The organism is Bacillus sp. DWP3-1, from assembly GCF_049896565.1.
In the GTDB taxonomy this organism is placed as follows: domain Bacteria; phylum Bacillota; class Bacilli; order Bacillales; family Bacillaceae; genus Bacillus.
This window is the reverse complement of sequence record NZ_JAFCUN010000002.1, coordinates 343,898-401,568: the sequence shown is the minus strand read 5'-3', so window position 1 is coordinate 401,568 and position 57,671 is coordinate 343,898. Positions and strand designations below refer to the sequence as shown.

Annotated in this window: 60 protein-coding genes (1 of these 60 cut by a window edge); 13 read left to right on the top strand and 47 right to left on the bottom strand. The window is 40.9% G+C overall.

Annotated features, from left to right (window positions below):
• Positions 1-12: 12 nt before the first annotated feature.
• From ACP7A0_RS07425 to ACP7A0_RS07410, 4 genes are all read right to left on the bottom strand, one after another.
• Complete coding sequence (locus ACP7A0_RS07425; RefSeq protein ID WP_060596631.1) at positions 13-204, bottom strand: hypothetical protein; 192 nt, start codon at positions 202-204, stop codon at positions 13-15.
• A gap of 101 nt (positions 205-305) precedes the next feature.
• Complete coding sequence (locus ACP7A0_RS07420) at positions 306-1,718, bottom strand: polysaccharide deacetylase family protein (RefSeq protein WP_066030633.1); 1,413 nt, start codon at positions 1,716-1,718, stop codon at positions 306-308.
• A gap of 158 nt (positions 1,719-1,876) precedes the next feature.
• Positions 1,877-2,431: a hypothetical protein gene (locus ACP7A0_RS07415; RefSeq protein ID WP_034661402.1), complete on the bottom strand. Its 555-nt coding sequence runs from the start codon at positions 2,429-2,431 to the stop codon at positions 1,877-1,879.
• Between the two features lie 137 nt (positions 2,432-2,568).
• On the bottom strand, positions 2,569-2,787 hold the full coding sequence (locus ACP7A0_RS07410; protein WP_258182077.1) for a GNAT family N-acetyltransferase: 219 nt from the start codon (positions 2,785-2,787) through the stop codon (positions 2,569-2,571).
• A gap of 411 nt (positions 2,788-3,198) precedes the next feature.
• On the opposite strand from ACP7A0_RS07410, the gene ACP7A0_RS07405 reads away from it, so the two are divergent.
• From ACP7A0_RS07405 to ACP7A0_RS07385, 5 genes are all read left to right on the top strand, one after another.
• A complete protein-coding gene (locus ACP7A0_RS07405) occupies positions 3,199-3,525 on the top strand; it encodes an uberolysin/carnocyclin family circular bacteriocin (protein WP_034661404.1) in 327 nt (108 codons plus the stop codon).
• A 696-nt stretch (positions 3,526-4,221) separates the two neighbouring features.
• Positions 4,222-5,364, top strand: coding sequence for a hypothetical protein (locus ACP7A0_RS07400; RefSeq protein ID WP_223249892.1), 1,143 nt, complete (start codon positions 4,222-4,224; stop codon positions 5,362-5,364).
• The gene (locus ACP7A0_RS07395) at positions 5,327-5,866 is read left to right on the top strand and encodes a stage II sporulation protein M (RefSeq protein WP_223249893.1); all 540 of its coding nucleotides are present in this window, start codon (positions 5,327-5,329) and stop codon (positions 5,864-5,866) included. The genes ACP7A0_RS07400 and ACP7A0_RS07395 overlap by 38 nt, the downstream gene beginning before the upstream one ends.
• Positions 5,867-5,887: 21 nt before the next feature.
• Positions 5,888-6,433: a hypothetical protein gene (locus ACP7A0_RS07390; RefSeq protein ID WP_066030632.1), complete on the top strand. Its 546-nt coding sequence runs from the start codon at positions 5,888-5,890 to the stop codon at positions 6,431-6,433.
• Positions 6,426-7,094: an ATP-binding cassette domain-containing protein gene (locus ACP7A0_RS07385; RefSeq protein ID WP_106031277.1), complete on the top strand. Its 669-nt coding sequence runs from the start codon at positions 6,426-6,428 to the stop codon at positions 7,092-7,094. The genes ACP7A0_RS07390 and ACP7A0_RS07385 overlap by 8 nt, the downstream gene beginning before the upstream one ends.
• A gap of 53 nt (positions 7,095-7,147) precedes the next feature.
• On the opposite strand, the gene ACP7A0_RS07380 is transcribed toward ACP7A0_RS07385, so the two are convergent.
• Positions 7,148-7,441: a spore coat protein gene (locus tag ACP7A0_RS07380; protein WP_034661411.1), complete on the bottom strand. Its 294-nt coding sequence runs from the start codon at positions 7,439-7,441 to the stop codon at positions 7,148-7,150.
• Between the two features lie 220 nt (positions 7,442-7,661).
• On the opposite strand from ACP7A0_RS07380, the gene ACP7A0_RS07375 reads away from it, so the two are divergent.
• Positions 7,662-7,874: a hypothetical protein gene (locus ACP7A0_RS07375; protein ID WP_060596628.1), complete on the top strand. Its 213-nt coding sequence runs from the start codon at positions 7,662-7,664 to the stop codon at positions 7,872-7,874.
• Positions 7,875-7,910: 36 nt separating this feature from the next.
• On the opposite strand, the gene ACP7A0_RS07370 is transcribed toward ACP7A0_RS07375, so the two are convergent.
• The 4 genes from ACP7A0_RS07370 to ACP7A0_RS07355 form a co-directional block, all read right to left on the bottom strand.
• On the bottom strand, positions 7,911-9,251 hold the full coding sequence (locus ACP7A0_RS07370; protein WP_426004709.1) for a sugar porter family MFS transporter: 1,341 nt from the start codon (positions 9,249-9,251) through the stop codon (positions 7,911-7,913).
• Between the two features lie 81 nt (positions 9,252-9,332).
• Positions 9,333-10,754: an L-arabinose isomerase gene (gene araA, locus ACP7A0_RS07365; RefSeq protein ID WP_106039711.1), complete on the bottom strand. Its 1,422-nt coding sequence runs from the start codon at positions 10,752-10,754 to the stop codon at positions 9,333-9,335.
• Positions 10,755-10,771: 17 nt separating this feature from the next.
• Positions 10,772-11,476 (bottom strand): L-ribulose-5-phosphate 4-epimerase, encoded by a 705-nt coding sequence (locus ACP7A0_RS07360; RefSeq protein WP_034661424.1) that lies wholly within the window; start codon positions 11,474-11,476, stop codon positions 10,772-10,774.
• Positions 11,470-13,095, bottom strand: a complete 1,626-nt coding sequence (locus tag ACP7A0_RS07355; RefSeq protein WP_106031276.1) for a xylulokinase — start codon at positions 13,093-13,095, stop codon at positions 11,470-11,472. The genes ACP7A0_RS07360 and ACP7A0_RS07355 overlap by 7 nt, the downstream gene beginning before the upstream one ends.
• Positions 13,096-13,368: 273 nt before the next feature.
• Between ACP7A0_RS07355 and ACP7A0_RS07350 the strand changes: the two genes are divergently transcribed.
• Positions 13,369-14,469 carry a GntR family transcriptional regulator gene (locus tag ACP7A0_RS07350; RefSeq protein ID WP_212040724.1) on the top strand — a complete coding sequence of 367 codons (1,101 nt, stop codon included), beginning with the start codon at positions 13,369-13,371 and terminating at the stop codon, positions 14,467-14,469.
• Positions 14,470-14,502: 33 nt separating this feature from the next.
• On the opposite strand, the gene ACP7A0_RS07345 is transcribed toward ACP7A0_RS07350, so the two are convergent.
• From ACP7A0_RS07345 to ACP7A0_RS07300, 10 genes are all read right to left on the bottom strand, one after another.
• Positions 14,503-15,228, bottom strand: a complete 726-nt coding sequence (locus ACP7A0_RS07345; RefSeq protein ID WP_426004706.1) for a DsbA family oxidoreductase — start codon at positions 15,226-15,228, stop codon at positions 14,503-14,505.
• A gap of 141 nt (positions 15,229-15,369) precedes the next feature.
• Positions 15,370-15,927 (bottom strand): 6-phospho-3-hexuloisomerase, encoded by a 558-nt coding sequence (gene hxlB, locus ACP7A0_RS07340; protein ID WP_066030626.1) that lies wholly within the window; start codon positions 15,925-15,927, stop codon positions 15,370-15,372.
• A complete protein-coding gene (gene hxlA, locus ACP7A0_RS07335) occupies positions 15,924-16,556 on the bottom strand; it encodes a 3-hexulose-6-phosphate synthase (RefSeq protein WP_024718772.1) in 633 nt (210 codons plus the stop codon). Before hxlA ends, hxlB begins: the two co-directional genes overlap by 4 nt.
• A gap of 249 nt (positions 16,557-16,805) precedes the next feature.
• A complete protein-coding gene (locus tag ACP7A0_RS07330; protein WP_012010675.1) occupies positions 16,806-17,162 on the bottom strand; it encodes a winged helix-turn-helix transcriptional regulator in 357 nt (118 codons plus the stop codon).
• A 75-nt stretch (positions 17,163-17,237) separates the two neighbouring features.
• Complete coding sequence (locus ACP7A0_RS07325) at positions 17,238-18,107, bottom strand: alpha/beta hydrolase (RefSeq protein WP_375566019.1); 870 nt, start codon at positions 18,105-18,107, stop codon at positions 17,238-17,240.
• A 53-nt stretch (positions 18,108-18,160) separates the two neighbouring features.
• On the bottom strand, positions 18,161-18,424 hold the full coding sequence (locus tag ACP7A0_RS07320; protein WP_375566021.1) for a hypothetical protein: 264 nt from the start codon (positions 18,422-18,424) through the stop codon (positions 18,161-18,163).
• 282 nt (positions 18,425-18,706) lie between these two features.
• On the bottom strand, positions 18,707-19,327 hold the full coding sequence (locus ACP7A0_RS07315) for a hypothetical protein (protein ID WP_375566022.1): 621 nt from the start codon (positions 19,325-19,327) through the stop codon (positions 18,707-18,709).
• Positions 19,328-26,347 (bottom strand): DNRLRE domain-containing protein, encoded by a 7,020-nt coding sequence (locus tag ACP7A0_RS07310; RefSeq protein ID WP_426004702.1) that lies wholly within the window; start codon positions 26,345-26,347, stop codon positions 19,328-19,330. It abuts the gene before it with no gap.
• Between the two features lie 168 nt (positions 26,348-26,515).
• The gene (blaBPU, locus tag ACP7A0_RS07305; protein ID WP_426004700.1) at positions 26,516-27,304 is read right to left on the bottom strand and encodes a BPU family class D beta-lactamase; all 789 of its coding nucleotides are present in this window, start codon (positions 27,302-27,304) and stop codon (positions 26,516-26,518) included.
• A 126-nt stretch (positions 27,305-27,430) separates the two neighbouring features.
• Positions 27,431-28,594 carry an acyl-CoA dehydrogenase family protein gene (locus tag ACP7A0_RS07300; protein WP_426004698.1) on the bottom strand — a complete coding sequence of 388 codons (1,164 nt, stop codon included), beginning with the start codon at positions 28,592-28,594 and terminating at the stop codon, positions 27,431-27,433.
• Positions 28,595-28,738: 144 nt separating this feature from the next.
• Between ACP7A0_RS07300 and ACP7A0_RS07295 the strand changes: the two genes are divergently transcribed.
• From ACP7A0_RS07295 to ACP7A0_RS07280, 4 genes are read left to right on the top strand one after another with little or no spacing between them, the layout of a single operon-like run.
• Positions 28,739-29,503 (top strand): amino acid ABC transporter ATP-binding protein, encoded by a 765-nt coding sequence (locus ACP7A0_RS07295; protein ID WP_066030622.1) that lies wholly within the window; start codon positions 28,739-28,741, stop codon positions 29,501-29,503.
• Positions 29,500-30,360 (top strand): amino acid ABC transporter substrate-binding protein, encoded by an 861-nt coding sequence (locus ACP7A0_RS07290; protein WP_426004695.1) that lies wholly within the window; start codon positions 29,500-29,502, stop codon positions 30,358-30,360. The genes ACP7A0_RS07295 and ACP7A0_RS07290 overlap by 4 nt, the downstream gene beginning before the upstream one ends.
• Positions 30,357-31,055: an amino acid ABC transporter permease gene (locus ACP7A0_RS07285; RefSeq protein ID WP_426004693.1), complete on the top strand. Its 699-nt coding sequence runs from the start codon at positions 30,357-30,359 to the stop codon at positions 31,053-31,055. The genes ACP7A0_RS07290 and ACP7A0_RS07285 overlap by 4 nt, the downstream gene beginning before the upstream one ends.
• A gap of 12 nt (positions 31,056-31,067) precedes the next feature.
• Complete coding sequence (locus ACP7A0_RS07280) at positions 31,068-31,781, top strand: amino acid ABC transporter permease (protein ID WP_426004691.1); 714 nt, start codon at positions 31,068-31,070, stop codon at positions 31,779-31,781.
• Between the two features lie 37 nt (positions 31,782-31,818).
• Here ACP7A0_RS07280 and ACP7A0_RS07275 read toward each other — a convergent pair whose 3' ends face one another.
• From ACP7A0_RS07275 to ACP7A0_RS07245, 7 genes are all read right to left on the bottom strand, one after another.
• Positions 31,819-32,649 (bottom strand): manganese catalase family protein, encoded by an 831-nt coding sequence (locus tag ACP7A0_RS07275; protein WP_034661459.1) that lies wholly within the window; start codon positions 32,647-32,649, stop codon positions 31,819-31,821.
• A gap of 128 nt (positions 32,650-32,777) precedes the next feature.
• Positions 32,778-33,818 carry a 2,3-butanediol dehydrogenase gene (locus ACP7A0_RS07270; RefSeq protein ID WP_034661461.1) on the bottom strand — a complete coding sequence of 347 codons (1,041 nt, stop codon included), beginning with the start codon at positions 33,816-33,818 and terminating at the stop codon, positions 32,778-32,780.
• Between the two features lie 70 nt (positions 33,819-33,888).
• Complete coding sequence (locus tag ACP7A0_RS07265) at positions 33,889-35,109, bottom strand: MFS transporter (RefSeq protein ID WP_106036903.1); 1,221 nt, start codon at positions 35,107-35,109, stop codon at positions 33,889-33,891.
• A 371-nt stretch (positions 35,110-35,480) separates the two neighbouring features.
• Entirely contained in the window at positions 35,481-36,233 is a 753-nt protein-coding gene (locus ACP7A0_RS07260) for an SDR family oxidoreductase (RefSeq protein ID WP_426004688.1), read from the bottom strand.
• A gap of 41 nt (positions 36,234-36,274) precedes the next feature.
• Positions 36,275-37,048 (bottom strand): class I SAM-dependent methyltransferase, encoded by a 774-nt coding sequence (locus ACP7A0_RS07255; protein WP_066030615.1) that lies wholly within the window; start codon positions 37,046-37,048, stop codon positions 36,275-36,277.
• Between the two features lie 98 nt (positions 37,049-37,146).
• Complete coding sequence (fdhA, locus tag ACP7A0_RS07250) at positions 37,147-38,361, bottom strand: formaldehyde dehydrogenase, glutathione-independent (RefSeq protein WP_066030614.1); 1,215 nt, start codon at positions 38,359-38,361, stop codon at positions 37,147-37,149.
• A 429-nt stretch (positions 38,362-38,790) separates the two neighbouring features.
• Complete coding sequence (locus ACP7A0_RS07245; RefSeq protein WP_065098495.1) at positions 38,791-39,393, bottom strand: class I SAM-dependent methyltransferase; 603 nt, start codon at positions 39,391-39,393, stop codon at positions 38,791-38,793.
• A gap of 267 nt (positions 39,394-39,660) precedes the next feature.
• Here ACP7A0_RS07245 and ACP7A0_RS07240 point away from each other — a divergent pair, with 267 nt between their 5' ends.
• Positions 39,661-39,786 (top strand): YjcZ family sporulation protein, encoded by a 126-nt coding sequence (locus ACP7A0_RS07240; protein ID WP_080869492.1) that lies wholly within the window; start codon positions 39,661-39,663, stop codon positions 39,784-39,786.
• Between the two features lie 42 nt (positions 39,787-39,828).
• Here the strand turns inward: ACP7A0_RS07240 and ACP7A0_RS07235 are convergent, their stop codons facing one another.
• The 7 genes from ACP7A0_RS07235 to ACP7A0_RS07205 form a co-directional block, all read right to left on the bottom strand.
• Entirely contained in the window at positions 39,829-39,990 is a 162-nt protein-coding gene (locus tag ACP7A0_RS07235; RefSeq protein WP_212040727.1) for a hypothetical protein, read from the bottom strand.
• Positions 39,991-40,156: 166 nt separating this feature from the next.
• Positions 40,157-40,291, bottom strand: a complete 135-nt coding sequence (locus tag ACP7A0_RS07230) for a YrzI family small protein (protein WP_008342648.1) — start codon at positions 40,289-40,291, stop codon at positions 40,157-40,159.
• A gap of 445 nt (positions 40,292-40,736) precedes the next feature.
• A complete protein-coding gene (locus tag ACP7A0_RS07225) occupies positions 40,737-40,967 on the bottom strand; it encodes a YrhC family protein (RefSeq protein WP_041815772.1) in 231 nt (76 codons plus the stop codon).
• 72 nt (positions 40,968-41,039) lie between these two features.
• Complete coding sequence (locus ACP7A0_RS07220) at positions 41,040-42,188, bottom strand: bifunctional cystathionine gamma-lyase/homocysteine desulfhydrase (RefSeq protein WP_034661473.1); 1,149 nt, start codon at positions 42,186-42,188, stop codon at positions 41,040-41,042.
• Position 42,189: 1 nt separating this feature from the next.
• Complete coding sequence (locus tag ACP7A0_RS07215) at positions 42,190-43,113, bottom strand: PLP-dependent cysteine synthase family protein (protein WP_060596846.1); 924 nt, start codon at positions 43,111-43,113, stop codon at positions 42,190-42,192.
• Positions 43,114-43,159: 46 nt separating this feature from the next.
• The gene (mtnN, locus tag ACP7A0_RS07210) at positions 43,160-43,855 is read right to left on the bottom strand and encodes a 5'-methylthioadenosine/S-adenosylhomocysteine nucleosidase (protein ID WP_106039591.1); all 696 of its coding nucleotides are present in this window, start codon (positions 43,853-43,855) and stop codon (positions 43,160-43,162) included.
• 15 nt (positions 43,856-43,870) lie between these two features.
• Positions 43,871-44,512: a class I SAM-dependent DNA methyltransferase gene (locus ACP7A0_RS07205; RefSeq protein ID WP_127687057.1), complete on the bottom strand. Its 642-nt coding sequence runs from the start codon at positions 44,510-44,512 to the stop codon at positions 43,871-43,873.
• A 186-nt stretch (positions 44,513-44,698) separates the two neighbouring features.
• Between ACP7A0_RS07205 and ACP7A0_RS07200 the strand changes: the two genes are divergently transcribed.
• On the top strand, positions 44,699-44,902 hold the full coding sequence (locus ACP7A0_RS07200) for a YrzA family protein (RefSeq protein ID WP_034620637.1): 204 nt from the start codon (positions 44,699-44,701) through the stop codon (positions 44,900-44,902).
• 38 nt (positions 44,903-44,940) lie between these two features.
• Here ACP7A0_RS07200 and ACP7A0_RS07195 read toward each other — a convergent pair whose 3' ends face one another.
• The 14 genes from ACP7A0_RS07195 to ACP7A0_RS07130 form a co-directional block, all read right to left on the bottom strand.
• Entirely contained in the window at positions 44,941-45,606 is a 666-nt protein-coding gene (locus ACP7A0_RS07195; RefSeq protein ID WP_034661482.1) for a YrrS family protein, read from the bottom strand.
• A gap of 66 nt (positions 45,607-45,672) precedes the next feature.
• Positions 45,673-47,415: a peptidoglycan D,D-transpeptidase FtsI family protein gene (locus tag ACP7A0_RS07190; protein ID WP_426004682.1), complete on the bottom strand. Its 1,743-nt coding sequence runs from the start codon at positions 47,413-47,415 to the stop codon at positions 45,673-45,675.
• A 50-nt stretch (positions 47,416-47,465) separates the two neighbouring features.
• Complete coding sequence (gene greA / locus ACP7A0_RS07185; protein WP_007501433.1) at positions 47,466-47,939, bottom strand: transcription elongation factor GreA; 474 nt, start codon at positions 47,937-47,939, stop codon at positions 47,466-47,468.
• A gap of 652 nt (positions 47,940-48,591) precedes the next feature.
• Positions 48,592-49,224, bottom strand: a complete 633-nt coding sequence (gene udk, locus ACP7A0_RS07180; protein ID WP_024423106.1) for a uridine kinase — start codon at positions 49,222-49,224, stop codon at positions 48,592-48,594.
• A 7-nt stretch (positions 49,225-49,231) separates the two neighbouring features.
• Positions 49,232-50,500 (bottom strand): peptidase U32 family protein, encoded by a 1,269-nt coding sequence (locus ACP7A0_RS07175; RefSeq protein ID WP_426004679.1) that lies wholly within the window; start codon positions 50,498-50,500, stop codon positions 49,232-49,234.
• A 20-nt stretch (positions 50,501-50,520) separates the two neighbouring features.
• Entirely contained in the window at positions 50,521-51,450 is a 930-nt protein-coding gene (locus tag ACP7A0_RS07170) for a peptidase U32 family protein (RefSeq protein ID WP_066030608.1), read from the bottom strand.
• A complete protein-coding gene (locus tag ACP7A0_RS07165; protein WP_307499982.1) occupies positions 51,447-52,112 on the bottom strand; it encodes an O-methyltransferase in 666 nt (221 codons plus the stop codon). Before ACP7A0_RS07165 ends, ACP7A0_RS07170 begins: the two co-directional genes overlap by 4 nt.
• A 211-nt stretch (positions 52,113-52,323) precedes the next feature.
• Complete coding sequence (gene mltG, locus ACP7A0_RS07160) at positions 52,324-53,406, bottom strand: endolytic transglycosylase MltG (protein WP_060596852.1); 1,083 nt, start codon at positions 53,404-53,406, stop codon at positions 52,324-52,326.
• A 73-nt stretch (positions 53,407-53,479) separates the two neighbouring features.
• A complete protein-coding gene (locus ACP7A0_RS07155; RefSeq protein ID WP_426004676.1) occupies positions 53,480-54,568 on the bottom strand; it encodes an acetyl-CoA C-acyltransferase in 1,089 nt (362 codons plus the stop codon).
• Positions 54,556-56,019, bottom strand: coding sequence for an acyl-CoA synthetase (locus ACP7A0_RS07150; protein ID WP_106031252.1), 1,464 nt, complete (start codon positions 56,017-56,019; stop codon positions 54,556-54,558). Before ACP7A0_RS07150 ends, ACP7A0_RS07155 begins: the two co-directional genes overlap by 13 nt.
• Positions 56,016-56,585 (bottom strand): biotin transporter BioY, encoded by a 570-nt coding sequence (locus tag ACP7A0_RS07145; RefSeq protein WP_223256541.1) that lies wholly within the window; start codon positions 56,583-56,585, stop codon positions 56,016-56,018. Before ACP7A0_RS07145 ends, ACP7A0_RS07150 begins: the two co-directional genes overlap by 4 nt.
• Positions 56,586-56,735: 150 nt before the next feature.
• Positions 56,736-57,020: a DUF1292 domain-containing protein gene (locus ACP7A0_RS07140; RefSeq protein WP_034321391.1), complete on the bottom strand. Its 285-nt coding sequence runs from the start codon at positions 57,018-57,020 to the stop codon at positions 56,736-56,738.
• A 15-nt stretch (positions 57,021-57,035) separates the two neighbouring features.
• Entirely contained in the window at positions 57,036-57,452 is a 417-nt protein-coding gene (gene ruvX / locus ACP7A0_RS07135; RefSeq protein WP_034661502.1) for a Holliday junction resolvase RuvX, read from the bottom strand.
• 3 nt (positions 57,453-57,455) lie between these two features.
• Positions 57,456-57,671, bottom strand: partial view of an IreB family regulatory phosphoprotein gene (locus ACP7A0_RS07130; protein WP_024718370.1) — the 3' portion only. The gene runs 51 nt beyond the window's last position; 216 of the gene's 267 nt are visible here — the last part of the coding sequence; the start codon falls outside the window, past its right edge — the gene reads right to left on this strand; it ends in the stop codon at positions 57,456-57,458.

Sequence of the window (57,671 nt, the reverse complement as noted above, 5' to 3'; positions counted from 1 at the left end):
AAGCAATTATTCTTATCGTTTCTCATGAAGCAACATATATCTGATTCGACGAATATAATGCAGCGCAATATGACCGAGACATAAAATGAGCCCGATCATCGCAAGAATATAGATGGGCAGCATCAAACCAGGTACATAGTTGACGATAAAACCCAAACAAAACGCTGTCAGCATATATAGACTGATCAACCTCATCAATACCATCCGAAGCCCTCCCTTTCTACATTCACTTTAACATATTTTCCCTTTATTTTCATGATTGGCTTTTAAAAAAAGATGCGAATCCACTAAGATTCGCATGATCATTACGTATTCAATTCACCTTTCTTCGCGCGCGCTTCCTTCCACTGCTCAAGCTCTGAAACTGTTAATAATTGATATCCTTGTTTGGTCAATTCCTTGATAATCGTGACAGCTGCGTTTGCCGAGGTGTCATAGATGTCGTGCATTAAGACCGTTTCTCCGCTAGACGCATGTGTGAGAATGTAGTTGGCGACGTATTGGCTGTTGCGATATTTCCAGTCTTCAGGATCTACGTCCCAAAGCGTGACTTTCATGTTGACAGCTTCGTTGATCTGCCCATTTGTTCCACCATATGGCGGTCTAAAGTGAGTCGGTGTGAATCCGCCTGCTTTTTCAATAATTTGCTGCGTATCTTCTACTTGTTTGATAGCTTGTTTTAACGGCAGTCTTGTGAGTAAAGGATGGCTATAGGAATGATTTCCGATTTCATTCCCACCCTTTCTGATCTCACCCAGCATATCGGGGTAATATTGAACCCTGCTGCCTAATACAAAAAATGTCGCATGTCCTTTGTTTTCTTTTAAGGCTTTTAAGATTTTTGAGGTCGTGGATGGATTTGGTCCATCGTCAAATGTCAGGGCAATGGCTTTTTGATTTGGGTTGAATGTTGCCTGTTTTGGCAGTTTTACAAGCTTTCTTTTTGAGATCGGTTCTTTTTTCTCATTTTTGTTCTTTTCTTTATGAATATATTCAGGCTTTAACATGCCTTTAAGCACTGTTTTTTTAATCGCCAGCACTTGAGGGCCTTTTTTGTCTGGTGCGATTTGCCCTGCTGGAAAGTAGAATTCTATAAAACGATCCTTGATGGCAAAATACTGATAATGCTCTGCCGCAGGAGACGTTCCTTGTTTGAGCAAATGCTCGTTTTCAGCAAGAGTGCGATCTTTTTTTAATTCCTCAAATGTCATTTGAGACAGTTTTTGCAGACTTTCTTTCTTTGATAAAAATAGATCATCTATAGATAAAAAATGCTGTTTCTTGAAATCAAAATTGAATATCTTCGTTTCATGTGCGCCTTTTACTCCGCCTTTCAATTCATATGTATTGAATTTGATCGCAGCAGTTTGTTTGGCATAATGAGTAATCTCGTAATCTATGTTTAATTCGTATCGATGATCTTCATCGACATCGCTTGCTTCACTAAATGATGTTTTGAATTTGTCGAGCGCTGTTTCTGCAAATCTTTTCATCTCTTGATCTAGCTTTTTTTGATGAAACACTGGATAGTTCACAGCATATCTCAAGTATCTCCCGTCATTCACGAGAGTGACAATTTCAACTTCTTTATAGCTCGCATCTGGTTCTACCTTCTTCTTCTCTGTCCCGCTTGCCTGCTGATTATGATAAAACGCAGCGATTCCGATGATGATTGCAAGTCCGCATAGGACGAGACTAATTTTCCATTTCATTGACACAATGATTCCCCTCTCGTGATGGCGTCATGTCTTGATGACGTGTGTTTGTAGGATAGACTTTGCGTGAACTCGATTTAGTTTTCAAAAAACACATTTGTCACATTTTCGTCACAATTAAGAGAGGTTGAAAAAAAGGGCTTGATCTCTCAGCCCTTTGATTATTTTTGCATATATAGTTGAAATAATTTCGTTTCTTCATCAATAGAACTCGCTCGATCAAAAGCCGCTCTAACCGTCTTCGTATTGTTCATGAGCTCATACAGCATTGTCAGGACAAAGATAAATGCCGCATCTCCATCAATGTAATCATCAGGCGCTGTATAGGACAAAGCACCTGCTTCTAAAAAGGCTTCTGCAAGTTTTTTCTCACCTAGTGTGCAGCCGGTTGATATGACGTGAACCCCTTTTAACGAAGCATACCGCTTGATTTCATCCGCTCCAAAAGTTACACCTCTAGGCTCCCCATCTTCGTATACATCTTCCCCTAACTCCGGCATGAGAAACGCTCCTTCTTCCCCATGAAAAGATAAAAGAAAGTAGTCCGTCTCCCTTCTATTTCTCCCAGATAACACATCAATCAGATCATTGGGTCTGCCTATCCAATGCATATCGACTTTTGCACCAAAGTTCTCAAATGCTGCACGCAGGGCAAAAGATTCTAGCTCACTATTTGGTCCTGTTGCTAATGTGATGCGCATGGTCTGTTGTTCCACTTGTATCTCCTCCAAACGATGATAAAAATAAACCCATTTTTTCTTCATCTGCATATGTATCCGTCCATTTTAGTGCACTGATCAATACATTTGCTCGATGTCCTGTCGTTCTCGTGCGAAGGAAAGAGCTTCCGTCATCAAGCCTTGCCTACTCCCTTTCCGCGGGCACCAGCCGTTACATACATCGCTGCTACATTCGCTCGGTGCTTTAATTTCTGTAAGGTTTCTTGGATGAGCGTGACCGTCCCCACAAGCTGCCCTTGATAAAAGGTGCCAAAGATCCACATAGATTGTGCCGAAGCAAAACGAGCCGCATATTTGTCTTTTGTATCTATTTGTTCTTCTTCATAGCTCATTGCAAAGCCCTCTGGATGTAATCGCAGTGCTTCTAGTCTTAATGCTGTATATTCTTCAGATCACCTGCGTTAACAATTGAATATTCAGACAACCACCTCCAACAGAATGATTGATACTTCCAATTTTATCTTGAAAGGAGGTTTTGATCAAAGGATATTGATCTCTTAGCACCAATCTCTTTTCCTATATGCAATTAGACTTGCTTATCCATCTGTGAAAACAAGGTATTTCCGATCATGTTTACTCGTTTTATCCTAGCAAAAACGATTCTTTTCTCACTTATCTTTTGACCTTTTTTATATTAATCTATAACTAATTCATGAAAAAAAAGAAAAAAAAGGATTCCTATGAATGAAAAGATATCATAAGATAGAATAGTAACAAAAAGACAAAAAAGGGAGGAATTTGATATGACAGAAACAAGAAACGAAATCAAACTACATGTTCTTTTTGGTGCTTTAGCAGTAGGTTTCCTTATGCTAGCTCTTTTTTCCTTCTCGCTACAGATGCTGCCAGTTGCTGATCTAGCAAAAGAATTTGGTATTCCAGGCAGTGTTGCAGCTGTTGTTTTGAACGTTGTTGAAGCGGGCGGAGCTGTTACAACAATCGTCTCCATTTTAACTGCTGTAGGATCAGGTGGTCTTTCACTTATTGCAGCGGCTGGTAAAGAGACCATTCGTCAGTACCTTAAAGCCCAAATTAAGAAAAAAGGCCGTAAAGCCGTTATTGCTTGGTAATTCATTTTTATGACTCAATAGAAGGAGACTTTGTTCTCCTTCTATTTAAATTTTGATGCAGGTGAGAAGATGTTATATCCATTATTATCACTACTTCTATCAATTAGAATTCAACAACAATATTCAAATCTAGCTCAGTTTATAATACGTAAGGTTCCATTTTTCACATCGTTTTCTTCTAAACAGTACATATTATTTTCTTGTATCCTTGATACTTTATTCGGATGTATGATTGTAATCGTTATTTCTTCATTTCTTTACTCTCCGATCTATCAAATAGAATGGGAAAGTGCTTTTGTGATATTTTTGTTTCTTTTCTCTATCGTCAAAGGGATTGAATCTTATAGAAGAACTCATATTCTTCCTTTTGAAGAATTGATACAGCTTGCACCTGTTTCCTCAAGACACCTTTTCCAAACGCTTTTGTTTTCAGAACTGTTCTGGTTGATGTTGACCAGTTTGAGTACTTATTTAATCTATTTTCTGTTTCAATATTCTATTGCTCAAACACATGATTGGATATTCTGGTTAAAGCATCTCAATGTCATGTTGACAGGTTTCTTCCTATTTATCATCAGCAATAAGATATTTGGTGCTTACATCTATAATATTGTCGTGAAAAAAATCGGGATCATTCGTGTTCTTTTTTTCGCAAGCATCTCTTTACTTTTTTTCTTATTTGGAAGAGTCCTGATATTGAACATTATTTTCCCTTTTTATCACACCTTCCAACAACTTTTTCAGTCGATTTCATCGCTTGCAGAGGATTCGTTTTGGATTACACTTTCCAACAATTTGGTGGCTTTATATCAAAATGATCTTCAGCATATCCATCATGCTTTATTCTCAAAGGATTCTGTATTTCTACAATTTCAAGCGCTTTTCACTTCACCTGTCACATTTTTCGTGGTGATATTAGCAGCTATACTCGTCATGAAGAGTCCTGTACGCTGGATTCCAACTGGGAAAGATCATGATCAAAACTCAACACATTTTCGAGATTTATTTTATTGGTACTTTCAAGTACTTAATAAAATTCAAGGCTCGCTGTTTCAAAAGAATATGTTGATCCAAAAAGACCTCAAGGTGTTAAAAGAAAAAAGATGGCTGCTGTCTAAAGAGTTTTTTAATTATATGTTTATGTCATATGAAGCCTTCTTTTATATCGGGGTTATGACTAGTTTGATCTCCATTATTGATCATCCGGCTTTGCAGATTCAGCTGCTTTTTACATTAAATGTGATGATTTTAGCAAATCAAACGTATGAGATGAGAATGCTGACCCCTTCTATTTTTTCTTTAAGTGCTGAAAAAAAGAATATTTGGCTTTTTGAGCTTTCTCAAACATCTCTTATTCAGTTTTTCTTATCAAAAATCCAGTTATTTTATTGTTTATTTTCCATACCAGCTCTCTTTCTGCTATTCATTAATCTATCAATCATGGGTGTATATCAGCTTTTTGATATTCAGATGCTCATTCAATTTGTGGCATTAGGGATTGGTTTTTTCATTTTCCCTTTGATTCAGCTTTACTTGTTTCCATTTACAACGAAATTCAATTTTATTCATGAGCATGAAATAGGGACAACCAATGAGGAAATAGAAGTTATCGATAAAGGGCAGGCTTTTGCAAGAAACTTTCTTGTATTACCTTTTATGTACTACATGATCTTGACCTCTTTTCTACCTATTTTGCAGCAATCCTCAGGTCTCATAAACTTTCTGTTTGCTTTATATTTTGTGATCGTTTCATTGATCTGCTGGGTGTTATGCCGCAAGACCATCTATAAAGGGATTGAGTATGTTGAAAAAAATAAGATATTTTCTATCGGAGAATAGACTGATTTTACGCCTCGGCTACATTTATGCTGCTATCTTTATTGCAGCAGTGCTGATTGGTAGCCTTCTTCCTTATGATCAGATTCCTTATTTAAAAAAGGATGAAGAGATGTTTTTTCTATCTATTTTCTTAAACAATTTGCAAGTTGGGATGGCGATATTAGGGATCGGAGCTTTTACAGGCGGCATCATGGCTGCTGGCATTCTTTTTTACAACGGATACATTATTGGCAAACTAGTTCAGTATTTGATTGTCAATCAAGAAGTGCAGCAGATATTCACAGGATTACTGCCTCATGCTTTCGTAGAGATTCTTGGTTTCATCCTGTTTTCAATTGTCAGCTCTTTTCCTTTTATTTATCTTTATCGATTTATAAAAGGAGAAACAATTGATTTAAAAAAGTTGACTGTGACTGTGCTTCAATTGATTTTTGCAGCAATTGTTCTCTTATTCGCAGCATCTCTTTTAGAGGAATACGTTAGCCATGTACATCTACCATAGAAGAAAGGGGAATGTGGTTCCATGGAGCTACTTCTACGACCTAAGGAATTTTTCAATCAGAATCAATCGATTAAAACCATTGTAGGCCTTGTCTTACTATCATTATTTGTTTCGACTGTCTTTTTAACATTTTTTATTATTGATTTGTTAGTAGATGAACCGTTACCTGCTGGAAAACAAGTAGCCAGCATTGTTTTTATTTTTTTGCTGACGATCCCGCTTTATTTCATTTTGAATTTTCTCAGTACTGTTCTCACTTCAATTTATATGTATTTTTTTCATAAAGCTTTTATTTTACGCAAAATGTATCTTGTCATTTTGGTTTATAATGCATTTCTTTTATTAGTGAATAGTGCAGCGATCTATTGTGTGATGGTGTTACAATTAGACCACTATTTTATCTTGATCCAAGCAATTTCCTTCTTCATCAACTTATATCTTTTGCGCATCCTTTATGATGGCATCATTTACTATGCAGAAGGGTCGAAAAAGGCTGCCCTTGCGACAGTGATCTTGTATATGCTGGTGACCACTGTGTTTGTTATTGGAGGATTCATCAATGGCTAGTCTTCAAGTGTCTCAGCTATCTTTTCGCTATGAAACAACAGAAGAAAGCTCTCTCCTTCTCGATCAAGTTTCGTTTGATCTGAAAGGAAGTGATCGAGCTTGTATCATTGGAAAGAACGGCAGCGGTAAATCGACTCTTTTAAAGATCATCGCTGGTCTGCTTCCATCTGTATCAGAAACGATTTTACTCAACAAACAGCTTCACCCCAGGACCACTCAATATAAAAGTCTGGTGGCGTACATCCCTGATAAGCCTTTAGTCTATGATGCGCTCACTGGTCTTGAGCACATGGAGCTTGTTCAGTCTTTATGGAAAATGAACAAGTCAGAAAAAGAGTTATACAAAGAGACCTTTCTAACGCTTTGTGATGCATTTGATTTAACGCATGCCCTAAAGATGCCAGTCAAACAGTATTCATTGGGCATGAGATATAAACTTTTCTTTAATTGTATGGTGGCAAGATCTCCAGAGCTGATCATTCTTGATGAGCCTTTTACCTCTCTTGATGAGGCCTCACAGATACAATCGATTTCTTTATTAAAAAAAGAATTCTCACATCGATGTGTTTTATTTACCAGCCATCAGCGCTACCTTTATTCAGAATTAGGAAACCGTTTCTTCCAGCTGGATCAAGGACAATTAAACGAAGTGGAACGTTAGACATACAAAAGGCATCCCATAAAAGGATGCCTCTCTTCTTTTTCTCGATCACATTACCACTTACAGCGTTTCACTGGACGGCAGCAAGGTTTTTTGATATCCCTGCCGCAATCGTATTCTTCCACAATGTACTCGTTATGAGTAGATTGAGTGACAGGGTAGTAGTTTTCAATTCTTTTGATGTTTTTATTGACGTTTGTGATATGCGTTGGATGAATTTTTCTGATGGTTTGTTCATTCGTTGTCGTGTTGACAATTTGACGTGTGGGGAAAACAACCGTTTCATCTCCTCCTTGGTTTCCTCTGCGAGGACCAAAGAAAAAGTCATCTAATCGATTTCGGCTCATCTCAACACCCCTTCAAGTTGTCTTTCACTTACACTCTATCGTATGTAAGAAGCGCATTTCGTGACTAGATGCTTGTCTATTTTTAAAAAAATCCACTATTCATCTCGTTTTCTCTTTCTTTACAAAAGGGCAATTTTAACATATTATACAATATGATATATTGTGGTAGAAGAAATTGTGGCCCATAACCTTCCCACTTATCAAATACGAGGTGAACGATATGATCAATACGACACAACCAATCGAACGAAACAAGCTTGACATTGCACTTGAACTGACTCAATTGCATTTGAATCGATATGAAACGAATCATCCTGATCAGTTGAGTGAGGTTTATGCGAAATATTATGCGCTGCTTGAAGTGCTGGATTTATCTTCTTATGATCAATTGATTGATTTATTGCCCGCTGAGCTAAAACAGACGCTTGAGTAAAAAACCCCTCTATCCACATGGGATAGAGGGGTTTCTTTATACACGTGCTGCCATATCGGTTTCGATTTGCTCTAAGCTTCTTCCTTTTGTTTCAACTAGTACAAAGCGGGTGAACAATAGTCCGATTAAGCAGATGACACCAAATGAGGAGAAAATGACCCCAAAGCTGAACTTATCAGCTAAGATAGGGAAAACGAGTCCAACTGCTAACGATCCCGTCCAGTTAAAGGCAGATGAGATACCTGCTCCGATACCTCTAACAGAAAGCGGGAAGATTTCGCCGATGATGATCCACGTGATCGGTGCCCATGAGAAGGCGTAACACAAGATAAAGCAGCAAAGGGAAATCAATGTCACCCAGTTTAAAATCCCTTCACTAACGCCAAGTGCACCTAATGCCGCTGGTGCAAAGAAGGAAAGTGCCATACCTGTGCCCCCTACGGTGAGAATCGTTCGGCGGTCGAACCTGTCGACAAATTGTAAAAAGATAACGGTTGTCACGACGAAAATGACACCGACAATGACTGTAAAGCCTGCTGCGACCTGCGGCGCAAGGCCTACATTCCGAGCAATACTCGTTGCATAATACACAATGGAATTGGCGCCCTGTATTTGCTGAAGGGTCGCCATCCCAACCCCGATGAAAAGAGCCATTCTGAATTTCTTTTGGAACAATTCACGAATACCAGAGCGTTCTTCTTTCGCGACTTCTAAAATTTCCTGCATTTCTGCTTCGATTTCTTCACGGGAAGAACGCAGTGATCCTAATACCTCCCGTGCTTTATGAGCCATTCCGTGTTTAATTAAATATCTCGGAGATTCAGGGAGCCTCAGCATACCAATATAAAGCACGATAGCAAATAAAGCGGCACTTCCCAGCATCCAGCGCCAGCTGTCTGGAATAGGTTCAAACACAAACGCGACAATATAGCTCAGCAATAGTCCGCTCACAATCATAAGCTGATTGAGCCCAGACAATTTCCCGCGGATTTTAGCAGGAGCAATTTCAGACATGTATGCCGGCACCAAAGATGAGGCTGTTCCTACTGCTGTGCCTAAAAAGATACGTGCAATGGTTAATGAAATCTCTTCTGGTGCGATAGCTGATCCGATAGCTCCGACAAAAAAGATAACGGATGAGACCAAAATAAGCTTTCTGCGGCCATATTTATCCCCTAAGAGACCGCTTAAAATGGAGCCAATGATGGCCCCGCCCATTAATGAAGAGACAACGATTCCAAGCCATAATGGGCTGAGCTGAAATTCTTCCTGAATATGTCCTTCTGCCCCTGCAATAATTCCAATATCATATCCGAATAAGATGCCTGCAAAGGACCCGAAAAAGAAGATAAATTTGCTTGACACTTTTTTCTCCAAGTGGATGACCCCCTCACTTAATTAACCGCTTTCATTTCTCCCGGTGCTTCTACTGTAAACAGTAGAAGACGTTTCACCCTTCTATAAAACCACATATTCTGCATGAACAAGCTTTGTAAAATGAACAATTTGATCAACCGTTAAATTGAGGGATACGACTGTATGATGACCCCCGCCTTGCTTAATCCATGCTTTGACTCCGTCCTGAAAATTCGGCTTGATTTTCCAGAGCACACGTGCAACCGGTAAATGAGGTGCTGCTTCCTCCGGCTCAAAGGCTTCGACTTCTTGTATGAGCCATTTGAAATGGGTTCCAAAGTCAGCAATGGAAACAACAACACCTTCGCCTGCTTTTCCATCAAACACAAGACGCGCTGGATCTTCCCTGTTTCCGATACCAAGTGGAGATACGACAATCACTGGTTTCGTATGGGCGAGCGCTGGATCTACTTCTAACATATGAGATTGCAGCACCGCTTCCTGTCCAGAGGTCATTTCATACGTGTAGTCCTCCATAAAACCAGTGGATTGATGATGACTCATCACCTTTAATAATCGGTCCAGTGCAGCAGTTTTCCAATCGCCTTCCCCAGCAAAGCCATATCCCTTTGCCATTAGCCGCTGTACCGCAAGTCCTGGCAGCTGTTTCATTCCATGTAAATCTTCAAAGTTTGTCGTAAAGGCATTGTAGCCGCCTTCATCTAAGAAGCGTTTGATGGCAATTTCATAACGCGCTTGCACCTTGACACTTTTTTCCCATTCTTCAACTGAATACGTTCCATAATCCACATCATATTGCGTTAAATACTCCGCAAATAATGCATCTACCTCTGCTTCTTCTACTGCATTTACATATTCGACGAGATCGCCTATTCCAAAGTAATCAACAGTCCACCCTAATTGAATCTGGGCTTCTATTTTATCGCCTTCTGTTACAGCCACGTGGCGCATGTTGTCACCAAACCTAGCTACTTTAATCTGAAAGCTCTCATGATAAGCAGCCGCCACGTCCATCCAATCAGCGATTTGCTGCTGCACATCCGGCTTAGACCAATGACCGGCGACAATTTGATTTTGTTTATTTAAGCGCGCATTGATATAGCCATATTCTCTATCTCCATGGGCAGATTGATGAAGATTCATATAGTCCATGTCGATCGTGTCCCACGGAATCTTCTCATAATACTGTGTGACAAGATGCAAAAGAGGCTTCTGCAAGAGATCGGTTCCGCGTATCCACATTTTTGCCGGTGAAAATGTATGCATCCATGTCATCACGCCGACAACCTCATCGCGATAATTGACTTCTTTCATGAGCTTTGTGATTTGATCCGCGCTGACAGCCAGCTCCTGCAAGATCACTGGGTAAGGAAGTAAACCACTCTCATTTAAGGCATCCGTCATCTTTTGAGCATCTGCTTTTACTTTCTGCAGTGCTTCATTTCCATATAAATGCTGCGATCCAACAATAAACCAGCATTCTTTATGTTGACTTGTTAACATAGAAATCCCTCTTTTCTTTATCTTGAAGGTTTTTGTCCGTAATACGCATGTTCTCCGTGTTTTCTTAAGTAATGTTTATCTAAAATTCGCTGCGGGAGAGGCTCCGCGTATTCGTTTAATTGCTTTGCGAACAGATTCATTTTGGCGACTTCATCTAAAATCACACTGTTTGTGACCGCACTTTTTGCATCTTTTCCCCACGTAAATGGGCCGTGACCTTGAAGCAATACACCCGGCACCGCCATCACATCTAGGTTTCTTTCCTCAAACGTTTCGATGATCAGCCGGCCCGTTTCTACCTCATAACCGCGGTTGACTTCTTCTTCTGTCAGAAATCGAGCACACGGAACAGCGCCGTAAAATGTATCGGCATGTGTTGTGCCCATTGCCTGTAAATCAAGACCTGCCTGCGCCCAAACGGTTGCCCACATGGAATGGCTATGTGATATACCGCCAATTTCCTCAAAGTGTTTGTAAAGAACAGCATGTGTTGCTGTATCTGATGAAGGACTGAATTCCCCTTCCACTACTTCACCGTCAAAGTCGACCACAACCATGTCTTTTGCTGATAATTGGTCATACGCTATACCGCTCGGCTTAATAACAAATAGACCGCTGTCACGATCACACGCACTGACATTGCCCCATGTAAATTTCACAAGTCCGTATTTCGGCAAATCTAAATTTGCTTCAAATACTTCTTCTTTTAAGCGCTCTAGCATACGGTTGTCACTCCTTTCTTTGGCATCAGATGTGCTACTGCCGCTTCTTCAATCGCAAGGCCCTCTTGATAGCGCTTTAAAAATTCGTCAAAGCCTTTGACATCAAGCGGGTCGGGTTCCATGAGCTCTTCTGATGTATGGGCAAACACTTGATGCGTGAGAAATTCAGCCAATGTTTGCTTTTGATGATGGACCATATAGGAAGCAAGGACAGCCATCCCAAACGCACCGCCTTCTCCCGCAGTGGAAACGACTGATACAGGTGTATCAAGCGCTGCGGCCACCATTTTTTGACCAACGAGCGGGGTTTTAAATAACCCCCCATGCCCTAGTAAACGATCAATCACAACCTGTTCATGTTCTTTTAAACGATCCATCCCTATTTTCATTGCACCAAAAGCAGAAAAAAGATGGGTACGCATGAAATTAGCCAGATTAAAGCGGCTTTCAGCTGATCTGACAAAAAGAGGCCTTCCTTCTGGCAGTCTCGTAATATTTTCACCAGAATAATAGCCATAGCTTAAGAGTCCGCCGCCATCTCGATCTGCTTCTAACGCCTGCTGCAATAAGGCTTCGTATACCTTTTCTGACGCCACTTGCATACCCAATGCTTCAAATGCCTCTCTGAATATATTCATCCAAGCATTTAAGTCACTTGTACAGTTGTTCGCATGAACCATTGCGACTGGCAGTCCGTCTGGTGTTGTGACCATATCCACTTCTGGATACACACCCTTTAGCTCCTGCTCTAGCACAATCATGGCAAAAACAGATGTCCCAACTGAAATGTTCCCTGTCCGTTTTTCTACACTGTTTGTTGCCACCATTCCCGTTCCAGCGTCACCTTCCGGCGGGCAAAATGGAATGCCTGGCTTCAAGTGTTTGCCTTGATCTAAAATGGCTGCTCCTGCTGCCGTTAACACGCCAGCCTCCTCGCCTGCTAAATAAACACGCGGCAGAAGGTGACGCAGCTTCCACGGGTAGCCTTTTTCTACGATCAAGTCTTCAAATTGATGGAGCATTACTTCATTGTAATCCTTCGTTTGTTCATCAATTGGAAACATGCCTGACGCATCACCAATGCCAATGGCCTGCTTTCCGGTTAACAGCCAGTGAATGTACCCTGATAGGGTGGTCATATATTCTAAACGGAAAAGATGTTTTTCCTCCTCTAATATCGCTTGGTACAGATGGGCAATGCTCCATCTTTCTGGAATATGAAATTGGAAGACATCCGTCAGTTTTTGACTCGCCTCAATGGTTGTTGCATTCCGCCATGTTCGGAATGGAACGAGGACCTCTCCTGTATGATCACATGCCACATAGCCATGCATCATAGCTGATACTCCAATTGAGCCAATGGTTTGAATGGTCACGCCATACCTTTGCTCGACTTGCTCTTTCATCTCCCGGTACGCCACTTGAAGACCTGTAATGATATCAATTAAGTTGTACGTCCAAATTCCTTCCTGGAGAGAACTTTCCCATTCAAATGTACCTTGAGCAATTGGCTGAAACGCTTCATCTATTAAAATGGCTTTAATTCGTGTTGAACCAAATTCAATCCCTAAAGATGTCCGTCCTTCTTTTAAGGCTTTGGTCGTCTCTTCATGATCCATTCTGCGTTCACCTCCATAATTGATAGCGGTTTCAATTTTAATTTTCTAGATTCATTGATTCTCTGTGCACATTCACAATATAATATTTGTACGTACATATGTCAATATTAAATATAGTTGTACATACACAATATGACAAAAACCTTCACTTTTCTAAAGCTGAGACGACAGAACGGGAAAGCGCCTGTTTTTGATTCGACAACCATGTTAAAATATGTCCATACAATTTCTTCTCAATCCGAGTAGATGATCAACTGAGAAAGAAGTGAAACGATGAAAAAGAAGTACCAGATCATTATCGATGATATAAAAAGCAAAATACTCACAGGGGATTACCGGATCGGGGAACGTATTCCAACCGAATCAAGCCTGCAGGAGATGTATCAAGTGAGCAGGCATACGGTTCGAAAGGCCATCTTAGAATTGTCGAGCGAAGGGTTTTTGCGAAGTGAAAAGGGCTCAGGTACATTTGTGACCAATCAATATCAAGCAAAGCCTGCTGGACATGCACATATGAAAACGATTGGGGTTATCACGACATACATATCCGATTACATTTTCCCTTCTATTATTCGAGGCATTGAAAGCCGATTAAACGAAGAGAACTATTCTTTGTTACTGGCAAGTACGAATAATGATGTGGAACAGGAGAAAAAAGCGCTGGAAATGATGCTGTCATTTGGTGTGGACGGACTCATTGTCGAGCCGACGAAAAGCAATTTATATAATCCGAACATCTCGTACTACCTATCTTTTAAAGAACAGGATGTACCGCTCATTATGATCAATGCCTATTACGAGCAGTTAGAGGTTCCCTTTCTCTGTTTAGATGATGTGAAGTCCAGCTATTTAGCCACAAAAGAGCTGATCACCTCTGGACATCAGCAAATCGGCCTGATCTCAAAAACAGATGACTTACAGGGAAAGTACCGAATGAAGGGATATATTCAAGCGCTCGGTGAAGCCAAGCTTAATTTTCTGCCTGAGCACGTCCTCTTTTTCGATACAGAATCGAAGCAGCATTTGGGAGATGATATCAAAACTTTCTTAATAGAGCATCAGCATGAGCTGACTGCCCTTGTTTGCTATAACGACGAGGTTGGATTAGAAGTTGCCAATGTATGCAGTGACATCGGGCTGTCCATTCCAGAAGATCTCTCCATTATTGGACAGGATAATTCGTATATAGCCCAGAAAAATGCCCATGTGAAGCTGACAACATTGACCCACCCTCAGGAGCAAATGGGCCGGGATGCGGCAGACTGGATGATTAAAAAAGTTCAAGGAAAAAAGAATCTCCCTCATCAAACCTTTTACGAACCTGAATTGGTTCCAGGTGAAACGATCAAACAAATGAATGCAAGAAAAAAATGAGCCCTTGCCGCAGGAGGCTCATTTTTTATATGATTAGATATCTTCTTTAGGGGCAGGCACTGCGCATACGCCATCTGCACATGCGGCTTCAAATGAATTGGCAGCTTCTTTCTCAGCTTGAGCTACTTCTTCTGTCCAAGCCGTTTCAAGTGCACGCAGGAACGTATCGGCTGGCTGTGCACCTGCCACTGAATATTTGCTATTCAATAAGAAAAAAGGAACAGCAGAAATACCAAGCTGTCTCGCCTCTTTTTCGTCCTCTCGTACATGATCTGCAAACTCTTCGCCGTCTAGAACTTGCTGCACATCCTTCAAATCAAGACCTGCTTTTTCTGCAATATCTAAAAGGGTTTGACGATCACCAACATGCTTTCCATCTGTGAAATACGCTTGAAACAACTCTCCCATGACGAAATCGCCTTTCCCCATTTGACCAGCATATTGCGCCAATCGATGGGCATCAAAGGTGTTTGTCAACACGAGTGGATCAAATTGAAAATCGATTCCTTTCTCTTTGCCGGCCTGCTTCACCTGCTCATTCATTGCCATGGCCTGGCTGCGGCTCATCCCATATTTTTTGACGAGCATATCATGGACATCATAATCGACCTGAGCAGGTGCATGCGGATCAAGCTCAAAGCTTTTAAACTCTATTTCTACCTGTTCCTTCTGAGGGAATTGTTCAAGCGCTGTTTCTAGCTGTTTTTTTCCTATATAACAAAAAGGACAGGCGATATCTGACCAGATTTGTACTTTCATCTTTATCTTCCTTCCATGCTTACGCTTTTTCTTTAACGATGTAACTATTATAGTTACATCCAATCGATGATGTCAAGATTCTGCTCTTGATTTAGATAAAAAAAGCCTCTCCTTCTAAGAAAGGAAAGGCTTTGAAAATGACTATTCTAAATTTGCATGGTGACCATACATTTTATGTGTGTCGAGCTCTTTTATTTCCATTAAACGTAAAATGACCGCATCGTATGTCAGAAGAAGCAATTGCTCAAATAGTGAGCCCATTGGCTGCATGGTATGATGGCTTCCTTCCTTTTGATCCTTTGGCGCACCTGACAGTAAAATGACTTCATCCGATAGATCAGCTAGAGGTGACTCAGCTGAAAGCGTGAAAGCTGCCACTTTTCCGCCAATTGCTTTTGCCTTTTTTGCAAGGACAAGCAAGGTCTCTGTTCGACCAGAGCCGCTCCCCACAATCAAGAGATCTTCTTCTGTAAAGGAAGGAGTATTGGTCTCACCGATCACATAAGCCTTGACGCCAATATGTGTGAGTCTCATGGCAAATGATTTTCCCATCAAACCAGACCTGCCAGCCCCTGCCACAAAGACCTTTCTTGCAGCTAAAATGCTTGAGACAAGCCGCTCCGTTTGTTCGTCTTGAATAGCGGGCGAGTGCTCAGAAAGCTCATTCAAAATGGCTTTCACATAGTCACTGGTCTTCATGATTGTGCGATCAGCTGCTTCATTTGTGCGGCCACTTCTGCTTTATTGTCCTGGCTTGCGATACCGCCGCCGACAATGATCAAATCAGGATTTAATTTCACGACTTCAGGTAACGTATCAAGCTTAATTCCGCCTGCAATGGCTGTTTTCGCTTGTTTGACGACTTGTTTAATGGTCATAAGGTCAGCAAATGAGTTTTGACCAACCGCTTGCAGATCATAGCCTGTGTGCACACAAATATAATCGACTCCAAGCTCATCCAGCTCTTTTGCCCGGCCAGCGATATCTTTGATACCAATCATATCAACTAAAATCTGTTTCCCTCTTGCTTTCGCTTCTTTCACCGCTCCTTGAATGGACATATCTTCTGCCGCTGCAAGAATGGTGACGATATCCGCTCCAGCTTCAGATGCCTGCTGCACTTCATAGCCGGCAGCATCCATAATTTTCAGATCAGCGAGTACACGTAAATTCGGAAAAGCCTGTTTGACTTCTTTTACAGCACGCAAGCCTTCATTGATCACAACAGGTGTCCCAATTTCGACCACATCAATAGATGCTTCTACTTCTTTGATCAGCTCAATCGCTTCTGGTATATTCACTAAATCTAATGCTAATTGTAATTTCATTCACTTTCACTCCCGTTTTTTCATCTCATCTTCAAGAGCTTCGCGGATGGTGCTTCTTGAACGATGAAATGAGTATAACAACAGGATGGCAGCAATCCAAGTACGCACTTTTTTTTTACATACTATACTTTTTCGCATATGGTCACAAAAAAGACACTGTCTTTTCGACCAGTATCTCAGCGTGATTGAAAAGAAGACAAAGGGCTAAAATAAAGTGATTTTAGCCCTTTGTCTTCATCGGTCGTCTTTCTATTTATCATCCTTTAAAAAATTGCTATCGAGATATTGTTTTCCCCAATCATACATCGCCTCTAAAATCGGCATTAAGCTTTCTCCTAGTTCTGTGAGGGAATATTCAACTTTTGGCGGAACGACAGGATAAACCTCCCGATGCACAATGTGATCTTCCTCTAATTCTCTTAACTGATTGACAAGCATTCTTTGCGTAATCCCAGGCATTAACGACTTTAGCTCACCAAACCGTTTTGTCCCTTCTCTGCCAAGGTGCCATAAAATCAGCATTTTCCACTTACCGCCGATAATATTCAGCGTCAGCTCTTTTTCGCAATTAAACACTTTATTTTCCATACGTGATGACAACGACATACACTCCTTTGGTACAAACCATTTACGCTTTATCATATACTGCGGCAAAATGGATTGCCTAGCATACGGTCTTCGTTATTGATTTTGTTTTTTGACAAAAGCCATAACAGCTTTTGTCATGTCTTGCGCTTCTTTTGGCGCCCTGTCTGATCCAAACCATTTATTCAAGTCACTGTGGCTCAGCGAATGAACCCGAAAAACAAATCGCGAGCCTTTATCATGATTCAGTTTTTCTGCAAATCGGTACACCTCTGGATTTTCCCAGCCTGTGACTAAATAAACAGGCGGTACATTCGCTTGATTCATATAAGTGACAGGTGAGGCCTTTGTCCAGTTCTTCTCCTGTTTGCCAAACACTTTTTTATACGATGGAATGGCTTGTATAAATTGATTGATGTTTAACGGCCCATCTAAAATCACGATGGAATTGATCGTTTTTGGCGACAGCCCCACACGTTTTAAGTAAGTCGAATCTGTGGCCACCAATGCCGTCAAATGACCGCCCGCTGAGTGACCCATGACATTGATTTTTGATGAATCAATTTGATACTCATCTGCATGATCCTTGACCCATTTAATGGCGTTTGCCGTATCATCTGCCATCTGCTCATAGTTGGCATCAGGGTGAAGCCTGTAATTCATCGAAACAAACACATACCCTTGATCCGTAAAATAATCAGCCTTTGAAGCGACTCTATTCTTATCGCCGCCTGTCCAGCCGCCGCCATGGAGATAGATCATGACTGGATGCTTCTTCTTATTGTCTTCATCTTTGCCCTTTGGCATATACATATCGAGTGTTTGCTGTTTGTTTTGTGTGTCTGCATAATGGATGTTCGTCGTCGGCTTAGGCTGGTTTAAACGGAACACAAAGAATGCGCATACCAATAAGCCCGCGATGACAGCCGCAAATAAGAGCCATTTCGTGATTCGTTTCAATGTCATTGCACCTTTCTATGTTGGGATGAAGAAGCATGATTAGCACATATGTAGATAGACTAGCACGATTCATTTGATACGACTTGTATGACTTGAACTGTTTGACAATAAAATGAAAAATAATCTTCTTCATAGTCTTCTACAAAGTAATTCAAATTTTCCCAGCCTCTATTCAAAGGCTCAATATTTAAATATAGACTAGAATCGTTTGTTAAGTCCAAATCTTTGATTTGAACAGAAGATACATTGGTGAATTTTAGATGGATGTCTGCTTGTAGATTCGAGGATTCATATGGGATGTGCAGAACAATACAGTTGATCAAGTCGTAATGTTCATTATACTCTTTAAAGTAGTGAAATTCATTGATTTGCTTTAGAAAGTAATGTCGAAATAGTTGTTATGTTCTGGATTGTTCATCTAAACACCCTTATAGTGATATGCCTTAAAATAACTCCTTATTAAATAATAGGAAAAAGCTGCCAAGTTCCCTTGACAGCTTTTTTTAAAAGAAGTTGCTTAACAAATTGTAGATGAAAAACAATTACTTCTCACGAATAATCTCCAAATTTATATATATTTAAACTATTCAAAATTAAAATTTAACTTAGGAATAATTACTCGTTAACTCTACCCAAAATTCGTCGAATTTTTCTCTATCATTAAATAACAGTTCTAACCATTCCTTCAAAATACCATTAAGAGGTTTCCAACCTTCTTTTGATAATAGATTTTGTATAGAATAGTTTTTAGGTGAGAAGGCTAAAATACAAATCTCTAAATCCCTATCTGCCCAAATTGCCCAATCCAAAGAATTAGATAACCATACAACTATATTTGAGTTAGTTGCAATATCATCAGCTATCGAACCTTCTGGGCTAGTCCAAAGCGCATTTACATAATCCTTACCAGATATTTCAACACCCGTTCTGAGCCAATTATAATAACCAAATTCTCTTAGATAGTATTCTACTGGATCCGGCTTAAGTACTGCCGTTAAAAATTCTTTATCATTTGTTAAACCTGATAATTTTTTTATCGTTGTTAAAACCTCATCACTCAAAGCCCAATCAAACTCTTGAAACAAAAAACAATTAAAATTCTCTCGAAATACTTGATGAGGCAAATATTTATTTGTATAAAAAGCTTTTTCAATCAAGATTCTATATGCATTGAATTCATTATCTGAATGAATAAACAATGCTTTACTGTTATCCAATAAAAACACCTACTTCTTTAATCTTATTTTAAGCGAAGGTCTCTTAGCTCCTTTAGGAATGTAGTCTGCAGAAGGACCATTATAATCTCTTGACTTATTTCTCAATGTATATCTTGAACCTTTTTTACTCATAATGATTACTTGCCTATCTTTACTTATCGATTTTTTCCATCCTTGCCTTCTAAGATTTTTCTCAAAGTTCCTTTTTGTTACATTAGTAGCCCTGTTATTGACTATAGCTGTTTTCTTTTTTACATTTCTATAACTAGAATACGTTCTTTTTGCTTTAACTTTCTTCCTTGAAAGTTTATAAGACTTCTTCCCAGCACTAAATACTTTTTTCGCTCCCTTTAACTTTCCACCACCCAAAAATCCTGATGCGGCTGCTACCGCCACACCCTTCCAACCTTTTCCTGATTTATGTGCTTTGTATCCATCATATACCGCAAATCCAGCATTGACAACAAACCATACCCAATGTCCGTCTGGGTCCACATTCATGACTGGGTTGTTGTTTCCATAGGTATATCCGTTTTGATCTAGTGAATCTCCATCGCTTCCTGGGTCTGGGTCAAGTGATAGGAATACGCCGTTTCTTGGTTCATAGTAGCGGGCGATTAAATAGTAAAGTCCTGTTTCTTCGTCGAAGCGGTACCCAGCATAGCGATATGGGTTTCCTTTTACTTCTTCATCTTCTTTTACCTTTGTTGGAACACCCCATGTATCGTATTCGTACTCAGCAACGATTTTTCCTGCACTATTTGTCATGGCTATGACATCACCGTGTGCATTGTAGTGATAGAAATATTTTTTCCCGTTTTGTGTGAATGCAAGTAGTTGTCCACTCTCACCGTATGTGTATGCTTTTGTGACTTCGTTGTCTCCATCTGTTTCGTATAAAACATTCAGGCTGTCGCCGTCATAAAAGTAATTGGTGATTTTTCCATTCACTGTTTTTTGAATTCTATATCCACGCTCATCATATTTGTAAGTGACAAATGGCTTGTCTTCCCCTTTTTTCGTGATGGCCGTTATGTTATCTTCTGCGTCCCATTCATAAAGGAATTGCCCGTCAGACGTTCGGTTGCCATTTTTGTCATAAGTCAAAGTCTCATCATTTACCTTTGTCAGTTGGTTCATGATGTTGAATGATGCACTGATTGTTTTCTTAGTGCCATTTTTTTCAGTCGTGACTGTTTTTCTATTTCCAAACCCATCATATGTGTACTCAATGACCGTGCCATCTGGATGAGCTTCTTTGATCAATTGATCTAATTTTCCATATTCATAACGAATCTTCCCGTTGCTTCCTTGATCAACCGTTATTCTGTTTCCATTTTGATCATATTCGTAAGCTTCGTTTAAGATCGTTGCCCCTTGGCTTGTTCCAATATGCAATTCATTGATTAAATTGCGCTCATCATAAGCAAAACTAGCACCACTGCCGTTACCTGTAATAAAGGACTGGACATTTCCATTTTCATCATAATCAAACGAATACGTAGAACTCGAATCCTTCATCTGCGTCATTTGATCAAGCTTATTGTAACTGAATTGGTTCGTCCCTTTTTGATTTCCGTGTGTCCACTCAAAAGATTTTAGTTTATCTGAATCGGCTGGATACGTCCAAGTTTGACTGCTGCCACGCTCTGTTAACTTTGTGATGCGGTTTTGTTGGTCAAACGTTCGATTTTTGGTTGTGTTTTGTTCTTTGTTGACAACCGTTGTTTCGTTTCCGTTTTTATCATAACTAAAGTTATATTTTTCTGTTCCATTGTATGACTTTGATTTCACTCGGTCTGTTCCATCATACGTGAGAGAAACTTCATGTCCATTTGCAGAAGTGGTTTTAATTAAGTTGCTATTCGCATCATATTCACTTTTCAACACATTTCCTAATGGATCAATGGTTTTTGTCAATTTGCCCATCGGGTCGTATTCAAATTGATACGTCTGATCTGACTCTGCACGAATGGTTTTCGACCGTTCATTACCTTCTTTATCGTAGGTTCTCACAATGGATGTCCCGTTAGATAAAGTGATTTTCTTCAGCTGATCGGCCTGGTCATATTCGAATGTTGTTTTTTCGCCTTTCGCATCGGTTTCAGAAAGCTTTTTGCCCGTTTCGTCGTAGGCAGATTGAGATGAGTAACCAAGCTCATCCTCTTCTTTAACAGCATAGTTCCCTTTCTCGTCGTAAGTGGTTTTCGTTAACAGACTACCTTCTACTAGACGGATATCATCAAACCAAACCGTTCCAGTCGCGCTTTTTTGGAAAACAATCTGAACGTCAACTTTTTTCAATGGTTTTGTTTTTGGTATGACAACCGCCGCTCGGTTCCACTCTTGTGTACCGGTTGGGAATTTCGCATTAAACGTTCCTGTTGTGCCATCTGTATACGTAACGGACGCTTGAAGTGAGTAATCATTTTCATTTGAGGCTTTGACATTTTCAGCCTTAGACATCCCAGTCAATGTGACATACACAGATTGATCATTCGCACTTTGTTCAATCGGTACAGATTGTTTATAGATGGCATTTGCTTGAGATGAAGATGTTCTGGTCATTTTTAACGAAACGTCATCATTAAAGCCTTCTTCATTATCTAATGAACCACCTGTTCCGCTCCAGCTTGCTGTTTTATCCGTAAAGGAATTATTTTTGACTGGATTATAACTTGATGAAACTTCGCCTTTTTCCAGCTGAATCTCATCGAACCAGGCTTTTCCTTTTCCAGCCTTATCTCGATGATCTACTTCCATATAGATCACAGCTTTACCTGCATGAGACGGCGTCGTAAACGTGACTTGGCGTTTTGTCCAATCGTTTTTGCCTGATAATGTGCTGTAACCGTTGCTGATCCATTGAATTCGTTTGTTATTTGTATCTCTTAAATCAATGTTAAAAAATGCTCTTGCTTTCGTTAGCTCTGTCTTTATTTTTCCATTAAGTGTATACGTCGTATTTGGCTCTAGTGTCACTTCTTGAGTAGCAGAAGAATAGCCAAGTTCTGTTCCTTCAGTTGTCGATTGTGAACTGATTTCTAATACCCGGCCGCCAGATAACACACCACTTTTCCCAGCTGTTTGCGCTAATTTCCCGTCATCCTTAGATGCTGTAAGCTTCCAGCCAGTTAGCGTATCTTCAAAACTGCCATTTTTTAATATACTCGCACCTGCAGCAAGTTCTTTACTCGTTTGTACCAAATTCCCGTACGAGTCATAAATACTTGCTGAAGACATATTTCCACTTTGATCCGTTTCAGATACAGCATCTAATCCATCATAGGCGATATCTGTAATATCTCCTTCTGTATCTTTCACTTTAGTGACATCATTATTTTTGTTATACTCGTAGGTTTCTGTCCCATAAGCATCTTTCGCCTGAATGACGTTGCCATTTTTGTCATACGAATAGCTTTCTGTAGCTTTTCCTTTCTCTACATCATTTGGGTCAGTTTCTTCTACGATTTGATTGCCTTCATATTTCGTTTTAGTGGTGATTTTAAGCCCTTCCGCATCATCTACAACTTGAATTGGATTGGCTGCTTCGTTATACGTATACTGTATTTTTCGCCCGTTTGGCTGCGTTAGCATGAGTGTCTTTTTAGATAAATCATATGCATACTCAAAGGTTTCTTTTTTTGCATTGATTGCCTTGACTAAACGATGATTTTCATATTGATATTCTGTAAAAACAGGCTGATCTTTTGTACTGTTTTGAGAGAATTGTTTAATCAATCTGCCTTCTTTATCGTATTCATATGAGATACTTGTTCCATCTGAATCAATGACTTTCGTTAGTAAACCTGCATCATACTCATATGAAAGCTTTTTCCCTTTTGGTCCTTGAACCGAAATGATATGACCATCTTCATCATAATCCATTGTTATTTTTCGGCCAGATGCATCTTCCATTGAAGTGAGCTGATTGTTTTCGTTATATTTGTATGTCGTTGTATTTTTATGTCCATCTACAACCTTGGTGATCTTCCCACCGTTTTTACTAAAGTGCGCAAAGGTTTGATCCTTCGTTTTTAACATGTATTCATCTTTTGATTCCGTTAATTCAAGGAAAATACCTGTTGGTGGTTGATACGTACCATCTGCTTTTTTTGTAAAAACATGAGTTGTGGCATCTTCATCAAGATAGATGACACCTTCTTTTGTTGGCGTGATACTCGTTTCTACATCTGCGTACCACCCTTGACCAAACAGGTGGTCAGCTGCATCTAAACTATTGTAGGTTCGACCCATTCCAAGTCCTGGTCCTCTTCCATCAATCGACATTTCTTCTTCACTGACAATCACATTCCCAGTTGCACCATTAAGCTGACCGTCTGGTATATCAATAATCGACCAGTAATCCTCTGTTCCAAGGAATTCGGCCCCTTCATGGAATGTCGGGTTAAAGGCTGGTGTCGGAATCGTTTCTCCATTTGCATCGTAGGCGGAAAGGGTAAAGGAGTAGTTCTTGCGTCCTTTATAATTTCCATTTGCATTTTCATATACTGGTGATGGGTCTAGCGCTAATTCTCCACCCTTTCCATCTGTATGAAGCACATATTTCCCACTTTTAACTTCAGTAGGAGTCGGCCAAATATTCTTGTTTTGTGTTGTCCAATGATCGACATCACCCACATCAAATGATTGATATGCCTTACCATTATAGATGTTAATTTTATATCCTTTTGCATTTTTCACTTTGTCCCAATGTAAATTGATATAACCTGTTTGGCTCTCTTTTGTATTGGTATAAGCATAACCAGATAAAGCTTTCGGTCTAGATAAATCAGGTAAAGTTGGTCCAGCTGGCGGTGAAGCAATAGCTTCTCCATCTTTATTATAGGCAATCACTCTGAAGGAATAATGTTTTTGAGCCGCATCTCCTCCAGCATTTTTGTAAGTCGCACCAGGATGAATTGGAAGCTCTGCCCCTTTTTCATCTTGGAGGTGCAATGCATATTTACCTGCTTTGATCTCAGCAGCTGTCGGCCATACTTTTTTCCCTTTTGTTGACCATGAAGTTTGATTCCCAAGATCCAACGTCTCATAGCTTTTCCCATTAAACATTTGTATTTTATAACCGGTCGCACCGGAAACTGAATTCCAAGAAAGATCAAAGTAACCTGTTGCATTATTATTATTGAATCCTTTTGTACTAGGTGCTTTCGCTCTAGCCACATTCGGCATGACAGGTTTTACTTTTGCTGACATTGCGCCTTCACCTTGGTCAAAAATCGCACTTACAGCTACCCAATAATTTTTACTTGTTGCATAATTGCCACCTGAGTTTTTGTAAACTGGGGAAGGATCAACTGCTAATTCAGTTCCACCTTTTCCGTCTAAATGAAGTTTATATTTTTTAGCTGCAATCTCGCTTGCTGTTGGCCATATATTCTTTCCTTTTGTACTCCATGATGCCACATTTCCAACTGAAATGGCTTCATACTCTTTTCCGTTGTATAACCACACTTTGTAGCCTTTTGCACCAGCTACCTTTTTCCAACTTAAATTGAAGTAGCCTGTACCATTTCCATTACTAAAACCTTTTACAGTTGGTGCATTTGCCTGTGGAATGGTATACGTTACTTCAATGACTGGTTTATTGGTAGAGTTTGTTGATGAGATTATTTTTTTCCAATGGTCTTGCCCATTTCCATTTGCATGTAATTTAAAGCCATAGTTAGCTGTTCCGCTATTCCAAGCTTTGATGGTTGAAGTCACATCATAGCTCGCCCATTGTCCTTTATATACATTGGCTTTGCCGATGTTTTTGGAGCTTGGTTTATTGTTCCACGTTAGTTTTGTATGATCATAGTTGGCATTCACTGTATCCAGCCAAAGACCAGTAGCCTTCGTCCCGTAATATGAATGAGCAACATATGTTTTGAGCGTCGCTTTCGTTACATTCATATTTTGAATCGGTTTGAATGAGTTAAACTTCATGAACGCATAGTTTGTACCAGTTGTTTTATCGTAATAACCTGTTTTGAGTACATAACTTTTAAGTTTAGCGTCCCATTTTTGCGTAGAGGATGAATAATTTGTTGTTGGGTACTTACTCATGATAAATGTGTCTGCTGATACAGATAAAGAAGTCGAAGGATCGATAGACACAGGATAAACTCGTTCAGGATCTTTGAGCCATTTTTCATCTGCTGTCACATGAAGTAAATAGCCATCGTCTTCTTTTTCTAATTTAAAGCTCACATCTTCTGAGCGAGCCACTTCACCTGACTTTTCATCTAAATTAGAATCAGTCATAAACGGTTTTGGGACTTGAAAAATGGTCCGTTTCTTCTGATCATAAAATGTGATAGAACCGTCTTCCTCAATTTCTCCAGTGAGGTCTGTCTTTATTTTGAATGTAAAAGAATTGTAGCCATCATATCGTTTGAGTACAATATCTTCTTTGATGTTTTCATTAAAGGTAAATGATCGTAAATCTATATTTGGAAATACCTCTTCATATGTAAGATCGTTGGTGTTCTCTTTAAATTGTGCAGATGAATCTTTGGAATTGATTTCTGATTTGTTTTTCCCTGAAGCTTTTAAAATTGAAAATTCAATTTGATGCTTCTTGTGTTCAAATGTCGCATATAGTCCTTGTTTCATTTGCTTTTGAAAAGTAGTTTCTAATTTCGCATTTTCTGTTTCTATTTCTTTTTTCGAGATCGTCTTTAATTCTGGAGAGATGTCCTCCCATTCTGCATCTGGAGCCTCTTTAATATGAATAGGATCAGGATACACCTCTTGTGTAAATACACCCTCTCCTTCATAAAAAAGTTTGCTGTTTTCTGTTCTTTCTGAAAGAACTTCTCCGTCTTTTCCAATTTCATCTTCGTCAATTCCTGCCATTTCCAGGGCTTTTGAATCATCAAACTCTTCTAAGCTGTTATGACTTGATTTTGTATTTTTGTCATGTTCTTCTGCAAAAATATCAGAAGGTAACATTGATAAAAGCATCACAAAGGCTAGTAGTGCCGCGATATTCCTTTTCCATTTTACTTTTCTTTTTAGGTTCATATTAATCTCCTTATCATATATTTGTAACATTTGTAACATTACGCCATATATAATAATACATTTGAAATGATACTTCAATATATTTCTATAAATATATCATTCTTTCAAACTAATCCATATATCATCAACTTATCTATATAACCCCTTTTTCACACATAAAAAAGCACCCTAAACGGATGCTTCTATCAAATGATATTTTTTCAAAATGCGATAGGTAATGTCTTTTGCTTCTATGCCTGTGCCTTTGATATTTGTGGCGAAGATGTAGGTTTTGTGTTCATGTTTGATAAAACCTACGTACCAGCCGATGTCTGATCCGGAGCCTGTTTTGCCGTATAGGGTGGCATGTTTCTCTTCTTCTTGTACCATCATTCGTTTGACTGTTCTCATGTTCTTTAGGTCAAATGGAAGAGTCTCTTCATATAGCTGTTTGAGGAAACGAACTTGTTCAACTGGAGAAATACGCAACGTACTGCTTAACCAAAATTGATCGATTCCGCCAGATATGTCTTCGTTCCCATAATGAATGGCTTTCACCCACTGACTCATGCGTTCTTCACCGATGTCACGGGCCATGGCTTGATAGTACCAGACGACTGAATCTCTCATGCCAGATCCTAGTGTATGATCCCTATTCCAGCGGTCAATCTCTCTTTTCACTCCGTCCCAATATTTGATGTCATATTCATCTCTCACTGCGCCTGTTTGGAGTCCGATTAAGGCATTTGCTACCTTAAATGTCGATTGAGGTGCAAAGCGCTCTTTCGCTCTTTTTTTGTTATACACCCAGGGCGACTTTTCTTTTACTTCTTGAATTACAAACGTGCCTTCCCGGTCTTTCATGAATTCATCTACTGACCATGCTGGTGATGCTCCTTCAGTTGATGAAGGCTGGCTTATACAAAGTGACATCAGCATCATGCCAGTAATGAGCCATTTTATATACTTTTTCTTCAAAACAATCGCTCCTTTTCTCATGATTTACATGATTGTAGCATGCTTAAGCGATGGGACATAAGGTACGCTTGTCCTCTTTTCTTTCAAATAAAAAAAGCCGGTTTATATCCGGCTTTTTGCTGTATATTAGCTTTCTTTTTTCTCTTCAATGGCTTGCTTCGCGATTTTTGAAATCGTCATATCGTCCATTGGCGGGTTATGGAGCCCGGCACGAATATCTCGATAGTAACGCTGCAGTGGACAGTCAAGGCTTAAGCTTTTTGCACCGACTAAACGCATGGCTTTATCAACAACTTGCAGACTGTGATTGACGACTGTATGTTTCACAGCGCCGAATTCATTGGTTAACAGCTCTCTTTTCTCCGGCTTTTCATACAATGTGGTCGTTGAGTAGATGACGTGGCGTGCCTGCTTTAATAGTAAGTCGATTTCACCAATAAGTGTTTGGACATTTGGCAGATCACTAATCGTTCCGCTGATGCTGTTCGGTGAATGGGTGATGGCATACTGAACAGCATAGTCTCTTGCCGCTTGCGCAATTCCTAAATAGCAGGAAGGAATGTGTGCAATCCAAGGATTTAGCGTACCACCCCGCGGCCCTTTTTGCACTTCAACAAGCATGTCATCTGAGACCTTAACCTGATCTAAGATTAAATCATGACTTTCAGTTCCTCTCATGCCCACAACATTCCACGTTTCTTCTATTGAAACACCTTCTGTCTCACGATGAATTAAGAAGAAACCCATCGCCTCTTTTTCTTCGATCCATACGCCGACTAAAAAGTATGTAAGCGCTGGTGACATCGTTGTGAAAATTTTACGTCCATTGATGATCCACTCATTACCTGATCTAGTGGCTGTTGTCCCAGGCTTGCCCCCTCTTGTTGGACTGCCTGTCTGCGCCTCGCTCACGGCACGGTTGACAAGGGCGCCCTTCTTCACTTCTTCCGCAAAGAATTGCAGCTGCTTTTCACTCCATTGTTTCTTTTCGTAGATTTCGCCTACAACCCCTTGGTGCCAGCCGATGGATAAGGCAGTCGCTCCGTCCATACTGCCGAGCGTCTCTTGAAACAGAACCATATCCTTCACAGATTGACCTCCGCCTCCGTATTCAGCAGGAAGAGACAACGTCGTATAGCCCATCTCTATTAATGATTCAATGTTTTTTTCAGGAAAATAAGCGCCTTCATCGTGTTCTTTTGCCGTTTGTTCGATCGTTTCACGAAGAGATTCTAGTTGATGAAGCCATGTTTTTTGAAAATCGGTATCAACAAATAATGCTTTAGACAAAACGTATCCAACTCCTCTGTATCTCACAATCTATCATATCTGATTTTTCCAATCGGAATAAACAAAACATACTTTACTTATAGGATTTAATGTGTTAAATTTTATCAATATTAAGTACATATGTCAAAGGAACGTGATGCTTTTATGATTTCAGCTACTAATCTACATAAATCTTATGGGCAGACCCATGTGTTAAAAGGCATTGATTTCACCGTACAAGAAGGTGAAGTGGTCGCCATTATTGGACCGAGCGGATCAGGAAAAACCACCCTTCTCCGCAGCTTAAACAGCCTTGATATTCCAGACAAAGGAGAGCTGACAGTTGGTGAAGCCACGATTCAATTTGAACGATATCATAAAAAAGATCTGCTAAAACTCAGGCAGCAATCTTCCATGGTGTTTCAACATTATCACTTGTTTCAGAATAAACGAGCACTTGAAAATATTACAGAAGGATTGATCGTGTCTCAAAACATGTCTAAAAAAGAAGCAGAAAAGGTCGGAGAGCAATTTTTAACGCGGATTGGACTGCTTCATAAAAAGGATGCATTTCCGAGTGAATTATCCGGCGGTCAGCAGCAGCGAATTGGCATAGCCCGCGCTCTTGCGATGAACCCTTCAGTGCTTTTGTTTGATGAACCTACGTCGGCACTGGACCCAGAGATGGTAGGAGAAATTCTTGAAATGATCAAAGATATTGCGAGCCAAGGAATGACAATGGTCATTGTGACACATGAAATTTCTTTTGCAAAGGACGTGGCGGATACGGTGATCTTTATGGCAGATGGCGAAATCGTTGAAAAAGGCTCACCAGAAGACGTCCTGTTGAAACCACAGCATGAACGAACGAAACAATTTTTATCAAGGATTCATCGCGGAATGTGGCAAGGATCGGAGAAAGACAAATGAAGCAAAAGACAGCATTCATGATGTCCGGTGTCCTTCTGTTTCTCCTTTCTCTGATTGGCTGCAGCAGTGTGAAAACCACGACAGATGACGGCAGACAAATTGTGAAAGTCGCACTGAGTGCAGAGGTCAATCCACCCTTTTTAGCAACAAATGACCGAAACGAACCGATTGGCTATAACATTGATTATTTAAATGAAGTGGAAAAGAGGCTTCCCCACGTACATTTTGATTACATTTTTGGCGAGGAAGAATCGAATTTAATCGGCGTAGGCGCAGGGAAGTTTGAAATGGCGGCTAATTGGTTTTTTAGTAACCCTGAACGTGAAAAGCGGTTCCTTTACCCTAAGGTCCCGTATGGCTTTTCGATGACAGGTTTAATTGTGAATGAATCAGACAAGGAGATTCGATCGCTTGATGATATGACATCTAAAAAACTGGCTCCTGTCAGTCCTAGCGGAGGCTTGCGTTCGATATTAAATCAATATAATAAAGAGCATGATCCGGATATTCCACTGACGACCATTGAAAGTCCTTCAAATGAACTCAACTTAAAACGTGTTGAAAGCGGACGGTCCGATGCAGCATTTATGAACATTTCAACCTTTGATACCATTCAAAAGCATTTGAACCTAAAGGTCAAAGTTGGCGGCATTGTGTCAAAGGAGCCTATCTATCTTGTCTTACAGCCAAGCGAGAAGCAGCTTGCAGCAGATTTGGACCGGATCACACAAGAAATGATTGATGATGGAACACTGCCTCAGCTTGCGAAAAAGTGGTTTGGTGTTGATTTCTTTCAAAATATTGATGACATCTCAGAGCAAGGGGATCAAAATGAAGAAAGGAAGGAAGCGTCATGACGTTTACAGTTGGAGATTGGCTGCGCATCTTTTTACAGGTGCTTGAACGCCTGCCACTCACTTTTCTCATTATTACGGTGTCATTGTTTTTTGCTATCATCATCGGGTTGCTATTTGCTTTCATTCGTATCAAGCAAATCCCAGTGCTTAAGCAATTGGCTGTTATCTATTTATCTTTTACACGAAGTACGCCTTTAATTGTTCAGTTGTTTTTGATTTATTTTGGACTGCCTCAGCTTTTACTTGTCGCAGGGATGCAAATCAATCATTGGGATCGTGTGTTATTTGTGATGATGACGTTTTCTTTACATACTGGCGCTTATTTATCTGAAGTCTTTCGCAGTGCGTATTCATCTGTTGGGAAGGACCAGCTGGAGGCCGCCTACATTGTTGGGATGACAGATACACAGGCCTTGATCAGGATTATTATCCCGCAGGCCTTTCTCATTGCACTACCAAACCTCGGAAATTACACCATTGATCTCGTGAAAGACACAGCGATTGCCTTTACAATCGGACTTATTGATATCATGGGACAGGTGAAGATCATTTTAGGAAATAACTACGGGATCGGCATGTTTGAAGTGTACGCGATCATTGCGATTGTGTATTGGCTCATTTGCATGAGCATTGAACTGATCACCATGCTGCTTGAAAGGAAATTTGTAAAAGGCCGCACCAGCCTGTCACGTTAAGGAGGCGATTTGATGCAAACCATTGATATTCAATTTGCGATTGACCAAGTACCTCATATTCTAAAAGGCGTTCCTTTTACTTTATTGATTGCACTCGTTTCCATGGCTGTGAGCCTTTTGCTCGGATCTGTTTTTGCTTTCATTCGTCTCTTTCGCATTCCTGTACTCAGGCAGCTTGTGACACTCTATGTCTCCTTTTTTAGAGGAACGCCTCTTATTGTTCAGCTGTTCGCTTTCTTTTATGGACTCCCTTTTGTTCTAACCAAAGTGAGCGGTACATTCGGGCTGACCTTTCATCCAGATATGGTCTCCCCATTAGCTGTTGCCCTCATTACCTTCAGCCTCCATTCAGCCGCCCATTTAACAGAGGTGGTTCGGAGTGCACTCCTTGCGGTAGACAAAGGGCAGCTTGAAGCGGCAAAAATTGTGGGTATGACGACGCGCCAGGCGATGATGCGCATTATTTTGCCGCAGGCCTTTGTGGTCGCCTTACCGAATCTAGGCAATCAGCTCATTCAGCTATTAAAAGCCACCTCTCTTTCGTTTACGATTGGAGTACTTGAAATCATGGGGATTTCCCGGATCATTGCGAATGACGGCTATCAGTTTTTAGAAACGTACCTCGTCTCTGCTTTGATCTATTGGCTGCTGAGCATTTTCTTTGAACTCGCTTTTGCCTTGTTAGAGAAACGTGTCAGCGTGTACGGAAGATCTCTCGGACGTTAAAAAAGCCGATCAGGCTCAAATACCTGACCGGCTTTTTTTATTCGCCTTTTTTCGGTGTGTTAAACAGTTCCTTTGGTGCGGGTTTTAGTTTTGGTGCGGAACCGAACACGACTGGTGCAGAAATATATCTGAATTCCCCTTTTCCATCCATGCTTCGGCCATATGCCCATCTGCCTTCCTTGCTTGCTTCTCCTCTTGAGAAGTTAAACAGATCATAGGATACTTGCTGTTTTTCTAGTGAGCGCGGGAAGGTGGTTGGTACGACGACGTCCCCTTCTCGTTCTTCTAATTCTTTAATGGCCGCAAGCCACATATTTTGATGATATGTATCACGGGCAATAAGAAAAGAAAGCATATCCTTCACGCCGCGATCATCGGTCATTTCGTAGAGCCTTGTGACCTGAAGCCTCCCTTGTGATTCTGCATTTAAGTTGGCCCTAAAATCAGCCATTAAATTTCCGCTTGCAATGATATACTTGGCATTCCACGGATACCCTTGACTATCTGCTGCCATTGCTCCTAAACCGGCAACAATTGCATGCTGAGGATTCATTCCGCCCATAACAGCTGCTAGTGCGGGGTCACTTTGATACGCCTCTTCTTGTTCCTTAACTGGTGCTTTATCTAGTAAACGCGCGATCATCGTCGCCAGCATTTCGACATGACCAATTTCCTCTGTCCCTATGTCAAACAATAAATCTCTGTATTTTTGATCTGCCCGGCAATTAAAGCCTTGAAATAAATATTGCATCATGACACTAATTTCTCCATACTGTCCGCCTAATACTTCTTGCAGCTTTTTCGCGTAAAGCGGATCAGGCTTTGAGGGCTTTGCTTCATATTGCAGTTCTTTGATGTGATAAAACATGATGTCATCTCCCTTATCAAAACATCTTTTCACTTATCACTATTCAACCGCATGCCTCTTTATGAAAATGAGCAGAATATGTGCACAAAAAAAGGGAATGGCCTCTGCCATTCCCTTTGTCATCCTACTTATTCAGCACTAACTAAAATTTTCACTTGATCTTTTTCATTGATTAATGCATGGAAACCATCTTCGATCACATCGTCCAGCTTGATTTTTTTCGTGACGAGCGTATCTGCAGAGAAATAGCCTTTTCTCATTAAGTTTAATACAGATGGGAATACGTCTCTGTAGCCGATAATTCCTTTGACTGTACGTTCTTTAATGACAATGTCATTTGGCAGAATTTCTGCGCCTTTTTCCCAAATGCTCACAATGACTGTTTCACCTGAAATTCTTGTTGATTGGATTGCTTGCTTCAATACTACAGGTACACCTGTCACTTCAAAAGAAACATCGACGCCACCGTTTGTACGGCTTGCGATTTCTTGAACAACATCTTCATATTGAGAAGGATCAACAATGATCGCTCCAAGCTCTTTAGCTTTTTCTTGGCGTTCTTTAGATAATTCTACTGCGTAAATATCAGTAGCACCAGCTGCTTTTAATGCTTCAATGACAAGTAAGCCAATTGGTCCGCAGCCAAACACAGCCGCTGTATCCCCAGCTTGTACTTTACTAGAACGAACAGCATATAAAGCAACTGCAGAAGGCTCTACAAGCGCACCTTGCTCATATGAGATTTCGTCTGGTAATAAATGAAGTAATTCTTCATCGACAGATACATATTCAGAGAATCCACCGCCGCCTCCGGCAAGTCCTAAAAAGCCCATGTTTTCATCTAAGTTGTAAGCACCTTGGTGGCCGTGAGTCGCAAAAATAGGCTCAACAACCACTCGGTCGCCTACTTTGTAATTGCTCACGCCTTCTCCTACTTCAACAACCTCACCAGAGAACTCGTGTCCCAGCGTAACGGGTGCTTTTTCTTTTGTAAGTGGATGAGGTTCATTCACTGGAATGAAAATCGGTCCTCCTAAATATTCATGTAAATCACTACCACAAATGCCGCACCATTTTACTTTTAGTTTCACTTTTCCTGGAGCAACTGTTGGTTCGTCAATTTCCTCTAGTCGAATGTCCTTTTGATCGTGCCAGCGTAGTGCTTTCATGTGTAAGACTCCTTTTCTCATCAATTTGATTAACTTACTTAAATAATCATAACATAATTTTTTTAATTTTCTAAGTAGGATGCACTATTTTTTTGACATTCAATGGACGAAAGATGACAAAACATAGTAATAAACAGACAAAAAGCATACATACACACCCGATGACAACGGAGGTTCGGATTGATAAAACATGTGCAAGTCCACCAGAGACCCCTGTCATCATCATCGTCAGAATGGCTTCAACCAAAGCATAAAAACTGGCTACCCTCCCCATGACCTCTACCGGGATATTCGTTTGATAGAAAGTCATAAAACCTGTGTTCGCAAATGCTAAGAAGAATGCTAGTATAAAAAAACCAACAGCGGCTACAAACAATGTGCTGGAAAAAGCATAAATGAGATAGCCACATGCAACAAACAAACTGCCAATCCCAAGCATGATCGAAACAGGCAGCCTCTCCACAATCACCGAATTGAGACCTGCGCCTGTGATGATGCCTGCCCCAGCTATACTGACAAGAAGACCATATTCTGTATCAGTCAGCAGCAGCACTTCTTTTGCAAAGGCTGTTTCAAGAGAGTCAATGGCAGTAGGAAGTACCGTGATGGCGGCACTAAACAACAAATACACCGCCATAATCTGGCGTGATGTCAAACTAAACCGAAGAACAAGCTTCGCATCCTCTTTTAACATTGAAAGGGAAAAGCCGTTTTGGCCAGCATCTTGTTTTAGCAAATTCGGTAAACACATCGTTAACAGAGCAGATATCAACAAGCAGATCGCATTTATATAAATTGAAAAAACAGGTGTACCGATTAAAAAAAGCAGACCTGCTGCTGCGGGTCCAAGTAAAAATCCACCCGATTGTAATAATGAGCGAATGGCATTAAACCGTTTTCGATTATCCGCCGGGATCAATCCTGTCATATATACCATCGAAGCTGGATGAAACATCGCTTGTGCCATTTGAATAAGAAACACCATCACATACAGGATCAGCAGATGTCCTGAAAATAACGCAAAGGGTACACATGCGATCAGGATAGCCCGGGTGATATCTAAGCTGATCATCACATTCCGCTGATTCAGCCTGTCAACCAAACTGCCAGACCAGCTGTTTGTCAAAAGAGCTGCAGCCGGTCTCAGCATATAGACGGCTGTTACAGCCAGCACAGAGCCCGTTTCTTGAAAAATGAGCAGATGGAGAGCAATCATATAAATCCATTCTCCTATGTTCGCAATTCCGATGGCTCCAAGCAGCAAACTCATATCCCGCCAATGTTTTTTCATAGCTGTTCCCCCTATTTGTCATAAAAAAATCCCGCCCCCAAGACATTTCTGTCTTGAGGACGGGATTTACTCCGCGTTGCCACCTCAGTTTATTCATCTGTTGCCAGATGAACCTTAGCAGGTCATCATGAACCCATCTCTGTAACGGGAGAATGTCGCTGCACCACCATCCGAAGGAATCCGGTGCAGAGCTAAGAGGCTTGGTTCCATCATGCTTCCCAGCTCCTTCTCAGCTTAACGGAGTTCTCTGTGCGGGACAGCTATGATGTACTCTTCTCTATTTGCGCTGTGTCTTTATTTCATCACGATCTTCAGCTGAATTGTTACATATTGTACTGCGCCTCGATCAAAGCGTCAATGTTTTTTTCAAGTTAATCAGCATAGATCATCTTTCTGGTCATGCCACCATCAACGACTAAATCTGTACCCGTCACAAATTGATTGTCTTCATCTGTTAAATAAAAGCAAGCCTTCACAATATCCTTTGGCGCCCCGACTCGATTGGAAAGATGCTGCTTGTGGTCGACCTCTCGAAGATTCTCCTCATCCTTCGTTTCAATCCATCCAGGGGAAATGCTATTCACCGTGATGTGATCCGGGCTAAAAGAAGCAGCCAAGGCATGAGTCAGTGCTGATATTCCGCCTTTTGATGCAGCATATGCTTCCGTATGAGGCTCTGACATGGTCGCGCGGGTGGATGAAATGTTCACAATAGAACCGCCTTTTGGATTCTCTTTTATATAACGTGCTGCTTCTCTTGCACATAGAAAAGTCCCTCTTAGGTTCGTATGTAACACACGATCCCACTCATCGACCGTTAATTCATAAGGCGATACTGTGCACATGACACCAGCATTATTGATGAGGATATCAATCGTTTTGCAGCGCTCCGCTGCAAACGACATTAAGTGTTGAATATCCTTCTCTTTTGTCACGTCCGTTTTTTTAAAATAAGCTTCTAACGATTCTTTTTTCAGCTCTTCCTCCAAACGCTTGCCCTTCTCTTCATCTATATCTGCAAGCACCACACGCGCTCCTCCTTTTGCATAGCCCCAGGCGATCGATTCACCAATTCCATTGGCTGCGCCTGTGATGACGACGGTTTTCCCTTTAAAATGTAGCATATGATTGATTCCTTTCTATAACTAATATGAATGAAGTACTTTTATTCTTTCCTGAAAAGAGCGATCCAGTCATCCACCTCTATTGATTCTATTTTTTCCTCTGTCATTTTTAATCTATAATATTGCTTTATTTTCTCGTTAGCATCTAACAAGTATTCTGTAACAATCTCTTCTTCCTTTAAAGTTTTCGTTGTGCGCTTGACCCATTCTTGAAAAGGATAACGTTTTTTTCGTTCCATTGATCTTACTTCTTTTATTCCCTCTTCTAAAAACAATTTCCTCCATTGTTCTGTAGATAGACAGGATACATGACTTGGGTCTCTCAATCGTTCTAGCTGATTGATAAATAGTGCAAGCTCTTCATCATTTGGCGAAACATTATCAATAAAGAAAAACAGACCATTTGACTTTAATACGCGAGACGCCTCTTTGGCGAACTGTTCAGGGTGCGGGAAATGGTGTGCTGCAATTCGGCATGTGACCATATCAAATGTTCCATCTAAAAAAGGAAGGCTTTCTGCATCCGCTACTACATAAAAAATTTGTGGATACGCTTTTAAATGAAGTGATGTATTAGAAAGCATCTCTTTCGTTAAATCTGTCGCAAACACTTGATTCACATATGGAGCCAGTGCTTTTGCGGTATGCCCGCCACCTGTTGCTATATCGAGTACGATCCAGCTTTTTTCTGGAGCTGCCCATTCAACAATTAGATCTAGGTCTGCTCCCTTTGCATGAGTTTGACTCATCACATACTTTTCTGCATTTCTCCCAAATTGTTCTACAACTCTTCTTTTAGCCTGATCTGAATTCATCTGATTCCTCCCCTTTGAAATGGATTTGTATATTCTATGTGATTTTCCACAATAAAGAGCCGTCCCATTTTATTGAGCGGCCCCTTCCATGTAAAAAATTATCGAGAAATCATCCCATGCGGGTCAATCACAAATTTCTTCGCCACACCCGAATCAAAGTCGCTGTATCCTTGAGGAGCTTGATCAAGGTTAATGACGGTCGCATTTACCGCTTTGGCGATTTGTGCTCTTCCGCTTAAAATGGATTTCATTAGACTGCGGTGATATTGCATGACAGGGGTTTGACCTGTCACAAAGGTATGGGCTTTTGCCCAGCCAAGTCCAATTCGCACTTTCAGAGAACCAACTTTTGCATCAGCATCCACGGCACCTGGGTCTTCTGTGACGTAAAGCCCTGGGATTCCGAGCTTACCGCCAACTTTGGTAATATCCATAATTGTATTTAGAACGGTTGCAGGTGCTTCTCCTTGATCTCCATGACCTGAAGCTTCAAAGCCGACACAATCGACGGCACAGTCAACTTCTGGCTCTCCTAAGATATTCGTGATTTGTTCGCCGATTCGATCATGTTTTCGTAAATTGATCGTCTCACAGCCAAAGCTTCTGGCCTGCTCCAGCCTTTGTTCATTCAAATCACCGACAATTACCGCAGAGGCGCCAAGGAGCTGAGCGGAATGTGCTGCGGCAAGACCTACTGGCCCGGCACCAGCAATATATACAGTCGAACCAGGCTTTACTCCAGCCGTATAAGCACCGTGAAAACCTGTCGGGAAAATATCGGAAAGCATCGTCAGATCAAGTATTTTCTCCATCGCTTGATCTTTGTCTGGAAATTTGAGCAGCTGAAAATCTGCATATGGGACCATGACGTACTCGGATTGGCCGCCAACCCATCCGCCCATATCGACGTATCCATAGGCAGAGCCTGGACGGTCCGGGTTTACATTTAAGCACACATGAGTTTTTTGTTCCTTGCACATGACGCAGCGTCCACAAGCAATATTAAATGGAACGGACACAAGGTCTCCTTTTTGAATAAACTCCACATCTCGTCCAACCTCAACGACTTCACCTGTAATTTCATGACCAAGGACTAGTCCTGCAGGCGCAGTGGTACGCCCTCTCACCATGTGCTGGTCACTTCCGCAAATATTCGTCGTCACTACTTTTAAAATGACGCCATGCTCACATTTGCGCCCCACATTGGCTTTCGGTACACCCGGGCCATCTCTTAAAATCAAATCAGGGTATCCAATATCCTCAACTGCTACATTTCCTGCTCCTTTATAAACGACACCTTTGTTTCCCGACATGTTTTCATTCCTCCCTTTTTGTTTAAAAATGAAGTCTCTACAATTTTCTCTATTTATGAAGCAATTCCCTGCTTCAAATGGCACAATAGATGAAAAAAAAAGCGAAGAATGTCTATCACGGAGAGAAAAATGTATCTTCCAGTCAAATAAAAAAGAAAATATTGAAAAAAAAGCTAAACTTTTGAAGAACGGTGTCGATATAAGAAATAAGCCAGACAGGTATCCTTAATCGACAAACAAATTCCTTATATATACTATCATTCCTTACACACCTGGCTGGCGCCTACATAACATTGAAAAGACTCTTCTGATGAAGAGTCTTTTTTAACTTTGCGTCCCATCAATCACGGATACAATTGTAAGCAAAGAGGCTCCTCTGACGAAGAGCCTCTTTTTAAACGCTTGTTCATTACCTGGGAAATATTTTCATCATTTTAACGCTTTGATACAGATGTATGTATCATAGTGATAAACCGAAACTTCTCTAAAGTGATACGCTGAAAATAGGCGGCTGATCTCTTGTTCACTATACGATGAAAAAGATTGTGACCGTTTTTGTTCCTTCATCAGTTCCTGCTGTTGGAAAGATAAGAATACTTCTCCATCCACTTGAAGAACGCGGTACACTTCCTTCATGACCTGCTCAATATCCTTCAAGTAATAGATGGTCTGTACCGTAAATAATTTATTGAATGATCTGTCTTCAAAAGGTAAATGCTCAGCTTTACCAAGAGTCACGACGGCTTTATCCTGTTCCACAAGCTTCTTATGTTTTCTTTTTGCATATTTGATCATATGACGAGAGGCATCCACTCCATATACTTTACCGCGATCAAGTTTTTCTGCTACCTTCGATAATGTCATGCCTCTTCCAGTCCCGATTTCTAAAATCCGGTCGTTTTCTTGTATATTTAAGAGTTGAATCGTCCATTCATTGATATTATGATGATTTTTTTCCATATAGCGGGCAACCCATTTTGAGAACAAGCCTTTTGGTTCCCTCATTTGTTTTCCAATCCAGCTTTGAATCAATGTTAACACCTGCTTTGCACCAGTAAATAAAACTATTTACGAATTTTCTTACTTTTCATATCGGCTCTCGCCTAACAAAGTTTAAGACCTAGTCCTAATTAGTTGTCATTGATTAGACGGCATCTTTTCAGAAAATGTTTCGCAGAACTTTAAAAAATTTTGTTCTGAATAGGCGTTTTCATTAATTGTGCTCAGATTGATTTCGTTTTCTGCATGAGCTGCATATTTTATAAATGTATCTTGATTAGATAAAGGTGGTGCTAGATTATGGGCTTTGGTGGCGGTTATTCTGGAGACTGCGGTGGTTACGGTGGCGGTTTTGCAGGCGGATTCGCATTGCTTGTTGTACTGTTCATTTTGTTGATCATCATCGGTGCAAGCTGGATTTACTAATGTAAAAGGAGCAGGAAACGTATTGTTTCCTGCTCCTTTTCTTTAATACCAATAAGTTGGATAATTGTAATTGTACATATAGCGTCTAAGCATTTCTTGTTGCTCTCTTTGCATCCGGTATGGATTGCCGTACCCGTGCTTTAAGGAATGCGGAATGGACGTATACCCGTGCCCCACTGACGGAAACCTCATATATGGTGACATCGACATTCATTGATCACCTCACAATCTCCTTTTACGGATATCATATGTGCAGGTGATCAATGTGGAGCGTGTCTAAACCTGGTCCTTCTCCCTAGTATAACAATCAAGCATTGCAAGCATCATAAACATGTCAATCTCCTCCTTTTCCAATTTTTCTTTTCCTGTTTTAGTTCATATACTTTAGTTGTTTCTGCTTCATTTCTTCATAAAATGTTTCGACTTGTTGTTCATAAAGAACGGTCTCAATGTCTTTGTATTTACGCTGAATCGTCAATGTAATAAAGAATAAATGGATTGTCATATACGCTCACCTCCCTTCAGTTCGCAGCATGCGAAATAGCCCGCAGATCTTCTTTATCAGTTGACCTGCGGGCACACAAAAATGCAGATCAAAAGACAATGTCTTCCAACCTGCAATGGATGATGCGTGAAATCCTCGTTTACTTAAACAGTTTTGAAGCGTGCACCGTATAAGGTAAAGGAAGGACACGAGCTCTTCCACAGGCTGATGACATGATGAAATTGTTGGTTGAATTGATCACAAGTAGATACGAATAACATATTCTTCAGCCTCCTTTACGTTTTTAATTACTTTGTAAGTATATCCAGCAAGCACCATTTTGTAAACCTGTTTTTAGTAATATAGATGATTTTTGTGTTTTTGACTAAATTTCTACAGTTATTCTTGTCCGTTTGTCCAATACAATCAAAAAAGCCCCCTCACGTATATGAGGAGACTTTTCGAATTAATCTTCATCTAGTTCTTGCAGTTTCTTTTGAAAAAAGATCGCGCGTCTGACACAAAGAAAAGCTGCTAATAAGAAAACACAATCAATTCCCATCATCAGCATTTTTGGAGATGCTTCGATGTGCTGGTTCGGTATGATCGTACCAATATATAAAAAGGTGCTGACAGCAAGCAAAATAAAAGCGTACTGCTTGTAATCTGTCACTAAACCACTCCACTTTTTCTTCACTTGAATCACCTTCCTGTTTAACATGTCTATTGATAGCTTAACATAGTAAAAGAAAGGTAGTGGCATGTAAATCTATCCATTCACTAGTGCGTTTAGTCCTTGCTTCATATCATTCAGTAAATCATCCACATCTTCAATCCCAACGGATATACGAATTAAACCATCAGTGATGCCAAGCTCCTCCCGGCGGTCTTTCGGAATGGACGCATGAGTCATTCGAGCAGGAACAGAGATTAAGCTTTCAACCGCTCCAAGGCTTTCTGCGATTGTAAACAGCTTAAGCTGGCTTAAAAACACATCGACATGTTCTTCTTTTCCAATATCAAAAGAGATCATTCCGCCGAAGCCTGATGCTTGCGTTTTCGCAAGTTCATGTCCAGGGTGAGCACCAAGACCTGGGTAATAAACACGTGTGACCGCTGGATGTTGTTCTAGAAACTCAGCGATTTTCTGCGCATTTTGTTGATGTGCTTCCATTCTTAGTCCAAGCGTTTTGATCCCTCTCATGAGAAGCCATGAATCCTGCGGTCCAAGAATTCCACCTGTAGAATTTTGAACAAAATGAAGTTCTTCTCCAAGCTCTTTCGTCGCTGTTACAACAAGCCCGCCTACGACATCACTGTGGCCGCCTAAATATTTAGTGGCACTATGGAGGACAATGTCCGCCCCATATTCAATCGGTTTTTGGAAATAAGGTGTAAAAAATGTATTATCAACAATCATTAAGATGTTGGCTTCTTTTGTCAATTGGCCGATCGCTTTGAGATCAGTCATTTTCAGTAAAGGATTGGTTGGTGATTCAATGTAAACCGCTTTTGTTTCGGGTAAAATTGCTTTTTTCACCGCTTCAGGATCACTTGTATCCACAAAGGTCGCATGAATGCCAATACGGTTTAGTACCTTTGTAATGACGCGGTAGGTTCCGCCGTACACGTCATCTGTCAGGACAATATGATCTCCGCTGTTAAACAGCATCATGACTGCCGTAATGGCAGCCATCCCTGAACCGAATGCGTAGCCGTTTGCTCCCCCTTCAAGATCACGAATGACGGTTTCAAGTGCCGTTCTTGTTGGATTCGCTGTTCTAGAATATTCATACCCTGTATGTTCGCCTGCTTTCGGCTGCTTATAAGTGCTCACTTGGTATATCGGAACAGACACAGCGCCCGTTTTTTCATCACCAGTTGTTCCGCTGTGTATCATCATTGTTTTTGGTTTCATTCTATTTTCCTCCCTCATAAATTCCTTTACTTAAATACCGTTCACTGCTGTCAGGAAAAATGGTGACAATGACTGTCCCAGGTGCTGCCTTCTTTGCTTCCTCTAAAGCGGCATATAATGCGGCACCTGAAGAGCTTCCAATGAGAACGCCTTCTTTTTCAGCAGCTTCTTTCACCATTTGGAAAGCATCATCATCACTGACCGTGTAAATCTCATCGAATAAAGCAGATTCCATATAATCTGGGATAAATTCAAGGCCGATTCCTTCCGTTCTATGCGGGCCCGGATCTCCTCCATTTAAAATCGATCCTTCAGGTTCGACAACAATTGTTTTTAACGCCGGATGCTGCTCTTTTAAATAGGCAGCACACCCTTGAAAAGTTCCTCCAGATCCCGCTCCTGCTACGAATACATCGATGTTTCCTTGTAGGTCGGACCATAACTCTGGGCCAAGCGTTTTATAGTAAGTCAATGGATTTACTTGGTTTTTAAATTGTAAAACGCAATAGGCATTGTCAAGGCTTGCCTCTAGTTCAAGGGCTCGATCAATCGCACCCTTCATGCCCTCTTTTCTTGGTGTATGAATAATCTCTGCACCGAGCGCCTTCATTAGCTGTTGTTTTTCTTGACTAAAATGTTCTGGTACGCAAAAAATGGTCCGCAATTGATGCTTTCTTGCACTGAGGGCAAGCCCAATTCCTGTGTTTCCAGCAGTTGCTTCAATGATGGTTCCGCCTGGACGCAATTTGCCTGATGCCAATGCTTCTCTTATGAGCATATCACCTAAACGATCTTTAATACTTCCACCCGGATTCATCATTTCAAGCTTTGCATACACCTCTACACCATCTGGGATGCCAATCCCTGACAGCTTTAAAAGCGGTGTGCGGCCAATTAATTCTGTAATATCCTTTATGACAGCCATATGATTCCCTTCCTTTGTATGGAAAAGAAGGGGGAACCCCCTTCTTTTATTGAGTTTGCTTTATCATACGCAAGACAAGGTCGGTTGAGTGAATCGCTGCTTGCTCAAGAAATTGATCAAAGGAGACATTGGATTCTTTCCCTGCAATATCAGATAGCGCTCGAACGACAACAAATGGCGTTCCAAAGAGCTGGCAAACTTGTGCAACAGCTGCGGCTTCCATTTCCACCGCATATAGTTCTGGAAACTTCTCTCTCACAAACGCTACACGATCCGGATCATTCATAAACGAATCTCCTGTTGCAATTGTTCCTTTTGCCACTTGAATATGATCGATCTCTAAAGCCGATGCCTCTGCCAGCTTCACAAGCTTTTCGTCTGCAGCGAAAGCAGCTGGCAACCCTGGTACTTGTCCGTATTCGTAATCAAAGATTGTCACATCCACATCATGATGTCGAACATCAGTAGAAATGACAATATCCCCTACATTTAATGTGTGATGGAAACCGCCAGCAGATCCTGTATTGATCACATAATCCGGCTGAAAGCGGTCAAGCAGAAGTGTTGTGCTGACCGCTGCATTTACTTTTCCAATCCCTGATTTTAATAAAATCACTTCTTTATCTTCATAAACACCTGTTGTGAATTCACACCCAGCGATGTTTTCTTGTGTAGCATTCTTTAGTTGATCTCTTAATATTGTCACTTCTTCTTCCATTGCACCTATGACTGCGATTTTCAAATCAAAAACATCCTTTCATTCCCTTTTCTTCGCTTCTACGATCCAAACAAAATCATTCATTTGATGAAAGGACGTGCTAAAACCTTCTTCTTCAAAGATTTGCTTTAGCACATCAATGGATGGATAATATTCCGTTTCTAAATCCTCAGCAAGCTGATCGAATCCTGCGGCTTTCGCTTTGTCGATTTCCGCTTGATGTGCTGCTTGATTTTGAAACATTGTATCAGCAAAGACTATTTTACCATCTGAGTGAAGGATGTTGCTATAGGTGTGAATGGCTTGTTTTTTTTCTTCGTCCGTTAAATGGTGGAAAGCATATGAACTGACAATCGTATCCGGCTCAAATGGCGGTGCTGGAAATGATAAAAAATCCCCATCATGAAACACATCGGGTACTCCCTTTTGAAGAGCCGCTTTCTTCATGGCGTCTGATGGTTCAACACCAAACACGTTCTTATCAGCTGCAAGCAGTGCCACTGTTAGATTACCCGTGCCGCTTCCAAACTCAAGGACATATTGACCTGAACGTTCTACAATCTCTTTTAAAATGGCCGGATACCGGCGAAACACTTCTTCATACTGCTCGTCATGACCACTTACCGTCTCGTCATAAGACTCAGCCCAATGATCAAATAAAGAAAGAAACTCACGTCCCATTTTCTTTCCCTCCACTTTATCTATTTATTCCTATGCGTATAGTATGCTTTAATTCGTCGAACAGTTCTTATCCTACCACATCTTCTGTTTCTTTCCTACTAAAAAATACTGGGAGGGGTAGAAAAATATTTGCCCTTTTAGAGGAGAGAGATTAAGATGAATGGAGAGTATGGAGGAGTGAATCAAATGGATTTTCAGTTGGATTTTCTAAAGGATAAAATTGAATTCTTTGAAGCATCGTCTTTAAAAGAACTTGAACAAAAGATCCAAAAACAAATTGAACATAATCAGGCAATCTTGCTGACTGTTCATTCTGTCAGTCATCAAACAACTGTGATTGATGACCGGATTTTGTATACAGCGGTTGTTCATTTTAAGGCGAATATCTAAATAAAAAAGATAGCATGGCTGCTATCTTTTTTTCATGTTTATTTTAATTTTTCAACCTTTACAGGTTTCCAGCCTTTTTCATCTACCCATGTGATTTCCACGCGGTAGCGTTCACCTGATGATTTGTCACGGATGGTTCCCTTTGCATCTTGAGGACCTCCGTTATTTCCTAACCAAAGAACCGTCATTTGATCTTCTGAAATCCCCGTCGCATAGGACATGGCTTTGATCATTTCTTTCCAGTCTTTTGAGTTAGAATCATAGGTTGCTGTATGTGAACCGGATTGCTCTGTTCCTACAGGCTCCCAGTCATCGCTTTCATATGTTTTGTCTACGTCACTCGTTTTGCCGCCGTCTGTTTCTTTGGCGTCTTTTAACGCATCTTTATTAGGCTCTTCTTCATCATCTGTCTTCTTCGTATCGTCGTCTTGATCAGATGAGTCCTCTTTTTTTGCATCTGAATCATCGGATGTGTCTTTCTTTTGATCTTTCACATCTTCTTCTGAGTTTTGTTTATTTTCACTTGTTGCAGGCGCCGTTTTTGATGGTTCTTTCGCTACATCTGTATCTTTCGGTTTATTAAAAATTAACAAACTCGATGCGACAACCAAAATAAGCACCACAACGATACCAATTAATATGTTAAGCACCATATTCGCCTTTCTGCGCTTATCACGATGTTCAAATCGAGAATTTCTACTCAAAATCTCTGCACTCCTTTGCCTCGTTCCCTAAGTCGTTACTATTCTAACATGACATGAAGGGATGTTCTATGTCTGTTTCTTTTCAATTTCATTGACCTTTTTTACAATATCATAAAACGCATCATTTGTCTTAGCCCGGCCACTTGCCTCATCAAGGTGAACAACGACAAGAGCATATTTTGGTTTTTCCACCGGAAAGTACCCAGCAAACCACTTATGATAAAGCGGATTCCCCTTTTTATCTTTACTGCCGGTTTGGGCAGTGCCTGATTTCCCCGCTACATCAAATGGAAGATCTTGAAATCTTCTTCCTGTTCCTTTGTCAGACGTCACCACCTGCCTTAAGTACTTTTGCAGCTTTTGAGCTGTATAGCGGTCAATACTGTCTCCTTCCGGTCGTTTGTTTTGAAAGGTTAGCATCGTTGTTCCGTTTTGATACAGCACTTTTTCAGCGATTTTCACTTCTTTTCGTTCTCCGCCTCTCGCAATCGATGCCATCATATTGGCGATTTGCAAAGGAGTCGTTTTGACATTTTTTTGTCCTATTGCGGTTTGGGCAATGGCTTTTTTGACATGCTTGTCTCTTTTATCTCCCCACACACTGCCGGTTTCTTCACGATCAAACTGTTTGAAATGCTGCTTATGATAGACATCCCCTTCCCAGCCAGCTCGATCAATGAGTCCAAGCTTTGCAGCCGTCTTTTCGATGATTTGATCATCTGTTTGGATAAGCTTGCCAGCAAGTGTCGCAAAGGTATAATTACAGCTCTGCGAAAAGCTCTCAGACAGATTCAGCACTTCCTGCGTTCCTTCTGGCTCTCCATATAAATTCTTTCGACAGTCATACATCGTTTGTGGCTGGTCGAGGTTTTTTTCGATTGCTGCGGCAAGTACAGCGGTTTTAAAGACAGAGCCTGGTGCCATGGCAGTCAGCATATAATTTCTTGCCTCATGCCGGTTTTTGCTTGTGACATTTGGCGTACTCGCCATCGCCAGCACGCTGCTGCTTTCAATGTCGAGCAGAACGGCCCCGCCTTTTTCGACGTCTTGTTCTTTCAGAACTTTCTCCATTTCAGCTTGCATGTTTTCATCAATTGTTGTTTGAACCTGAAGAGGATAAAATGAATGAGCCTCTGCTGTATATTTGACGTCCATTCCAAACAAAGGGTTTCCCCTTCCGTCCACATGATATAACAATTTTGTGTCTTGCTCGGGTAATAGAAATTCGTCAAAGGTACTTTCTAGCCCAAAAGTACCGATTTCTGTACGGATGGAAAGCTCTTTTTTGTCAGGATAACGCTTTCTGAGCAATTCTGGATTTTCACTCGTGAAGCCTAATGTGTGGAGGGCAAGTCTTTTTTTGTCCTTCTCTTTCATATATACGCCGTAAACACCTGAATATTTCATATCATTGATGTCTTTCAACTTTTTTTTCGTGATGTCATCTTTGAGAATCAGAGGTTTTTTGGTTTCTATCAGCTGTTTTTTGAGTTCATCTTCTTCCATCTCAAGAATAGAGGCAGTTTGTTTAAAATGAGGAAGATCATATTGCAGAAAAGGAAATAAGATAACCGCGGGCTGTTCTTTTGTGAGAAGCGCTTCGCCGTTTCGATCTAAAAATTCACCGCGGCCATCTGAAATGACCACTTCTTCTGTACGCTGTTTGACACTTTCTTGTATTAAATTGATATCAAGCTTTGAAAAAGATTCTGTGAAAAACAGTTGAATTTCTGCCAGTCTCATGAGAAGACCGAGCAGCAGCATAAAAATAATAGCACCTGTCCATTGAATTCTACGTTTTTTGCGCATAAAAACACCTCGTCCCTATTGTGGACGAGGTGTTTATCGTATAAACGTGATTACGAAATTTTTACAATTTGGACGAACATTTCTCCGCCAGGTGTTTGAACGGTTACTTTGTCGTCTACTTGTTTGCCTAACAGACTTTTTGCGATTGGTGAATCGTTTGAAATCTTTCCTTCGAACGGATCAGCTTCTGCACTTCCAACGATTGTGTAAGACTCTTCTTCTCCGTCTGGTAATTCAACGAAAGTGACTGTTTTACCAAGTGAGACAATATTTGAGTTTCCTTCATCTTCGATAATTTTGGCATTGCGAATCATATTATCAAGCGTTGTGATACGGCCTTCTACAAATGCTTGCTCTTCTTTAGCAGAATCATATTCCGAGTTCTCAGAGAGGTCTCCAAAGCTTCTAGCAATTTTAATACGCTCTACAACCTCTTTACGTTTAACCGTTTTCAAATATTCAAGCTCTTCTTCTAATTTACGTTTTCCTTCTTCTGTCATTGGAAATACTTTCTCTTGTGCCATGAATCATTCACTCCTTCTATTAATCCTCATCATACAAACTTTCTGCACGTGAGTGACGACTGAAATATACAAGAATGAGGACTTCTTCAGGCCCTCATTCCTTCTGTCCCATATTTGTAAAAGTCCATCTTACATGGCGTCCCTTTTAGATGCAACTATTATGCCTTTTTTCAGACAGAACCACTCTCAGTGGTCTAAAGATGATCTATCTTCATCGCACAAACTGTGGAAAGGCACAGGAAGCTCCTGTACCTCGTTCGCCATTTCGATCATATGTAGAAGAATAGCTTATCCATTCTCCATCTTCCAATACATAATATGGTCAGTGTACGATATGTCTATGCTATATTATTACAAAATTGCTTTTTGATCAAGAATTGTTTGAAAATTTGTGATGATTTGTTTGTCGTTTTTTTAATATACTATTACAAAATCGAAACAACTTCAATATTCAGCTTGAAAACGGCATTTTTCTACATCTATTTCACATCATTGTTTTCCTATCATACCAAATCTTTCATTCAAGGTGTTCCTTCTAAAAATATTTAAGCAGTTTCTACTTATAGAAACAAGTGAAATATTGGTATTTATTCTCTTTATCATGATGTTGAAAAGACCTTTACAATGTAAAGGTCTTTTTCTTCTCCACCATTTACTCTGCTCGGTTTTGAAGAATCGTTTGAATTTTTGTCACCATTAGGTCAATCGCCACATGGTTTTGGCCGCCTTCTGGGATGATGATATCGGCGTATCGCTTTGTCGGTTCAATGAATTGATTATGCATTGGTCTGACAACAGATACATACTGTTCAATCACAGAATCGATTGAACGGCCTCTTTCTTTTGTATCGCGTAAAATGCGGCGAATGATGCGAAGGTCTGCATCTGTATCAACATACAGTTTAATATCCATTAAGTCTCTCAGACGTTCATCTTCTAGTGCAAAGATGCCTTCAACGATGATGACATCCTTTGGTTCAACATGGACAGTCTCTTCTGAACGTGTGTTTAGCTTGAAATCATATATTGGTTTTTCAATGGATTCGTACCTTAGGAGCTGTTCCAAATGCTCAAACATCAGGTCATTGTCGAATGCAAGCGGATGATCATAATTCGTAAGCAAGCGCTCTTCAAATGGCATATGACTTTGATTTTTGTAATATAAATCTTGCTGAAGCATGAGGATGGAATGTCCTTTAAATTTTTCATAGATCGAATTGGTGACGCTCGTTTTACCTGAACCCGAGCCGCCAGCAATTCCAATGACAACTGGTTTACTCCTCATGTGCCTGTTATTTCCCCTTTCTCATCATGTTGCTAGGGTATACTTTTTGATCGAGCTTGAATTTTACGATTTGCAGCGGATGACGAGCGGCATCTAGTTCATTTCCTTTTTCATCCCAAATCGTCTCAATTCTGCATGTGAAATTCTCAATTTCTGGTCCGAAAAATTCGACTTCATCGCCAGCTTTAAAGAAGTTGCGCTGCTGCAATGTGACAATTTGTTCTTTTTCATCATAATGAAGAACGAGACCTGCGAAATCAAATGTCGTTTTCTTTCCATGAATGCCAAACATTTGTTCATCCGTTCCTGGTACACCTTCGAAAAAGGCTGGCGCTGTGTCACGGTTTGCGCATTTATCTAGTTCATCTAACCATTCCTGCTGAATGACAAAATTGTCCGGGTCAGCACAATAGGCGTCAATGACTTTGCGATATACACTCACGACAGTTGCCACATAATGAATTGATTTCATTCGCCCTTCGATTTTCAAGCTGTCAATTCCCATTTCGATCATTTGAGGAATGGATTCGACAAGCTTTAAGTCTTTTGGACTCATCGCAAATGGTGCGTCTTCCTCTCCAAACAATGGCGCTTCCTCAGAACCTTCTAGTTTATAAAGATCATAATCCCAGCGGCAGGACTGGCAGCAGCCTCCGCGGTTAGAATCTCTTGCCGTCATGTGGTTACTGAGCACGCAGCGGCCAGAGTAAGCAATACACATTGCACCGTGAATGAACGTTTCAATTTCAATATCGACCTTTTCTTTCATTTCTCTAATTTCCAGCGCACTTGTCTCGCGAGCAAGCACCACACGCTCAAGACCTTCTTCCTTCCAAAACTGAACAGCTTTCCAATTCGAAAGAGATTGCTGTGTGCTTAAATGGACTTCAAGCTTCGGTGCGACACGTTTACACGTTTCAATGATCAGCGGGTCAGCCACAATAATGCCCGCTACTCCAGCGCCTTCAATCCCTTGAAGGTATTCCTCAAGTCCGTCCATGTTTTCGTTGTGGGCAAAGATATTCGTTGTCACATAAATTCGTGCACCGTATTTGTTTGCAAATGCGACGCCTTCAGCCATTTCTTCAATTGAAAAGTTATCGGCATTTGAGCGAAGTCCAAATTCTTTTCCGCCAATAAAGACCGCGTCTGCTCCGTAATGTACAGCAATTTTCAGCTTTTCCAAGTTTCCTGCTGGTGCAAGCAGTTCTGGTTTTTTTGTAATGACACGTTTTCCATCAATTATTTCAGAAATACCATCTTTCAATAGTGCCATTTCCTCTGCCTCCTCTTATATTAATAAACCGTTTCTTTAAAGAAGAACCCTGTATCGATTGAACGGTTGACAGGCTGAATCTCTTCAATCCGCTCCACCCATTCATCTTTCTGATCTTCATAGGCTTCCTTATCAGTCACTAGTAAATCAATGGCTTTTCTATATAGTGACGTCACCTCTGTCATATAAGAAAGTGACTTTAAAATTCCGTCAATTTTAAATGAGTCAATGCCTGCGTCAACAAATTCTTCTAATTCGTCAATCATACACACATCATTAGGACTCATAATATGTGTGCCGTTTGCATCCTCGAAAATAGGGTATTTGTTTTGACGTTCCTGGTCATGAAGGAATAGTCCTTCCTCCATATTTCTGCCTTCAACGTCCATTTGTTTGCCTTGGTATTCAAAGTAGTTGCCAATGAGCGTACGTTTCGATTGAAACATACATGTCATGCCATGAACTTGAATTTCGATTTCCACCTCAGCATTTTCTTTAATGTCGATTACACTGTCCATGTTCAGCTCTTTGGCAAGAACAGCACGCGTTGCGCCTTTTCTGCCCCAGTAGTTACAAGTGTAATAGTTTGTCCCAGTCGTTTCTGTACTCCAGTGGAGATTCAGGCTCACCCCAGTTTCCTTTGCGGCCATGATCACGGCTGGGTCTCCAAAGACGACGCCATCTACGTTTAATGCATCGAGAAAGGTTAAATAATCTCCAAGCAGCTGCACACGGTCATTATGAAAAATCGCGTTCATCGCCACATACACTTTTTTGTGATGCGCATGTGCCAGCTCAACCGTCTGTTTCACATCTTCTCTTGAAAACTCGCCTGCAAGACGAATACCGTATGTTTGTTCGCCTATGAAGAATGCATCAGCTCCCGCCTCGATTAATGGCAGTACGTCTGACACCTTGCTTGGCGTCACAAGCAATTCTGGTTTTTTCATGATTGGTCACCTCTTTTTGTACTAATGGCGATCCCGTCTCCAACTGGAATAATACACGTTTGGAAATCAGGGTTTGACATGAGCCATTGATTGTATCGATCAATTTTTCCAATTAATTGTTTTTTTCGTTTATCTTCAATTTCATCTTCATAATTCGTTGCCACTAAGCCTTTGAATAATACGTTGTCTGTAATAATCATTCCGTCATGAGCAAGCATCGGTTCAAACAGCTCAAAAAAACGTTTGTACTGCCCTTTTGCGGCATCAATAAAGATCACGTCATAGGGCGCCATCGTTTGGACCGTTTTAGCCGATTCCATGGCATCACCAAAGAACACGTGTATTCTTTCTTTTAACTTTAATTCCTCAATGTTCCGTGTCGCTTCTTCATAGCGTTTCGCATTTCGCTCAATCGTATAAATCTCAGCATCTGGCAGAGCTGTCGCCATTCGAATGGCGGAGTAGCCAATCGCTGTCCCAACCTCAAGAATTTTCTTCGGCTTTTTCATCGACAGCAGCTGCAGTAAAAGCTCGATGCTCACCTTTTCCATAATTGGCACATGGTGCTCTTTTGCGTATACCTCTAATTGAGCGATTGCATCAGGACTTGGGTGAATTAAATGTTCAATATAATCATTGATTTGATCATCTTCGATAGTCATTATTTGTCTAGCTCCTTCATGACCTGAAAAAGAAGAGTCCTGCCTATTGCAGCTCTCTTTCTCGTCAATCTTTCGTTCATCTAAGTAAAAACAACCCGATATATTTTACCACAAAGAAGTGGTAATTGCGAACCTATAAAATGGATATTTCAACGAAAAAAACTGCAGGCAATCTTGTATTGTCTACAGTCTTTTTCGATTCACATGTACATTAATTACTGCCTGTGATGTATTTTGCTTTCGCTTTGTTGTGCTCATTTAACGTTTTCGTAAAGACAACTTCTCCATTTTTCTTCGCAAGGAAGTACACATAATCCGTTTTCTCTGGATGCAGTGCGGCTTTCCATGAAGATTCACCAGCATTTGCAATAGGTCCAGGCGGCAGCCCCTTGTTATTATACGTATTATAAGGAGATTTCACCTTAAGGTCTTTGTAATAAACGCGCGATTTATGCTCACCCAGTGCATAAAGAACGGTTGGGTCGGTTTGAAGCGGCATGTCCTTTTTCAACCGGTTATAAAATACACTGGAGATTTTTGCTCGATCCGTCTTTTCCGTCGCTTCCATTTCAATCAGTGATGCCATCGTTAACACATCATGTATGGACATGTTTGTCTTTTTCATGTCTTTTTCATACGTTTTCACGTATTGATCTGTTTGTTTAATCATTGTTTCAATGATCGTTTCGAGTGATTCATCCTCGCGATAAAATGGATACGTCGCAGGGAATAAATAACCTTCTAACGGATGTTTCACCTGTTTGCCATTTACCTGTGATGTCACCGTTTTCGGATATTTTTTCATTAACGTTTGAATAAACGCAGGATCATCCAGCTTCGCTTCCACTTCTTTCGCTGAAAAATGCGTCTGGTTTGCAATAACTGACGCAATATCAGACAGCTGTTTTCCTTCTGGAATCACAAGCTGAAAGGCGTAGTCTGTCCCTCCAGATGTCAGCTTTTGAATCAGCGTGTCTGCGTCCATCGTTTGTTTCAAATGAAAGTATCCTGCTTTAAAGCCGGACGCATTTTTGTATTTTGCATAATAAGTGAAAATCGTGTCATTCGAAATGAGCCCATTTTCTTTTAAAATGCCCGCAATCTCACGGACAGATGTCCCATTAGGAATATGAATATTAATCGTTTGTTTGCTTTTTTGATCGACCGGTCCAAGTGCTGATTTAACATATAAAAAGCCTGATAATGCTGCAATGATGATGACAGCAAGAACAGATAACAGGACGATCCCCATTTTTCTTTTAAAAAATGGTCGTTTCTTTTGTTCTGAAAACATGCATGGCCCTCCTCACATCTAGCTTTTATAGTACATGATTCGACGGAGTTCGGCAATTACTTGCTCATGCATGTCATGACAGAACTTGACATAATACGGCTAAACCAATGCCGCCACCGCTCCCAATAGCAGCCATGACATAGCTTCCATTTGGTAAAGCGCGTGCTTCGTAAAATAGTCTCACCATCATAGCAGCTCCCGATGCGCTGTATGGATGACCAAGACAAAGTGCACCGCCTCTTTTATTGATCCGGTCATAAGGAATACCAAGCGTACGAGCAATCAACGCTATTTTCAGAGCAAAGGCTTCATTGATTTCAAACAGCGCTACATCCTCTGCCTTAATTTTCTCTTGATCTAGAAGTTTCTTGATCGCATCAATCGGCGCAGCAGCTGGAAAATGTGGATGCATCGCCGTCACAGCACTTCCAGCATATCGCAGCATCGGCTGAAAATCATTCGCCTCCGCTAACGCTCTTTCCATCACAACGACCGCTGCTGCCCCGTCTGCTTCTTTGCAGCTATTGGCGGCAGTCACAGTTCCTTTTCCCGGTGAAAATACAGGCTTTGCCCGCTGGATCAGCTTCTCCATCGGTCTTATTTTAGCGACCGCTTCATCAATGCTCAGTCCGCTAATCGAAACAATTTCCTCTGAATATGTACCACGTTTGATTGAGTCTATACTTCTTTCCCAGCTTAATTGCGCATAATCATCTTGTTCTTTTCTTGTCACAGAAAATCTCGAGGCGGTCAGCTCTGCTGCTTCGCCCATAGCCGGATCTCCTATCCATTCAGGTGAAAAGCGGGCTCTTTCTTTCATTGGTGATCTGGAAATGCTCTCAGTCCCGCCAGCGATATACATTGAACCTTCCCCTGATTGAACCATGACGCAAGCTGTTCGAATTGCTTCAAGACCAGAGGCACACTGCCTATCAATCGTCATACCAGGAACGTGCAAAGAAAGCCCTGCTTCTAATGAGGACAGACGGGCCATATTTCCGCCGCCTCCTACAACATTGCCTAATATGACGTCGTCCGGCGTCATCCCTTGAGACAAATGCTGAATAAGGGGCGCGGCTAATTGCTCTGGACGATAATCCTTCAGCATCCCGTTTTTATCACCGAAGGGTGTCCGTTTTGCTTGTACGATTACTGCTTGCATGACAACTGCTCCTCCGCCCACTTTTTCATGCTGGCACGTGCTATTTTTCCCCCAGATGTTTCAATCATTTGATCAATGACAAGCCATTTTTTAGGCATCTTGTAGGCAGCCAATTTTTCTTTGACAGCTTGCCGAACCGTCTTTGTCTGCTGTCCTTCTTCAATAATGGCAACAGGAATTTCACCCCAATATGGGTCAGGAACGCCAACCACAATCGACCGCTTCACCTCGGGCTGTTCATTTAGCACGCGTTCAATTTCCTCCGGAAAAATATTCAGCCCCCCATAGACGATCATGCCATTCTCACGGCCGCTCATATACAAATAGCCGTCTTCATCCATCCAGCCCATATCATAAACTGTCAGCCACTCCTCCGGCGGTTTCACCTCATGTAAGTAGCCTGAAAAAGACATTGGGCTCTTCACATAAATTCTTCCTGTCTCATTTGGCTGGCAGACAGATTGATCGGCCCGCCTCACTTCAACTTGAATGGAAGAAAAGGGTCGTCCGACAGAAGAAGGTTTTTGCAGAAAGTCATTTGAAGATAAGTAGGAAACAAAGCTTAACTCTGATGTGCCGTAAAAATCAAAAAAAGTGACATGCGGATAGTTGGTGACAAGTTGTTTTTTTGATGAGATGCCCCAATCTGCTCCGGATGATATGACAAGAAGCGGGTTATCTCCCTCAAAAACATTAATTTGCAGTAACGATTCTGTCATTGTCGGGACAGTATACATAACAGTGATGTCTCCTGTCTCTAAAGCTTTCTTTGCTTTCACTGGCGTGAATTTTTCTAAAAGCGTCACTGTGCCGCCAAAGTATAGGGTACTGATGGCACCATATAAAAAGTGAGAGGATAAGAGTGTGCCTGCTATAAGAACATGATCTTGATGAGTGATTCCAAATGTAACCGCTGTCGTTCGAAAGCTTTCGATCCATGACTGCTGACGCCTGATAAAGGCTTTAGGTGAACCCGTTGATCCTGACGTAAATCCCATATAAAAGACAGGGTCGTTCTCGCTGTCGCTTTTGTTATATGGACCTTGTGTGATCAGGCTCATTCTTTCCTTCCATTCAGATAAAGAAAAAACCGGCATGTCTACGCTGTGTTTTTCAAATCTTTTCATATATCGATCCTCTATAATGACGAGAGCTGCCTCACTTAACAAAAGCTTTTCTACACATTCCTCATGGCCCCATCTCGGATCAAGCGGGATAGCTGTCCAGCCTGCACAAGCAGCGCCAGCAAATATTTGCAAGAAAGAAGCACCATTTGATAATAAAAAAGCGACTCTTTTTTTCTCATGAGCCGTTCGTTGTAGCCATTGTGCCGATGTCTGGACACGTTCATACCACTCTTGATAAGTGACCCTTTCTTTTCCATCAATGATGGCGATATGATCTGGGTTCATTTCTGCATGTAATGCATAGCTATCCGTTATTCTGTTCAAACCGCACGCCTCCCTTTATGCACATCCCTTTTTCGATATGACATGGCCTCAATGATTTTCACCGTGAGAACGGCACACATGCCCGCTTTGATGAGATCACCTGGAATATAAATCAGACTAAGAAGAGCTGCCTGAGTGACCTTTATATCCATCATCATGGCTTGAAAAGGAATGCCGCATAGATACAAAATTCCAATACTGCATACCGCAAAGATCATAAAAAGACGCAGAGCGGTCACTTTTTTTAGTCGGTTCAGCCAAAAACTGATCATAAGAGCAGCCACTGGATAAGCTAATAAAAAACCTCCGCTTGGTCCAAAAAAGACTCCTATTCCGCCTCTCCCACCAGACAAAAGAGGTGCGCCTGCTGCCACAACTAAGAGGAACAGAAGTAAACTGATCAGTGCCTGTTTTGGTTTTAACAGCCCCCCAGCAAGCAAAAGACCTGCCGTTTGCAATGTGATTGGTACAGGTGTAAACGTAAGAAAAATCGGCGGGATCAACCCTAACATTCCGATAACCGCTGTCATTAACGCCATTTGCATCATATCTTGAATTTTCAACATTCATGCCCCTCACTCATTCGTTATTAAAATTAGAGTAAAAGGTACAGTTTATTATGTCAACATAAAATAAAATAAAGTTAACATATTGATCGTAAAAAAAGACCTGTGAAGAAAGATCACCAAGATCCGTTCACAGGCCTTTTATTCGTTCTATTCTTCGTCTTCTTCTTGATCTAAGAACGTATTTAACGTTTCTTCAATCATGTCCCACTCTTCATCCGTTTCAATAGGCTCTAGCTCGCCATCTTCACCGTCTTCGTTCGGCGTGAAGCTTGATGCATGAATTTCAATTTCTTCATTGTCTTGCTCAGAAATTGGGTAGTAAAGAACATATGATTTGTTAAAATGGTCGCTTTCAAAAGTAAATAGTACTTCGCAAAGCTGTTCATTTCCATTATCATCAACGATTGTAATTTGCTTTTCTCCGTGTTCCATTTGATTCACCTCATTTTAATTTAAGCTGTCTAAATACCCTTGCAGGATCATAACAGCCGCCATTTTATCAATGACTTTTTTACGCTTTTGTCTGCTCACATCTGCAGAGATGAGCATTTTTTCCGCTGCCATTGTCGACAGACGCTCGTCCCAAAGCACAACAGGAACATTGTACGTGTTTTCTAACACTTTCGCAAATAATTGGCTGGCTTCGCCTCTAGGACCGACCGTACCGTTCATATTTTTTGGAAAGCCAAGTACGATTTTATCCGTTCCGTATTGCGCGACGATCTCAGACAGGCGGCTGAGACCGAAGTCTCCGCCTGCTTCATCAATTTTAATTGTTTCTATCCCTTGCGCTGTCCATCCCATTTCATCACTGATCGCAACACCAAGGGTTTTCGTGCCTAAATCCAAGCCTAAAATTCTCATGTTTTACGCCTCTTTATGTGTCTCTAAGTACGATTTAACCAATTCCTCAATTAATTCGTCTCGTTCTAGTTTACGAATTAGGTTGCGTGCATCCTGATGTCTTGGAATATAAGCAGGGTCGCCTGACAGCAAGTATCCGACAATTTGATTGATCGGGTTGTATCCTTTTTCTTGGAGTGCGTCATATACTGTAATGAGCACTTCATTCACATTGGTTTC

Coding starts and splice junctions, on each gene's coding strand:
- ACP7A0_RS07425 (WP_060596631.1), bottom strand. CDS start 204: ATGGTATTGATGAGGTTGATCAGTCTATATATGCTGACAGCGTTTTGT.
- ACP7A0_RS07410 (WP_258182077.1), bottom strand. CDS start 2,787: ATGAGCTATGAAGAAGAACAAATAGATACAAAAGACAAATATGCGGCT.
- ACP7A0_RS07405 (WP_034661404.1), top strand. CDS start 3,199: ATGACAGAAACAAGAAACGAAATCAAACTACATGTTCTTTTTGGTGCT.
- ACP7A0_RS07395 (WP_223249893.1), top strand. CDS start 5,327: ATGTTGAAAAAAATAAGATATTTTCTATCGGAGAATAGACTGATTTTA.
- ACP7A0_RS07390 (WP_066030632.1), top strand. CDS start 5,888: ATGGAGCTACTTCTACGACCTAAGGAATTTTTCAATCAGAATCAATCG.
- ACP7A0_RS07385 (WP_106031277.1), top strand. CDS start 6,426: ATGGCTAGTCTTCAAGTGTCTCAGCTATCTTTTCGCTATGAAACAACA.
- ACP7A0_RS07380 (WP_034661411.1), bottom strand. CDS start 7,441: ATGAGCCGAAATCGATTAGATGACTTTTTCTTTGGTCCTCGCAGAGGA.
- ACP7A0_RS07375 (WP_060596628.1), top strand. CDS start 7,662: ATGATCAATACGACACAACCAATCGAACGAAACAAGCTTGACATTGCA.
- araA (WP_106039711.1), bottom strand. CDS start 10,754: ATGTTAACAAGTCAACATAAAGAATGCTGGTTTATTGTTGGATCGCAG.
- ACP7A0_RS07360 (WP_034661424.1), bottom strand. CDS start 11,476: ATGCTAGAGCGCTTAAAAGAAGAAGTATTTGAAGCAAATTTAGATTTG.
- ACP7A0_RS07355 (WP_106031276.1), bottom strand. CDS start 13,095: ATGGATCATGAAGAGACGACCAAAGCCTTAAAAGAAGGACGGACATCT.
- ACP7A0_RS07350 (WP_212040724.1), top strand. CDS start 13,369: ATGAAAAAGAAGTACCAGATCATTATCGATGATATAAAAAGCAAAATA.
- ACP7A0_RS07345 (WP_426004706.1), bottom strand. CDS start 15,228: ATGAAAGTACAAATCTGGTCAGATATCGCCTGTCCTTTTTGTTATATA.
- hxlB (WP_066030626.1), bottom strand. CDS start 15,927: ATGAAGACCAGTGACTATGTGAAAGCCATTTTGAATGAGCTTTCTGAG.
- hxlA (WP_024718772.1), bottom strand. CDS start 16,556: ATGAAATTACAATTAGCATTAGATTTAGTGAATATACCAGAAGCGATT.
- ACP7A0_RS07330 (WP_012010675.1), bottom strand. CDS start 17,162: ATGTCGTTGTCATCACGTATGGAAAATAAAGTGTTTAATTGCGAAAAA.
- ACP7A0_RS07325 (WP_375566019.1), bottom strand. CDS start 18,107: ATGACATTGAAACGAATCACGAAATGGCTCTTATTTGCGGCTGTCATC.
- ACP7A0_RS07310 (WP_426004702.1), bottom strand. CDS start 26,347: ATGAACCTAAAAAGAAAAGTAAAATGGAAAAGGAATATCGCGGCACTA.
- ACP7A0_RS07295 (WP_066030622.1), top strand. CDS start 28,739: ATGATTTCAGCTACTAATCTACATAAATCTTATGGGCAGACCCATGTG.
- ACP7A0_RS07290 (WP_426004695.1), top strand. CDS start 29,500: ATGAAGCAAAAGACAGCATTCATGATGTCCGGTGTCCTTCTGTTTCTC.
- ACP7A0_RS07285 (WP_426004693.1), top strand. CDS start 30,357: ATGACGTTTACAGTTGGAGATTGGCTGCGCATCTTTTTACAGGTGCTT.
- ACP7A0_RS07280 (WP_426004691.1), top strand. CDS start 31,068: ATGCAAACCATTGATATTCAATTTGCGATTGACCAAGTACCTCATATT.
- ACP7A0_RS07275 (WP_034661459.1), bottom strand. CDS start 32,649: ATGTTTTATCACATCAAAGAACTGCAATATGAAGCAAAGCCCTCAAAG.
- ACP7A0_RS07270 (WP_034661461.1), bottom strand. CDS start 33,818: ATGAAAGCACTACGCTGGCACGATCAAAAGGACATTCGACTAGAGGAA.
- ACP7A0_RS07265 (WP_106036903.1), bottom strand. CDS start 35,109: ATGAAAAAACATTGGCGGGATATGAGTTTGCTGCTTGGAGCCATCGGA.
- ACP7A0_RS07260 (WP_426004688.1), bottom strand. CDS start 36,233: ATGCTACATTTTAAAGGGAAAACCGTCGTCATCACAGGCGCAGCCAAT.
- ACP7A0_RS07255 (WP_066030615.1), bottom strand. CDS start 37,048: ATGAATTCAGATCAGGCTAAAAGAAGAGTTGTAGAACAATTTGGGAGA.
- fdhA (WP_066030614.1), bottom strand. CDS start 38,361: ATGTCGGGAAACAAAGGTGTCGTTTATAAAGGAGCAGGAAATGTAGCA.
- ACP7A0_RS07240 (WP_080869492.1), top strand. CDS start 39,661: ATGGGCTTTGGTGGCGGTTATTCTGGAGACTGCGGTGGTTACGGTGGC.
- ACP7A0_RS07235 (WP_212040727.1), bottom strand. CDS start 39,990: ATGTCACCATATATGAGGTTTCCGTCAGTGGGGCACGGGTATACGTCC.
- ACP7A0_RS07230 (WP_008342648.1), bottom strand. CDS start 40,291: ATGACAATCCATTTATTCTTTATTACATTGACGATTCAGCGTAAATAC.
- ACP7A0_RS07220 (WP_034661473.1), bottom strand. CDS start 42,188: ATGAAACCAAAAACAATGATGATACACAGCGGAACAACTGGTGATGAA.
- ACP7A0_RS07215 (WP_060596846.1), bottom strand. CDS start 43,113: ATGGCTGTCATAAAGGATATTACAGAATTAATTGGCCGCACACCGCTT.
- ACP7A0_RS07205 (WP_127687057.1), bottom strand. CDS start 44,512: ATGGGACGTGAGTTTCTTTCTTTATTTGATCATTGGGCTGAGTCTTAT.
- ACP7A0_RS07200 (WP_034620637.1), top strand. CDS start 44,699: ATGGATTTTCAGTTGGATTTTCTAAAGGATAAAATTGAATTCTTTGAA.
- ACP7A0_RS07190 (WP_426004682.1), bottom strand. CDS start 47,415: ATGCGCAAAAAACGTAGAATTCAATGGACAGGTGCTATTATTTTTATG.
- greA (WP_007501433.1), bottom strand. CDS start 47,939: ATGGCACAAGAGAAAGTATTTCCAATGACAGAAGAAGGAAAACGTAAA.
- udk (WP_024423106.1), bottom strand. CDS start 49,224: ATGAGGAGTAAACCAGTTGTCATTGGAATTGCTGGCGGCTCGGGTTCA.
- ACP7A0_RS07175 (WP_426004679.1), bottom strand. CDS start 50,500: ATGGCACTATTGAAAGATGGTATTTCTGAAATAATTGATGGAAAACGT.
- ACP7A0_RS07170 (WP_066030608.1), bottom strand. CDS start 51,450: ATGAAAAAACCAGAATTGCTTGTGACGCCAAGCAAGGTGTCAGACGTA.
- ACP7A0_RS07165 (WP_307499982.1), bottom strand. CDS start 52,112: ATGACTATCGAAGATGATCAAATCAATGATTATATTGAACATTTAATT.
- mltG (WP_060596852.1), bottom strand. CDS start 53,406: ATGTTTTCAGAACAAAAGAAACGACCATTTTTTAAAAGAAAAATGGGG.
- ACP7A0_RS07155 (WP_426004676.1), bottom strand. CDS start 54,568: ATGCAAGCAGTAATCGTACAAGCAAAACGGACACCCTTCGGTGATAAA.
- ACP7A0_RS07145 (WP_223256541.1), bottom strand. CDS start 56,585: ATGTTGAAAATTCAAGATATGATGCAAATGGCGTTAATGACAGCGGTT.
- ACP7A0_RS07140 (WP_034321391.1), bottom strand. CDS start 57,020: ATGGAACACGGAGAAAAGCAAATTACAATCGTTGATGATAATGGAAAT.
- ruvX (WP_034661502.1), bottom strand. CDS start 57,452: ATGAGAATTTTAGGCTTGGATTTAGGCACGAAAACCCTTGGTGTTGCG.